General features: G+C 71.8%; 50 protein-coding genes, 1 pseudogene and 1 riboswitch (1 of these 52 cut by a window edge). Of the genes and pseudogenes, 30 read left to right on the forward strand and 21 right to left on the reverse strand.

What is annotated here, in order from left to right; genetic code table 11:
- The 3 genes from ACIQGV_RS35000 to ACIQGV_RS35010 all read right to left on the reverse strand — a co-directional run.
- On the reverse strand, window positions 1–257 hold a 257-nt coding region (locus tag ACIQGV_RS35000), incomplete at its 3' end, for an alpha-amylase family glycosyl hydrolase (RefSeq protein WP_402502268.1).
- Window positions 254–2,398 carry a maltotransferase domain-containing protein gene (locus tag ACIQGV_RS35005; protein WP_402502271.1) on the reverse strand — a complete coding sequence of 715 codons (2,145 nt, stop codon included), beginning with the start codon at window positions 2,396–2,398 and terminating at the stop codon, window positions 254–256. The genes ACIQGV_RS35005 and ACIQGV_RS35000, both read right to left, overlap by 4 nt.
- 228 nt (window positions 2,399–2,626) lie before the next feature.
- Window positions 2,627–3,829, reverse strand: a complete 1,203-nt coding sequence (locus ACIQGV_RS35010) for a S8 family peptidase (protein WP_402502275.1) — start codon at window positions 3,827–3,829, stop codon at window positions 2,627–2,629.
- Window positions 3,830–4,072: 243 nt separating this feature from the next.
- Between ACIQGV_RS35010 and ACIQGV_RS35015 the strand changes: the two genes are divergently transcribed.
- Window positions 4,073–6,691, forward strand: coding sequence for a glycosyltransferase family 1 protein (locus ACIQGV_RS35015; protein ID WP_402502278.1), 2,619 nt, complete (start codon window positions 4,073–4,075; stop codon window positions 6,689–6,691).
- 47 nt (window positions 6,692–6,738) lie between these two features.
- Here ACIQGV_RS35015 and ACIQGV_RS35020 read toward each other — a convergent pair whose 3' ends face one another.
- From ACIQGV_RS35020 to glgX, 8 genes are all read right to left on the reverse strand, one after another.
- A complete protein-coding gene (locus tag ACIQGV_RS35020) occupies window positions 6,739–7,236 on the reverse strand; it encodes a DUF1990 family protein (RefSeq protein WP_402502281.1) in 498 nt (165 codons plus the stop codon).
- Window positions 7,237–7,264: 28 nt separating this feature from the next.
- Window positions 7,265–8,926 carry a M4 family metallopeptidase gene (locus tag ACIQGV_RS35025; RefSeq protein ID WP_402502284.1) on the reverse strand — a complete coding sequence of 554 codons (1,662 nt, stop codon included), beginning with the start codon at window positions 8,924–8,926 and terminating at the stop codon, window positions 7,265–7,267.
- Window positions 8,927–9,149: 223 nt separating this feature from the next.
- The gene (locus ACIQGV_RS35030) at window positions 9,150–11,195 is read right to left on the reverse strand and encodes a M4 family metallopeptidase (RefSeq protein WP_402502287.1); all 2,046 of its coding nucleotides are present in this window, start codon (window positions 11,193–11,195) and stop codon (window positions 9,150–9,152) included.
- Window positions 11,196–11,456: 261 nt separating this feature from the next.
- The gene (locus ACIQGV_RS35035) at window positions 11,457–13,226 is read right to left on the reverse strand and encodes an ABC transporter ATP-binding protein (protein WP_402502290.1); all 1,770 of its coding nucleotides are present in this window, start codon (window positions 13,224–13,226) and stop codon (window positions 11,457–11,459) included.
- Window positions 13,223–15,022 (reverse strand): ABC transporter transmembrane domain-containing protein, encoded by a 1,800-nt coding sequence (locus tag ACIQGV_RS35040; RefSeq protein WP_402502294.1) that lies wholly within the window; start codon window positions 15,020–15,022, stop codon window positions 13,223–13,225. The genes ACIQGV_RS35035 and ACIQGV_RS35040 overlap by 4 nt, the downstream gene beginning before the upstream one ends.
- A complete protein-coding gene (locus tag ACIQGV_RS35045) occupies window positions 15,019–16,875 on the reverse strand; it encodes an ABC transporter ATP-binding protein (protein ID WP_402502297.1) in 1,857 nt (618 codons plus the stop codon). The genes ACIQGV_RS35040 and ACIQGV_RS35045 overlap by 4 nt, the downstream gene beginning before the upstream one ends.
- Window positions 16,872–18,656: an ABC transporter ATP-binding protein gene (locus ACIQGV_RS35050; RefSeq protein ID WP_402502300.1), complete on the reverse strand. Its 1,785-nt coding sequence runs from the start codon at window positions 18,654–18,656 to the stop codon at window positions 16,872–16,874. The genes ACIQGV_RS35045 and ACIQGV_RS35050 overlap by 4 nt, the downstream gene beginning before the upstream one ends.
- 49 nt (window positions 18,657–18,705) lie before the next feature.
- Entirely contained in the window at window positions 18,706–20,943 is a 2,238-nt protein-coding gene (gene glgX / locus ACIQGV_RS35055; RefSeq protein WP_402502304.1) for a glycogen debranching protein GlgX, read from the reverse strand.
- A gap of 151 nt (window positions 20,944–21,094) precedes the next feature.
- Here glgX and ACIQGV_RS35060 point away from each other — a divergent pair, with 151 nt between their 5' ends.
- The 6 genes from ACIQGV_RS35060 (at window position 21,095) to ACIQGV_RS35085 (ending at window position 27,614) form a co-directional block, all read left to right on the forward strand.
- Window positions 21,095–22,333, forward strand: a complete 1,239-nt coding sequence (locus tag ACIQGV_RS35060) for an Ig-like domain-containing protein (protein ID WP_402502307.1) — start codon at window positions 21,095–21,097, stop codon at window positions 22,331–22,333.
- A gap of 142 nt (window positions 22,334–22,475) precedes the next feature.
- Complete coding sequence (locus ACIQGV_RS35065) at window positions 22,476–23,717, forward strand: Ig-like domain-containing protein (protein ID WP_402502310.1); 1,242 nt, start codon at window positions 22,476–22,478, stop codon at window positions 23,715–23,717.
- A gap of 253 nt (window positions 23,718–23,970) precedes the next feature.
- Complete coding sequence (locus tag ACIQGV_RS35070; protein ID WP_402502313.1) at window positions 23,971–24,738, forward strand: enoyl-CoA hydratase/isomerase family protein; 768 nt, start codon at window positions 23,971–23,973, stop codon at window positions 24,736–24,738.
- Between the two features lie 286 nt (window positions 24,739–25,024).
- Window positions 25,025–25,528 (forward strand): ATP-binding protein, encoded by a 504-nt coding sequence (locus ACIQGV_RS35075; protein ID WP_402502316.1) that lies wholly within the window; start codon window positions 25,025–25,027, stop codon window positions 25,526–25,528.
- A gap of 62 nt (window positions 25,529–25,590) precedes the next feature.
- On the forward strand, window positions 25,591–26,403 hold the full coding sequence (locus ACIQGV_RS35080) for a polysaccharide deacetylase family protein (protein ID WP_402502319.1): 813 nt from the start codon (window positions 25,591–25,593) through the stop codon (window positions 26,401–26,403).
- On the forward strand, window positions 26,403–27,614 hold the full coding sequence (locus tag ACIQGV_RS35085; RefSeq protein WP_402502322.1) for a PQQ-binding-like beta-propeller repeat protein: 1,212 nt from the start codon (window positions 26,403–26,405) through the stop codon (window positions 27,612–27,614). The genes ACIQGV_RS35080 and ACIQGV_RS35085 overlap by 1 nt, the downstream gene beginning before the upstream one ends.
- Before the next feature lie 33 nt (window positions 27,615–27,647).
- On the opposite strand, the gene ACIQGV_RS35090 is transcribed toward ACIQGV_RS35085, so the two are convergent.
- Window positions 27,648–28,283 (reverse strand): GNAT family N-acetyltransferase, encoded by a 636-nt coding sequence (locus tag ACIQGV_RS35090; RefSeq protein ID WP_402502326.1) that lies wholly within the window; start codon window positions 28,281–28,283, stop codon window positions 27,648–27,650.
- Between the two features lie 49 nt (window positions 28,284–28,332).
- Here ACIQGV_RS35090 and ACIQGV_RS35095 point away from each other — a divergent pair, with 49 nt between their 5' ends.
- The gene (locus ACIQGV_RS35095) at window positions 28,333–28,527 is read left to right on the forward strand and encodes a hypothetical protein (RefSeq protein ID WP_402502329.1); all 195 of its coding nucleotides are present in this window, start codon (window positions 28,333–28,335) and stop codon (window positions 28,525–28,527) included.
- 60 nt (window positions 28,528–28,587) lie between these two features.
- Window positions 28,588–28,800 (forward strand): EF-hand domain-containing protein, encoded by a 213-nt coding sequence (locus tag ACIQGV_RS35100; protein ID WP_402502331.1) that lies wholly within the window; start codon window positions 28,588–28,590, stop codon window positions 28,798–28,800.
- Window positions 28,801–28,890: 90 nt separating this feature from the next.
- On the opposite strand, the gene ACIQGV_RS35105 is transcribed toward ACIQGV_RS35100, so the two are convergent.
- Window positions 28,891–29,826: an AraC family transcriptional regulator gene (locus ACIQGV_RS35105; protein WP_402502335.1), complete on the reverse strand. Its 936-nt coding sequence runs from the start codon at window positions 29,824–29,826 to the stop codon at window positions 28,891–28,893.
- Window positions 29,827–29,951: 125 nt separating this feature from the next.
- On the opposite strand from ACIQGV_RS35105, the gene ACIQGV_RS35110 reads away from it, so the two are divergent.
- The gene (locus tag ACIQGV_RS35110) at window positions 29,952–30,944 is read left to right on the forward strand and encodes a zinc-dependent alcohol dehydrogenase family protein (RefSeq protein ID WP_402502338.1); all 993 of its coding nucleotides are present in this window, start codon (window positions 29,952–29,954) and stop codon (window positions 30,942–30,944) included.
- An 82-nt stretch (window positions 30,945–31,026) separates the two neighbouring features.
- Complete coding sequence (locus tag ACIQGV_RS35115) at window positions 31,027–31,704, forward strand: NADPH-dependent F420 reductase (RefSeq protein WP_402502534.1); 678 nt, start codon at window positions 31,027–31,029, stop codon at window positions 31,702–31,704.
- 335 nt (window positions 31,705–32,039) lie between these two features.
- Here the strand turns inward: ACIQGV_RS35115 and ACIQGV_RS35120 are convergent, their stop codons facing one another.
- The 4 genes from ACIQGV_RS35120 to gcvT all read right to left on the reverse strand — a co-directional run bounded on the left by ACIQGV_RS35120 (window position 32,040) and on the right by gcvT (window position 36,346).
- Entirely contained in the window at window positions 32,040–33,407 is a 1,368-nt protein-coding gene (locus tag ACIQGV_RS35120) for an L-serine ammonia-lyase (protein WP_402502341.1), read from the reverse strand.
- Window positions 33,408–33,468: 61 nt separating this feature from the next.
- The gene (glyA, locus tag ACIQGV_RS35125) at window positions 33,469–34,731 is read right to left on the reverse strand and encodes a serine hydroxymethyltransferase (protein ID WP_402502344.1); all 1,263 of its coding nucleotides are present in this window, start codon (window positions 34,729–34,731) and stop codon (window positions 33,469–33,471) included.
- An 8-nt stretch (window positions 34,732–34,739) separates the two neighbouring features.
- Window positions 34,740–35,117, reverse strand: a complete 378-nt coding sequence (gcvH, locus tag ACIQGV_RS35130; RefSeq protein ID WP_402502347.1) for a glycine cleavage system protein GcvH — start codon at window positions 35,115–35,117, stop codon at window positions 34,740–34,742.
- 110 nt (window positions 35,118–35,227) lie between these two features.
- Window positions 35,228–36,346, reverse strand: coding sequence for a glycine cleavage system aminomethyltransferase GcvT (gcvT, locus tag ACIQGV_RS35135; protein ID WP_402502350.1), 1,119 nt, complete (start codon window positions 36,344–36,346; stop codon window positions 35,228–35,230).
- 159 nt (window positions 36,347–36,505) lie between these two features.
- Window positions 36,506–36,599, reverse strand: a riboswitch (glycine riboswitch).
- Between the two features lie 172 nt (window positions 36,600–36,771).
- Between gcvT and ACIQGV_RS35140 the strand changes: the two genes are divergently transcribed.
- The 3 genes from ACIQGV_RS35140 to ACIQGV_RS35150 all read left to right on the forward strand — a co-directional run bounded on the left by ACIQGV_RS35140 (window position 36,772) and on the right by ACIQGV_RS35150 (window position 39,171).
- On the forward strand, window positions 36,772–37,446 hold the full coding sequence (locus tag ACIQGV_RS35140) for an AAA family ATPase (RefSeq protein WP_402502537.1): 675 nt from the start codon (window positions 36,772–36,774) through the stop codon (window positions 37,444–37,446).
- Window positions 37,447–37,499: 53 nt separating this feature from the next.
- Window positions 37,500–38,261, forward strand: coding sequence for an enhanced serine sensitivity protein SseB (locus ACIQGV_RS35145; protein WP_402502353.1), 762 nt, complete (start codon window positions 37,500–37,502; stop codon window positions 38,259–38,261).
- 118 nt (window positions 38,262–38,379) lie between these two features.
- Window positions 38,380–39,171, forward strand: a complete 792-nt coding sequence (locus ACIQGV_RS35150; RefSeq protein WP_402502356.1) for an enhanced serine sensitivity protein SseB C-terminal domain-containing protein — start codon at window positions 38,380–38,382, stop codon at window positions 39,169–39,171.
- A gap of 124 nt (window positions 39,172–39,295) precedes the next feature.
- On the opposite strand, the gene ACIQGV_RS35155 is transcribed toward ACIQGV_RS35150, so the two are convergent.
- Entirely contained in the window at window positions 39,296–39,874 is a 579-nt protein-coding gene (locus ACIQGV_RS35155) for a hypothetical protein (protein ID WP_402502359.1), read from the reverse strand.
- Window positions 39,875–39,991: 117 nt separating this feature from the next.
- Window positions 39,992–40,561 carry a hypothetical protein gene (locus ACIQGV_RS35160; protein ID WP_402502362.1) on the reverse strand — a complete coding sequence of 190 codons (570 nt, stop codon included), beginning with the start codon at window positions 40,559–40,561 and terminating at the stop codon, window positions 39,992–39,994.
- Window positions 40,562–41,209: 648 nt separating this feature from the next.
- Here ACIQGV_RS35160 and ACIQGV_RS35165 point away from each other — a divergent pair.
- The 8 genes and pseudogenes from ACIQGV_RS35165 (at window position 41,210) to ACIQGV_RS35200 (ending at window position 50,336) form a co-directional block, all read left to right on the forward strand.
- Window positions 41,210–42,208 (forward strand): ABC transporter permease, encoded by a 999-nt coding sequence (locus tag ACIQGV_RS35165; RefSeq protein WP_402502365.1) that lies wholly within the window; start codon window positions 41,210–41,212, stop codon window positions 42,206–42,208.
- Window positions 42,209–42,293: 85 nt separating this feature from the next.
- Window positions 42,294–44,036 carry an ABC transporter substrate-binding protein gene (locus ACIQGV_RS35170; protein ID WP_402502368.1) on the forward strand — a complete coding sequence of 581 codons (1,743 nt, stop codon included), beginning with the start codon at window positions 42,294–42,296 and terminating at the stop codon, window positions 44,034–44,036.
- Window positions 44,037–44,118: 82 nt separating this feature from the next.
- Window positions 44,119–45,126 carry an ABC transporter permease gene (locus ACIQGV_RS35175; protein ID WP_402502371.1) on the forward strand — a complete coding sequence of 336 codons (1,008 nt, stop codon included), beginning with the start codon at window positions 44,119–44,121 and terminating at the stop codon, window positions 45,124–45,126.
- A complete protein-coding gene (locus ACIQGV_RS35180) occupies window positions 45,123–46,217 on the forward strand; it encodes an ABC transporter ATP-binding protein (RefSeq protein ID WP_402502374.1) in 1,095 nt (364 codons plus the stop codon). The genes ACIQGV_RS35175 and ACIQGV_RS35180 overlap by 4 nt, the downstream gene beginning before the upstream one ends.
- Window positions 46,214–47,347, forward strand: coding sequence for an ABC transporter ATP-binding protein (locus ACIQGV_RS35185; protein WP_402502377.1), 1,134 nt, complete (start codon window positions 46,214–46,216; stop codon window positions 47,345–47,347). Before ACIQGV_RS35180 ends, ACIQGV_RS35185 begins: the two co-directional genes overlap by 4 nt.
- Window positions 47,348–47,410: 63 nt before the next feature.
- A complete protein-coding gene (locus ACIQGV_RS35190; RefSeq protein WP_402502380.1) occupies window positions 47,411–48,076 on the forward strand; it encodes a trimeric intracellular cation channel family protein in 666 nt (221 codons plus the stop codon).
- Window positions 48,077–48,349: 273 nt separating this feature from the next.
- On the forward strand, window positions 48,350–49,195 hold the full coding sequence (locus ACIQGV_RS35195; protein WP_402502383.1) for a thioesterase family protein: 846 nt from the start codon (window positions 48,350–48,352) through the stop codon (window positions 49,193–49,195).
- A gap of 150 nt (window positions 49,196–49,345) precedes the next feature.
- Window positions 49,346–50,336, forward strand: a pseudogene (locus tag ACIQGV_RS35200) (helix-turn-helix transcriptional regulator).
- Here ACIQGV_RS35200 and ACIQGV_RS35205 read toward each other — a convergent pair.
- Window positions 50,305–50,937 carry a TetR family transcriptional regulator gene (locus tag ACIQGV_RS35205; protein WP_402502386.1) on the reverse strand — a complete coding sequence of 211 codons (633 nt, stop codon included), beginning with the start codon at window positions 50,935–50,937 and terminating at the stop codon, window positions 50,305–50,307. The pseudogene ACIQGV_RS35200 and the gene ACIQGV_RS35205 sit on opposite strands and share 32 nt — an antisense overlap.
- 145 nt (window positions 50,938–51,082) lie before the next feature.
- On the opposite strand from ACIQGV_RS35205, the gene ACIQGV_RS35210 reads away from it, so the two are divergent.
- From ACIQGV_RS35210 to ACIQGV_RS35220, 3 genes are all read left to right on the forward strand, one after another.
- Window positions 51,083–51,247, forward strand: coding sequence for a hypothetical protein (locus ACIQGV_RS35210; RefSeq protein WP_402502389.1), 165 nt, complete (start codon window positions 51,083–51,085; stop codon window positions 51,245–51,247).
- 19 nt (window positions 51,248–51,266) lie between these two features.
- Entirely contained in the window at window positions 51,267–51,533 is a 267-nt protein-coding gene (locus tag ACIQGV_RS35215; RefSeq protein ID WP_402502392.1) for a DUF4190 domain-containing protein, read from the forward strand.
- Between the two features lie 73 nt (window positions 51,534–51,606).
- Window positions 51,607–52,776 carry a cysteine desulfurase family protein gene (locus ACIQGV_RS35220; protein WP_402502395.1) on the forward strand — a complete coding sequence of 390 codons (1,170 nt, stop codon included), beginning with the start codon at window positions 51,607–51,609 and terminating at the stop codon, window positions 52,774–52,776.
- 84 nt (window positions 52,777–52,860) lie between these two features.
- Here the strand turns inward: ACIQGV_RS35220 and ACIQGV_RS35225 are convergent, their stop codons facing one another.
- Window positions 52,861–53,544 carry an N-acetylmuramoyl-L-alanine amidase gene (locus ACIQGV_RS35225; RefSeq protein WP_402502399.1) on the reverse strand — a complete coding sequence of 228 codons (684 nt, stop codon included), beginning with the start codon at window positions 53,542–53,544 and terminating at the stop codon, window positions 52,861–52,863.
- Between the two features lie 60 nt (window positions 53,545–53,604).
- Between ACIQGV_RS35225 and mnmA the strand changes: the two genes are divergently transcribed.
- The 5 genes from mnmA to ACIQGV_RS35250 all read left to right on the forward strand — a co-directional run.
- A complete protein-coding gene (gene mnmA, locus ACIQGV_RS35230; RefSeq protein ID WP_402502402.1) occupies window positions 53,605–54,738 on the forward strand; it encodes a tRNA 2-thiouridine(34) synthase MnmA in 1,134 nt (377 codons plus the stop codon).
- Window positions 54,739–54,802: 64 nt separating this feature from the next.
- Entirely contained in the window at window positions 54,803–55,630 is an 828-nt protein-coding gene (locus ACIQGV_RS35235; protein WP_402502405.1) for a hypothetical protein, read from the forward strand.
- 42 nt (window positions 55,631–55,672) lie between these two features.
- On the forward strand, window positions 55,673–56,212 hold the full coding sequence (locus tag ACIQGV_RS35240) for a TIGR00730 family Rossman fold protein (protein WP_402502408.1): 540 nt from the start codon (window positions 55,673–55,675) through the stop codon (window positions 56,210–56,212).
- Window positions 56,213–56,228: 16 nt separating this feature from the next.
- Window positions 56,229–56,918, forward strand: coding sequence for an SDR family oxidoreductase (locus ACIQGV_RS35245; RefSeq protein WP_402502411.1), 690 nt, complete (start codon window positions 56,229–56,231; stop codon window positions 56,916–56,918).
- Between the two features lie 45 nt (window positions 56,919–56,963).
- A protein-coding gene (locus ACIQGV_RS35250; RefSeq protein ID WP_402502415.1) for a methionine synthase crosses the window boundary here: on the forward strand, window positions 56,964–57,424 show its 5' end (the start). Its footprint extends 547 nt past the window's final position; only the first 461 of its 1,008 coding nucleotides appear in the window; its start codon is at window positions 56,964–56,966; its stop codon lies off the right edge, out of view.

Genomic DNA, 57,424 nt, shown 5'->3' on the forward strand with positions numbered 1-57,424 from the left:
TAGTCGGAGACGTCGTAGCCGCCGTCGCGCAGCGGGGACTGGAAGAACGGCGGCAGCCACAGGCAGTCGACGCCCAGCCACTGCAGATAGTCGAGCTTGGCGGTCAGGCCCTTCAGGTCGCCCACGCCGTCGCCGTTGCTGTCCTGGAACGAACGGACCAGGACCTCGTAGAAGACGGCGCGCTTGAACCAATCCGGGTCCCGGTCCTTGGCCGGGGTGTCCTCGAAGGTGTCCGGGACGGGCTCGTTGACGATCATTTTATGGGTGACCCTCCGATCTGCGGGTTGGACGGTCGCAGGACGGTGCCGTGCTCACCCGGGGAAGGGTCCCCGGACTCCCGGCCGACGTTCAGCACATGCGCCTGGCCGGGTGCGAGCCGCACATAGTTGGCCCTGCCCCAGTGATAGGTCTCGCCGGTGAGCTCGTCGCGCACCGGCACCGACTCGTGCCATTCCAGGCCGAGTTGCGGCATGTCCAACGAGACCGTGGCCTCCCGGGTGTGGTGCGGGTCCAGGTTGGCCACCACCAGAACAGTGTTCGAACCGCTGCTCTTCGAGTACGCGATCACCTCCTCCTTGTCGGCCTCGTGGAAGTGGAGGTTCCGCAGCTGTCGCAGGGCGGGGTTGTCGCGGCGGATCCGGTTGAGGCGGGTGATCAGGGGGGTGAGGGTGCGGCCCTCGGCTTCGGCGGTGTCCCAGTCGCGGGGGCGCAGCTGGTACTTCTCGGAGTCGAGGTACTCCTCGCTGCCTTCGCGCAGGGGGGTGTTCTCGCACAGTTCGTAGCCGGAGTAGACGCCCCAGGCGGGGGAGAGGGTCGCGGCGAGGACGGCGCGGACCTCGAAGGCGGGGCGGCCGCCGTGCTGGAGGTAGGCGTGCAGGATGTCGGGGGTGTTGACGAAGAGGTTGGGCCGCATCCAGGCGGCGGCCTCGCCGGTCAGCTCGGTCAGGTACTCGGTGAGTTCCTGTTTGGTGTTGCGCCAGGTGAAGTACGTGTAGGACTGCTGGAAGCCGGTCTGGGCCAGCGCGGCCATCATCGCGGGGCGGGTGAACGCCTCGGCCAGGAAGATCACGTCGGGGTCGGTGCGGTTGATGTCGGCGATGACCCGTTCCCAGAAGACGACCGGTTTGGTGTGGGGGTTGTCGACGCGGAAGATCCGCACGCCGACGGCCATCCAGTGCCGCAGGATCCGCAGGGTCTCGGTGACCAGGCCGTCCATGTCGGCGTCGAAGGCGACGGGGTGGATGTCCTGGTACTTCTTGGGCGGGTTCTCGGCGTGCGCGATGCTGCCGTCGGGGCGGTGGTGGAACCACTCGGGGTGCTTGGCCACCCAGGGGTGGTCGGGGGAGCACTGCAGGGCGAAGTCCAGGGCGATCTCCATGCCCAGCTCGCGGGCCTGCTCCACGAAGGCGGCGAAGTCCTCGACGGTGCCCAGGGCGGGGTGGACGGCGTCGTGGCCGCCCTCGGGGGAGCCGATCGCCCAGGGCACGCCGACGTCGCCGGGCAGTGCGTCGAGGGTGTTGTTGCGGCCCTTGCGGTGGGCGGTGCCGATTGGGTGGATCGGCGGGAGGTAGACCACGTCGAAGCCCATCGCCGCGATCGCGGGCAGCCGGCGCGCGGCGGTGCGGAAGGTGCCGTGGGGCTGTTCGGGGGTGCCCTCGGAACGGGGGAAGAACTCGTACCAGGACCCGTACAGGGCCCGCTCCCGTTCCACCAGCAGCGGCATCGCCTCCGAGGCGGTGACCAGCTCCCGCAGCGGATGCCGGGCCAGCACCGCGTCCACCTCCGGCGTCAGCGCCGCCGCCAGACGGACGGCCGCCGGACGGTTCTCGTCGCGCAGGGCGTCCGCGGCCGCGAGCAGGACCTCGCGCCGGCCGCCGGCCTTCGGGGTGTCCACGGCCGCGCGCTCGTGCAGCAGAGCGCCCTCCTCCAGGACGAGGCCGGTGTCGATGCCCGCCGGGATCTTGATCTGTGCGGCGTGCCGCCAGGTGGCGACCGGGTCGCTCCACGCCTCGACGGTGAACGTCCACAGGCCCGGCCGGTCCGCGGCGACGGTGGCGCCCCAGCGGTCGGTGCCGGGGGCCAGTTCACGCATCGGGGTGAACGGGGCGGCCTTTCCGTCCGGTCCCCTGAGGACCACATGGGCCGAGACGGCGTCGTGTCCCTCTCTGAAGACGGTGGCCGAGATCTCGAAGGATTCCCCGGTGACCGCTTTCGCGGGCCGCCGCCCTTGCAGCACGACCGGCCGGACGTCGAGGACGGGGATGCGTCCGACGGCCGGGACGGCCTTCTTCGCTTTCGTGGCGCGTGGTTTGGGGGTCTTGGCGCGCGGCGCGCGCCGTACGGGGGCTTGCTCGGTGCTGGGCGTCGGCAGTGCCGACGTGTGGTGCGTGGCGGGCATCACCGCTCCTGTCCGCGTCAACGTGGGTGGGCGGATGGCTGAGGGGAATGGGTCCTGCGGATGAACTCACTGGTGTCCCTGCGACGGGAGAACCAGTGGGTGCACCGCAGGAGCCTTCCCACCCTATTCGGGTGGGCAATCCGGCACTTTGTTAACTACTCACGCGTCTGTCTGCGCACAAGACCGGCCCCGCTCCGGGTGAACGGGGCCGGTCCCATGTGTCCGCCGTTACTGGCGCGGAACTTGCAGAAGTCTGTTCGGCGAGCCGTGGCCCCTTCCGGACACTTTGCCGGATGCCGCCGCTTTGGCCAAAGCCTTGGTGACCGAAGCGGGTGAGGCTTTCGGATGTCCGGAAAGGAACACTGCCGCCGCCCCTGCCGCATGCGGAGCGGCCATCGAGGTACCGGAGAAAGTCACTCGCCCAGTGTCGTCGGTGTGCACCGCGGACGTGATCGACACGCCGGGAGCGAACAGGTCGAGTGCCGGACCGTAGTTCGAGAACCGGGCCCGGGCGTCCTGTCCGTCGGTCGCGCCGACCGTGATCGCCCGGGACACCGCGGCGGGAGAGGACAGCCCGGCCGGGACGCCGTCGTTGCCCGCCGCGACGGTGTAGGTGACGCCGGACGCGATCGAGTTGCGTACGGCGGCGTCGAGCTGCGCGTTGCGCGGGCCGCCCAGGCTGAGGTTGGCCACGGCCGGCTTCCGGGCGTGGCGGGTCACCCAGTCGACACCGGCGATCACCTGGGCGGTCGTGCCGCGGCCCGCGGCGTCGAGCACCCGGACGGCGACGACCTCGGCCTTCTTCGCCACACCGAGGGAGCGTCCGGCGACGGTGGCGGCGACATGGGTGCCGTGGCCGTTGCCGTCGTCCGCCACGGCGTCCCCGCCGACGAAGTCCCAGCCGTGGCGGGCACGGCCGCCGAAGTCGCGGTGGGTGGTGCGGACGCCGGTGTCGATCACGTACACGGTGACCCCGCTGCCGCCGTTTTCCGGCCAGATGTAGCGGCGGTCCAGCGGCAGGTTCGGCCGGTCCACGCGGTCCAGACCCCACGAGGGCGGGTTCTTCTGGGTGCCTTCGACGGCCATTCGGGTGTCCTGCGCGACCGAGGCGACCCGCGGATCGGCGGCCAGCCGTCCGGCCTGTCCCGCGGTCGCCCGTACGGCGTAGCCGTTCAGGACGGTTCCGTAGATATGGCTGATTCTCGCGCCGTACGCCCCGGCGATCCCGCGGCCCTCGGCCGACGAGGCTCCGGTGTCCGCTCCGAGCGTCACCAGGTAGCTGCCGCCGACCGAGCCGGGCTCGCCGGCACCGAGTATCCGTCCCTGGGGTGCGGCCTGCGCGGGAGGCGGAAGAGCCGTCAGTGCCGCGGCGCACAGCACCGCGGTCAGGCCCCCCGCCCGGCGCAGACGCGGTGTGCGCGTCCGGGCCATGCTCGTCGTTCCCCTCCTCGCCCCGGCACGCGGTGCGCCGCGCGCCAGGGGGCAGCCTTGCGCGCGGCGGGGAGGCCCACAAGAACGCCCAGGGGGCGGAATCGGCCAAATCGGTCGGCGGATCCGCCGCGCGGGCGAACGGGAGAGCTCCAGCGACGGCGGCACCGGCGCCGGTAACGTCGGGGGTGACGTTGAGCCGCACACCGCCGTGCGGGCTCATCCACAATCGCGCCGAGGTGGAATGTGAAGGCGATCCGTCGATTCACCGTCCGTCCCGTTCTCCCCGAACCCCTCCGCCCCCTGAGTGATCTCGCACGCAATCTGCGCTGGTCGTGGCATGCCGAGACACGTGACCTCTTCCAGTCGGTGGACCCCGAGCGCTGGGCCGCGTCGAACGGTGATCCCGTACGGCTCCTGGGCGGTGTGCCGCCGAGGCGGCTCGCCGAACTGGCCGGGGACCGCCGTTTTCTGCGCCGCCTGACCGCGGCCGTCGACGATCTGAACGACTATGTCCGCGGCGACCGCTGGTACCAGGCGCAGCCCGCCGGGCTGCCCGCGGCCGTCGCCTACTTCTCCCCCGAGTTCGGCATCACCGCCGCGCTGCCCCAGTACTCCGGCGGTCTCGGCATCCTGGCCGGCGACCATCTGAAGGCGGCCAGCGACCTCGGGGTGCCCCTGATCGGGGTGGGCCTGCTCTACCGGCACGGCTACTTCCGCCAGAGCCTGTCCCGGGACGGCTGGCAGCAGGAGCACTACCCCGTCCTCGACCCCAACGAGCTGCCGCTGGCCCCGCTGGAGGAGGACGACGGCAGTCCCGCCCGGCTCTCCCTCGCGCTGCCCGGCGGCAGAGCACTGCACGCCAGGATCTGGCTGGCCCAGGTCGGCCGGATCCCGCTGCTGCTGCTCGACTCCGACGTCGAGGAGAACGACCTCGGCGAACGCGGCGTCACCGACCGGCTCTACGGCGGCGGCAGCGAGCACCGGCTGCTCCAGGAGATGCTGCTGGGCATAGGAGGGGTCCGTGCGGTGCGCACGTACTGCCGGCTCACCGGGCACCCCGGTCCGGAGGTGTTCCACACCAACGAGGGCCACGCCGGGTTCCTCGGGCTGGAGCGCATCGCCGAGCTGGGCGACCAGGGGCTGGACTTCGACTCCGCTCTGGAGGCGGTGCGGGCCGGCACCGTCTTCACCACGCACACGCCCGTCCCGGCCGGCATCGACCGCTTCGACCGCGAGCTGGTCGCCCGGCACTTCGGCCCCGGCGCCGAGCTGCCGCGCATCGACGTCCAGCGGATCCTCGGCCTGGGCATGGAGACCTACCCGGGCGGTGAGCCCAACCTGTTCAACATGGCGGTGATGGGCCTGCGCCTGGCGCAGCGCGCCAACGGTGTCTCCCTGCTGCACGGCCAGGTCAGCCGGGAGATGTTCTCCGGCCTGTGGCCCGGCTTCGACGCCGACGAGGTGCCGATCACCTCCGTCACCAACGGGGTGCACGCGCCGACCTGGGTCGCACCGGAGGTCCTGCGGCTCGCCGCCCGGCAGGTCGGCGTGCAGCGCACCGAGGACGCGCTCACCGTCGGCGGCTCGGACCGCTGGGACGCCGCCACCTCCATCCCCGACCAGGACATCTGGGAGCTGCGCCGGGACCTGCGCGAGCAGCTCGTCGTCGAGGTGCGCTCCCGGCTGCGGGCCTCCTGGCGGCAGCGCGGCGCGGGCACGGCGGAGCTGGGCTGGATCGACGGCGTCCTCGACCCCGACGTGCTCACCATCGGATTCGCGCGCCGCGTCCCCTCGTACAAGCGGCTCACGCTGATGCTGCGCGACCGCGACCGGCTGATGGACCTGCTGCTGCACCCCGAGCGGCCGGTGCAGATCGTCGTCGCGGGCAAGGCGCACCCGGCGGACGACGGGGGCAAGCGGCTGATCCAGGAGCTGGTGAAGTTCGCCGACGACCCGCGGGTGCGCCACCGGATCGTGTTCCTGCCCGACTACGGCATGGCGATGGCGCAGAAGCTGTACCCGGGCTGCGACATCTGGCTGAACAATCCGCTCAGGCCGCTGGAGGCGTGCGGCACGAGCGGGATGAAGGCGGCGCTCAACGGCTGTCTCAACCTGTCGGTGCTGGACGGCTGGTGGGACGAGTGGTTCCAGCCGGACTTCGGCTGGGCGATCCCCACCGCGGACGGCGCGGGCACCGACGCGGACCGCCGCGACGACATCGAGGCGGCCGCGCTCTATGACCTGATGGAGCAGCGCATCGCCCCGCGTTTCTACGAGCGCGGCCGCGGCGGGCTGCCCGAGCGGTGGATCGAGATGGTCCGCCAGACGCTCACCCTGCTCGGCCCGAAGGTGCTGGCCGGCCGGATGGTCCGCGAGTACGTGGAACGCCTCTACGCGCCGGCCGCGCACGCGCACCGGGCCCTGGACGCCGACGCGGCACGCGAACTGGCCGGCTGGAAGGGCCGGCTGCGCGCTGCCTGGCCCTCGGTGGGGGTGGACCATCTGGAGACCTCGGCCGCGGCGGAGACCGCCGAACTGGGCACCACCCTCACGCTGCGGGTGCGGGTGCGCCTCGGTGACCTCGCCCCCGACGACGTCGAGGTGCAGGCGGTGTCCGGCCGCGTCGACTCCGAGGACCGCATCACCGACGCCACGGCGGTGCCGCTGAAGCCGGTGAGCGGCCCGGACCTGGACGGCCACTGGTGCTACGAGGGCCCGCTCTCCCTGGACCGCACGGGCCCCTACGGCTACACCGTCCGCATCCTTCCCTCCCACCGCCTGCTCGCCTCGAACGCGGAACTGGGCCTGATGACCACGCCGTCGGAGGAGGTGGTGGAGGCGGCGGGGGTCCTGATGAGGTAGCGGCAGACGCCTCAGGGGCGCGGGGAACCGCGCGGGAGCCCCCGCCCCTACCGCTCGCAGAGATCCCGCAGCACCTTCCCGCACCGCCGGGCGTAGGCGTGCTGAAGCCCGCGGGCGGCGGCCCCGCCGGCGCGGGCGTACCACCGGGCGGGCCGGCTGAACGCGTTCACGGTGAGCCACACCGTGCCGTCGCCGGTCCGCTCCACGACGAACGCCTCCTCGCCGCACTCGGGGTGGCCCGGCAGTGTGCCGTACGCCCATCCCGCCCGCCGGGGCTCGTCCACGGTCCACACGACCTTGCACGGGGCCTTGATCACGCCGCCGAGGGTGATCGTGACCTCGACCCCCTCTTCGGCACGCTCGGCGCCGGCGGTCACGCCGACGCCGAGCGCACGGTGCATCTCCCAGGTGCGGACCGCCTCCGCGGCCCGCCGGAACACCGCCTCGCCCTCCCCTATCCGGGTACGGACGTGCAGCGGACGGAAGCCGGGCGGGCAGTGGCCGGCGCGACGTGTCGCGCCGACCTCGTCATAGGTGAAGGACATGCCGCCCTAGCCTAGAGCGCTCCCGCGGTCAGCTGACGTTGACCGCCGACCAGGCCGCCGCCACCGCGGAGTACTCCGCGCCGGCGGAGCCGTACAGGGCGGACGCGGCGCTCAGGGTCGCCGTACGGGCGCCCTTGTAGTTGGTCGTCGACGTCATGTACGTGGTCAGCGCCTTGTACCAGATCGCCGCCGCCTTGGTCCGGCCGATGCCGGTGACGGTGGAGCCGTTGTAGGTGGGCGAGCTGTAGCTGACGCCGTTGATGGTCTTCGTTCCGCTGCCCTCGCTGAGCAGGTAGAAGAAGTGGTTCGCCGGGCCGGAGGAGTAGTGCACGTCCAGGCCGCCCAGCGACGAGGACCAGTAGTCCGCCGACGCGCCGTCCTTGCTCGGCTTGTCCATGTGGCGCAGCGGGGTGCCGTCGCCGTTGATGTCGATCTTCTCGCCGATGAGGTAGTCACCGGTGTCGGAGGAGTTGTTGGCGTAGAACTCCACGGCCGTCCCGAAGATGTCGGAGGTCGCCTCGTTCAGACCCCCGGACTCCCCGCTGTAGTTGAGGCCCGCGGTGTTGGAGGTGACGCCGTGGGTCATCTCGTGGCCGGCCACGTCGAGCGAGGTGAGCGGCTTGAGGTTGCCCGTGCCGTCGCCGTAGGTCATGCAGAAGCAGCTGTCCGACCAGAAGGCGTTGACGTAGGCGTTGCCGTAGTGGACCCGGGAGTAGGCGGCGACGCCGTTGTTCTTGATGCCGTTGCGGCCGAAGGTGTTCTTGTAGAAGTCCCAGGTGACCTGGGCGCCGTAGGCGGCGTCGACGGCCGCGGTCTGGCTGGTGGAGGAGCTGGAGGCGGTGCCGGTGCCCCAGGTGTCGTCCGCGTCGGTGAACAGCGTGCCGGCCGAGGAGGACGTGGAGCGGGCCTTGTTGTACGTCTTGTGGCCGCCGCGCGAGGCGTCGCTCAGCTGGTACGTCGAGCCCGACAGGGAGGTGCCGAGGGTGACGGTGCCGGAGTACTGGCTCCTGCCGGTGCCGGTCTCGATGCCCTGGTACTCGTAGAGCTTCTTGCCGGTGGCGGCGTCGGTGACGACGTGCAGTTCGCTGGGGGTGCCGTCCTCCTGAAGGCCGCCGACGACGGTCTCGTAGGCGAGGGCCGGCCTGCCGGTCGCGGCCCAGATCACCTTGCGGGGTGCGTCGGAGGCGTCGGCCCGGCTGCCGCCGAGGGCCCTGGCGCGGCCGACCGCCTGCTTCTCGGCGGCCGTGGAGGCGATCTCCGGAGTGAGGTCGGCGACCTTGAGGGCGGCCTTGACGGCCTTGGTCACGCCTTCGGTTCTGCCGGCCGCGTCCTCGTGGACGACCAGGTCGCCGCCGAGGACGGGGAGTCCGGCGTAGGTGCGCTCGTAGCGGGTGTGCACGCTGCCGTCGGCGTCCTTGACGACGTCACGCACGACGAGCTTCTCCTGGGTGCCGAGACCTATCGCCTCGGCGGTCTCGGCCTTCTCGGCGTCGGCCTCGCGGATCAGCGCGGTGCGGCTCGCGGGGGAGAGTGCGAGCGGCGCGGCGCCGACGGCCGGCCGGGCGGAGTCGGCGGTGGGCTGGGCGGCGGCCTGGCCGCCCGTGAGTGCGGTGGTCAGCAGGGCGCCGGAGGCGACCGCGGTCGCGATGGCCAGGGTGGTCCGCTGATGACGCGCGTAGAGGGGGGTCACACAGGCTCCTTGTTTCGTGGGGGAGTTGGTGCTTGTGCGGCGGTGGGGGAAGCCTGGCACTCATGGTGCGTACATGTCATGACCCCGGCGCGATCTTGACCTAAAACTTACTGTCCGGTAAACGTTTCCGGAATGTAAACGGAACCCCTCCCGGCCCGGGAGACAGGGCGCCGCCCCGGTGGACGAACCACCGGGGCGGCGAAGGGGGTTGACGCATTCCGGGTTACGGGAACGTCAGGCTCCAGCTGTTGATGTAGCCGGTGTCGATGGCCGCGTTGTCCTGGACCCGCAGCAGCCAGGTGCCGTTGGCGGCCTCGGAGGACGCGTTCACCGTGTACGTGGTGTTGATGTTGTCGGAGCTTCCGCCGGTGCCGTACGCCTTCAGCGTGTAGGCCGTGCCGTCGGGCGCGACCAGCTGCACCTGGAGGTCACCGATGTAGGTGTGGACGATGTCCACCGCGACCTGGAGGTTGCTGGGCGCGTTGCCGGTGCGGCCGGTGACGGTGATCGGCGAGGTGACCGCGGCACCGCGGTCCGGGATCGACACGTCGGCCGTGTTCTCGAACGTGGTGCCACCGCCGCCGCCACCGGAGCGGGAGCCGACCGCGACGGCCGCCCACGCGTCCTGGACCGCCTTGTACTCGGCGCTGGTGGTGCCGTACAGCTCACCCGCCACCGCCAGGGTGCCGGTACGGGCGCCCGCGTAGTTGGTGTTGGAGGTGAACTTGGTGGTGAGCGCCTTGAACCAGATCTGCTCCGCCTTGGCGCGGCCGATGCCGGTCACCGGAAGGCCGTCCGAGGTGGGCGAGTTGTAGGTGACACCGTTGATGGTCTTGGTGCCGCTGCCCTCGCTGAGCAGGTAGAAGAAGTGGTTCGCCGGGCCCGAGGAGTAGTGCACGTCGATCGAGCCGATGCCGGAGTACCAGCTGTCCTTGGACGCGCCGTCCTTGCTCGGCTTGTCCATGTAGCGCAGCGGCGTGCCGTCGCCGTTGATGTTGATCTCCTCGCCGATGAGGTAGTCACCGACGTCGGAGGAGTTGTTGGCGTAGAACTCCACGGTCGAGCCGAAGATGTCGGAGGTGGCCTCGTTCAGGCCGCCGGACTCGCCGCTGTAGACCAGCTTCGCGGTCACCGAGGTCAGACCGTGGCTCATCTCGTGCGCGGCCACGTCGATCGAGGTGAGCGGGTTGCTGTTGCCCGACCCGTCGCCGTAGGTCATGCAGAAGCAGCTGTCGGACCAGAAGGCGTTGACGTAGTTGTTGCCGTAGTGGACCCGGGAGTACGCGCCGACACCGTCGCCGCGGATACCGCTGCGGCCGTGCACGTTCTTGTAGTAGTCCCAGGTCAGCGCCGCGCCGTAGTGGGCGTCCGCGCCGGCCGACTCCAGGTTGGACGCGCTGCCGTTGCCCCAGACGTCGTCGGGGCCGGAGAACAGCGTGCCGGTGCCGGAGGTGCCCCGGTTGAGGTTGTACGTCTTGTGCCCGCCGCGCGCCCCGTCGGTGAGGTTGTACGTCGAGCCGGACTGCGTGGTGGTCAGGTCGACCGTGCCGCTGTAGACCGTGTTTCCGGTGCCGGTCTCGACCGCCTGCCACTCGTACAGCTTCTTGCCCGTGGCGGCGTCGGTGACGACGTGCAGTTCCTGCGGGGTGCCGTCCTCCTGGAGGCCGCCGACGACGGTCTCGTAGGCGAGGGCCGGCTTGCCGGTCGCGGCCCAGATCACCTTGCGCGGGGCGCGGTTGACGTCCGCGTCCTCGGCGCGCTCGGCCTTGGCGGCGCCCAGCGCCTGCTTCTCGGCCGCCCCGGCGGTGACGGAGGGCTTCAGCGAGGCGACCTTGATGGCGGCACGGGTCGCCTTGACCACGCCCTCGCGGGCGCCGTCCTTCGCGGTGGCGACGACGAGGTCGCCGCCGAGCACCGGCAGGCCCTCGTAGGTGCGCTCGTAGCGGGTGTGCACGGTGCCGTCGCGGTCCTGGACCACGTCACGGACGACCAGCTTCTCCTTGGCGCCGAGGCCCAGGTCGGCGGCGGTGGCCGCGCTGCCCGCCTGCGCGTCACGGATCAGCGCGGCGCGCTGGGCGGGGGAGAGCTTGGCCGGCAGGGAGCCCGGGTCGGCCTTGCCGGCGGCGGACGGCGCCTTCGCCGGGGCCGCGGTGGCGGCGCCGCTCTGGACGGCGGCGGCCAGCAGCGCGGAGACACCCACCAGGGCGACGGCGGCGGCCTTGCGGTGCAGGGTGTGGGAGGTGCGTCTGTGGGAGGAACTGCGTCTCAACACTGACTCCTTCTGCGGGCCGCGGATTGCGCGGCCGGGGGAGACCGCACGGCGGGTGGGCCGTGTGGGCAGAACGGGGTGGTGCGTGGAAGTTCCACGTGCGTCGGAGCAGGGCCGTGCCCCCAGCGGGCCTTCGGACTGTGGGGTTGCTGTGGGGTGGCCGTGGGAAGAGTGGCAGGAGATCTCGTGCCGTGTCAGGAGCGCGTCAATAGAATGGCTGGAAATCGTCCGTTGACCGGGAGTTCAGGTTCGATATCCGGACTATTCGCTTGTCACGGTCGCGGACCGCTCCCCGTGCCAGGTCCGCCACAGCCGCGCGTATGCTCCGCCCGCCGCCACCAGCTCCTCGTGCGTGCCCAGTTCGGCGATCCGGCCGTCCTCCATCACCGCCACCCGGTCCGCGTCGTGCGCGGTGTGCAGCCGGTGCGCCACGGCGATGACCGTACGGCCGTGCAGCACGGCGGCCAGGGCGCGCTCGGCGTGCCGGGCGGTCGCCGGGTCCAGCAGGGCGGTGGCCTCGTCGAGGATCAGCGTGTGCGGGTCGGCCAGGACGACCCGGGCCAGGGCCAGCTGCTGGGCCTGCGGACCGTCCACCCGGCCGGCGCCCAGCTCGGTGTCCAGGCCGCCGGGCAGCTCGCGCACCCAGTCGCCGGCGCCGACCGTGTCCAGTGCGGCCCACAGCCGCTCGTCACCGGCGTCCGCCGCGGCGACGCGCAGATTGTCGCGAACCGTACCGAGGAAGACGTGGTGCTCCTGGGTGACCAGGACGACCTGACGGCGCAGCTGCTCCGGGTCCAGCGCCGCCACCGGCACGCCGCCCACCGTCACCGATCCCTCGCCCGGCGCGTCCACCCCCGCGAGCAGCCGGCTCAGCGTGGTCTTCCCCGCGCCCGACGGGCCGACCACCGCGAGCCGCTCCCCGGGACGGACCGTCAGGTCCACCCCGCGCAGCACCTCGCCGCCGCGGTCGTAGGAGTAGCTCACCCCGGACACGTCGATACGGTCGTGCGCCGGGAGGGGCGCGGCGTCCGCGCCCGTCCGGGGAGCCGCGGCCAGGCCCTCCACACGCGCGAACGAGGCCCCGCTGGACTGGAGCTGCTCCACCCGCACCAGGATCTGGTCGAGCGGCTCGGCGAACCGGTGCATGTACAGCGCCGCCGTCACCACCGCGCCCAGGCTCACCGAGCCCCGCGCGTGCAGCCAGCCGCCGAGCAGCAGCACACCCGCCACGGGCAGGACGTAGGACACCTCCACCGGCGGGAAGAACACCGACCGCAGGTACAGCGTGTGCTCCCGGGCGCGGCGGGCCTCCTCCAGCACCTCCCGGCTGCGGGCGGTCCGCCGCCGGCCCAGCCCGAACACCTCCACCGTGCGCGCCCCGGACGCGGTCGCCGCGAGGAACTCGGCGACCCGGGAGGTGGCGGCGCCCTCGGCGAGATAGCCGTCGCGGGCCCGGCGCAGATACCACCGCAGCGCCCAGCGCACCGGCAGCAGACACACGAGGCCCACCAGCCCGAGCAGCGGGTCGACGGCGAACACCGCGCCCAGCACGAACAGCGCCTGCACCGCGTTGATCAGCAGGTCGGGCCCCGCGTCCCGCAGCGTGGTGCCCACCGCGACCACGTCCGCCGTGCCGCGTGCCGTGAGGTCGCCGGTGCCGGCCCGCTCCACCACCGACGCGGGCAGCGCCAGCGCCCGGTCGACGAACTGCTCGCGCACCCGGGCCAGCGTCCGCTCCCCGAACCGGTGACCGGTGTAGCGCGCCCAGCGGGCCAGCAGCAGCTGGGCCAGGGCGCAGACCAGAATGGCCAGCGCCAGCCGGTCCACCGCGGCGACGCCGCTCCCGGCACGGACCTCGTCCACGATCCGCCCCAGCAGCCACGGCCCGGCGAGCCCCGCGGCGGCCGCCGCCGCGTTCAGCGCGACCACGCCCGCGAAGGCCCTGCGGTCGGCCCGCAGCAGACGCAGCGCGGCCCCGCGCACCTGGGCGGGCCCGGCGACCGGCAGCGACCCCTTGTCGTTCCCGCTCATCCGGCGGCCTCCTCGTCCGTCTCCCTGGCCACCAGCGCCCTGTAGCCCGGCTCCCCGGCCAGCAGGTCGCGGTGGGTGCCGCTGGCCGCCGTCTTGCCGTCGACCAGGTAGTGCACGACGTCCGCCCGGTCCAGCACCAGCGGGGACGTGGTCGTCACCACCGTCGTACGGCCCCGGCGCGCGGCCCTCAGCCGCTGTGCCGCCTCCGCCTCGGTGTGCGCGTCCAGCGCCGAGGTGGGTTCCACGGCCAGAAGCACCTCCGGGTCGGCGAGCAGGGCCCGGGCGAGACGGACCCGCTGGCGCTGGCCGCCGGAGAGGTTGCGGGCCTGCGCGTCGATCTCCGAGTCGAGGCCGTCGGGCAGCGACCGGACGATGTCGTCGGCGACCGCCGCGTGGAGGGCCTCGGCGAGGTGCGCCTCGGAGGGCGTCCCGGCCGGCCGCTCCGTGCGCCCGCCCGTGCCGCTGCCCGCGTCCCCGTGCGGCGACACGCCCTCACGGGCGCCCGCCGCACCGCCGAGCACCTCGCGCAGCGGCCCCGCGAACAGGTCCGCCTCGTGGTCGGCCAGGAGGATACGGCGGCGCACCTGTGCCAACGGCACCTCGTCCAGGCGTACACCGCCCCAGGTCACCGCGGACGGGGCGTGGCGGGCCAGACGTTCGACGATCCCGGTGGCGTCCGAGGACCGGGCCGCCGCCAGGGCGGTCAGCGCACCGGGCCGCACGCTCACCCCGGAGTCCGGGTCGGTCAGCGGCGCCGGCTCGGCGGGGGCGTCGGCCGTGCCCGCCGCGGGGTCGGGATCCAGACGGAGGAAGCGGACCACCCGCCCGGCGGCGACCACGGCACGGCTGATCAGACCGCCTGACTCGACCAGGAAGGCCACCGGCCACATCAGGGCCGCCACATAGCCGTACACCGACACCAGCTCACCGACGGAGATCTCACCCCGGGCGGCCAGGCGCGCGCCGAGCCAGGTCACCACCGCGAGGAAGAGCAGCGGCAGGCCGGCCCCGAGGGCCTCCATCCAGCTGGTGACCGCGCCGACGCGGTAGCCCTGCGCGCGCAGGCGCCCGGAGTCCCGGCGGAAGGCGTGCGCGAACAGGTCCTTGCCGCCCAGGCCGTTGAGGACGCGCAGACCGCCGGCGAGGTCGGCGATCCGGGCGGTCAGCGCGCCCTGCCGCTCCCGGTACTCCGCCTCCCTGCCCTGGAGCCGCCGCATCAGCGGGCCCACGAGCAGCGCCAGCACCGGCACACCGAGCAGCACCACGGCCGCCAGCGGCCCGGACACCGACAGCAGCAGCGCCGCGACGGCCACGAAGGCGACGAGCGCGCCGACGCCCGGGCCCACGGCCGTCAGCGAGCCCGCGATCGTCTGGACGTCGGACACGCCGATGGTCACGACCTCCCCGGCGCCCGTCCGCCGGGGCAGCGCCGCGCCGAGCCGGACCGAGTGGTCGACGAGCACCTTCACCGTGCGGAAGTTGGCGTCCATGCGGACCCGGGTCATGGTGCGGTGGCGCACGATGCTCACCCAGGCGTTGAACGCGCCCACCGCCACCAGGGCCGCGCACCAGCCCGCCAGCGCCCCGAGGTCGCCGGTCTCCAGCCCCTCGTCGACCGCCCGGGACATGAGATAGGGCGTCGCCGCCAGCAGCACCATCCAGACACTGGCCAGCACCGCGCCCGCGACGGAACGCCCGGCCTGCCGGGTCACCAGCCACCACAGGAAGCGGCCCGCGCCGCGGGAGTCGGGGGTACCGGGATCCTCGTACGCGTCGACGCGCGGGCGCCGGCTCATGCGAGGCTCTCCCGCCACGCCCGGTGCAGGTCCGCGAACCGGCCCGTGCCGTCGACGAGTTCGGCCGGGGTGCCGTCCTCCACGATCCGGCCGCGCTCCATCACCAGCACCCGGTCGGCGATCTCGACGGTGGACAGCCGGTGCGCGATGACGACGGCCGTACGGCCCTTGAGCACGGTCGCCATCGCCCGCTGGACCGCCCGCTCGCCGGGGATGTCCAGCGAACTGGTCGCCTCGTCCAGGATCAGCACCGCCGGGTCGGCGAGCAGCGCCCGCGCGAACGCGACGAGCTGGCGCTGGCCGGCGGAGATACGGCCGCCGCGCTTGCGCACGTCGGTGTCGTAGCCGTCGGGCAGGGCGCTGATGAAGTCGTGCGCGCCGATCGCCTTCGCTGCCCGCTCGATCTCCTCACGGCCGGCGTCCGGGCGGCCGATGGCGATGTTCTCGGCGACCGTGCCGGAGAACAGGAACGCCTCCTGCGTCACCATCACCACACCGCGCCGCAGATCGGCCACGGCCAGGTCGCGCAGGTCCACCCCGTCCAGCAGGACCCGCCCGTCGGTGGGGTCGTAGAACCGGGCGAGCAGCTTCGCCAGCGTCGACTTGCCCGCGCCGGTGGAGCCGACGACCGCGACCGTCTGCCCGGCCGGCAGGGTCAGGCCGAAGGAGGGCAGCACCTCGCCGCCGGTGCGGTACGCGAACCGGACGTCGTCGAACACGACCTCGCGGCCGGGCAGATCGCTCGCCGGCGGCGGCAGCTGCCGGGGCTCCGCCGGTTCGGGCACCGACGGGGTGCGGGCGAGCAGCCCGGCGATCTTCGTCAGCGAGGCGGCCGCCGACTGGTAGGAGTTCAGGAACATCCCGAGCCGGTCGATCGGGTCGTACAGCCGCCGCAGATACAGCACGGCCGCCGCCAGCACACCGAGGGCCAGCGTGCCGCCGGCGACCCGGTGGGCGCCCCACAGCACGATCAGCGCCACCGCCGTGTTGGCGACCAGCCGGGAACCGACCACATAGCGGGCCATCTCCAGCAGGGCGTCGCCGTTGGTGCGCTCGTGGCGGCGGTTCAGCACCCGGAACTCGGCGTCGTTGACGGCCTCGCGGCGGAACGCGCGCACCGGGCGGATGCCGTTCATCGTCTCCACGAACTTCACGATCACCCGGGCGATCGCGGTCGAGCGCTCCTCGTACACGCGGGCCGCCCGCCGCTGGTAGAGCCGGACCAGCCCGTACAGCGGCACGAACGACGCCACCGCGACCGCGCCGAGTCCGAGGTCCAGCCAGAGCAGCAGCGCCGAGATGTAGGCGAAGGACAGCACCACCGTCACGAGCTCCTGGAGGCCCTCGTTCAGCAGCTCCCGCAGCGACTCCACGTCCGTGGTGGAGCGGGAGATCAGCCGGCCCGAGGTGTAGCGCTCGTGGAAGTCGACGCTGAGCGCCTGGGCGTGCCGGAAGATCCGGCCGCGCAGATCGAGCAGCACGTCCTGGTTGACCCGGGCGGAGGCCGTGATGAACGCGTACTGGAGCACGCCGGAGGCCAGCGCGCACAGCAGGTAGGCGACCGCCACCGCGATCAGCGGGCCGTGCTCGTCGGCGCGGAAGGCGGGCACGGCCCTGTCGATGGCGTACGCCACCAGCAGCGGGCCCGCCTGCACCGCCGCCTGCTGGAACAGCAGCAGGAGCGTGGTGAGCACGACCCGGCCGCGCAGGGGGGCCAGCAGCGAACGCAGCAGCGCGCCCACCGCGCCCGGCGGGGTGGGCAGGGTGTCGCTGTCGAAGGGGTCGCCGGTCCGGTGCGGTTCCTCGTCGTGGGGCGCTTCCTTCGCCGGGGCGCTCTCGGCGGTCGCCGTCATCGGGGGGCCTCCTCGTCCGCTCCGGACATCAGGTGTGCGTACTCGGCATTGCTGCGCAGCAGTTCGTGATGGGTGCCGACGGCGGCGATCCGGCCCTCGGACAGCAGGGCGACCCGGTCGGCGAGCAGCACGGTGGAGGGCCGGTGCGCGACGATCAGGGCCGTGGTGTCGGCGAGGACACGCCGCAGCGCGGCCTCCACGGCGGCCTCGGTGTGCACGTCCAGCGCGGACAGCGGGTCGTCCAGCACGAGGAACCTCGGTCTGCCCACCACCGCCCGGGCGAGGGCCAGCCGCTGCCGCTGCCCGCCGGACAGGCTCAGGCCCTGCTCGCCGACCTGGGTGCCGGTGCCCTCGGGCAGGGCGTGCGCGAAGTCCGCCTGGGCGATGCCGAGGGCGCGGTCCAGGTCCTCGGGGCCGGCCGCCTCGGGGGCGCCCATGAGGACGTTCTCGCCGACGCTGGCGGAGAAGAGGGTGGGCTCCTCGAACGCGACGGCGATGAGGGAGCGCAGTTCCTCCCGGGGCATGGCGGTGATGTCGACGCCGTCCAGGGTGATCCGGCCGCCGGTCACCTCGTGCAGCCGGGGGACCAGCGCCGTGAGGGTGGTCTTGCCGCTGCCGGTGGCTCCCACGAGAGCCATCGACTCGCCGGGTCTGACATGCAGGTCGATCCGCTCCAGGACGGCCGGCGCGTCCGCGGGGGCGTCGGGGTGGCGGAACCGGACGCTGTGGAAGCGGAGTCCGCGGTCGCCGTCACCAGAAGCGGATGCGGAGGCGGAGGCGCCGGTGTCCTCCGGCTCCGTGTCCATCACCTCGAAGTACCGCTCGGTGGCCGTCGCCGCCTCCTGGCTCATCGCCAGCAGGAAGCCGATGGAGTCCACCGGCCAGCGCAGGGCGAGAGCCGTCGAGAGGAAGGCCACGAGGGTGCCCGCCGACAGGTCCCCGTCGGCGACCTGGACACAGCCGAGGACGAGGGCCGCTCCGACGGCCACCTCCGGGAGCGTGACGATGACACCCCAGATCGCGGCGAGCAGCCGGGCCTTGCGCAGCTCGGTGCCCCGCAGGGTGCGGGACAGCTCGCGGAAGGCCCGCGCCTGGCTGCGGTGGCGGCCGAACCCCTTGATGATCCGGATGCCCAGCACGCTCTCCTCGACGACGGTCGTCAGATCGCCGACCTGGTCCTGGGCGAGCCGCGCCACCTCCGCGTACCGCTTCTCGAAGATCACGCAGGTGACGACGACCGGCACGGCCGGCACGAGGATCACCAGGCCGAGGGTGAGGTCCTGGGCCAGCATGATGAGCACGCCCACCAGGATCGTCACACCGTTGACCAGCAGGAACGTCAGCGGGAAGGCGAGGAACATCCGCAGCAGCATCAGATCGGTGGTGCCCCGGGACAGCAGCTGGCCCGAGGCCCACCGGTCGTGGAAGGACACCGGGAGCCGCTGGAGGCGCCCGTAGAGGTCGGCCCGCATCGCCGCCTCGACCCCGGACAGCGGGCGTGCCACCAGCCACCGCCGGAAGCCGAACAGCAGTGCCTCGGCGAACCCGAGCAGCAGCAGGAACAGCGCGCCCAGCCACACACCCGCCGGGTCACGGTCGGCCACGGGGCCGTCGACGACCCATTTCAGGACGAGCGGGATCACCAGCCCCGTACAGGACGCCACGACCGCCACGACCGCGGCGCTGAACAGCCGCACCCGCACCGGCCGTACGTACGGCCACAGACGGAGCAGACTGCGAACGGCGGAGCGGTTCTCGGCGGTTGCACGGGTTCTGGGCATCAGCAGCGAGCCTACGGTTCGCCACTGACACTGCCCACCGAGTTTCGGCTCAGCCCACCTTCAGCAGCAGCACCGACCGGGCCGGCACGGTGATCCGCGAGCCCGCCGGGTGCACGGTGCCCGGCGCCTCGGCCTGGTCCTCGCGGGAGGTGTCGACGACCAGCTCGTAGGACTCGGCCCAGGGCGGACCGGGCAGTTCGAACGGGGCCGGGCGGTCCCCCGCGTGCAGCACGGCGAGGAAGCTCTCGTCGAGGATCGGGGCGCCGCGCCCGTCGCGGCCCGGGATGTCCCGGCCGGACAGGTACATCCCCAGCGTGGCGGCGGGCGCGTACCAGTCCTGCTCGGTCATCTCCGCGCCCCGGGGGGTGAACCAGGCCAGGTCCCGCAGCCCGTCCGCGGAGTGCGCCCGGCCGGAGAAGAACGCCCGGCGGCGCAGCACGGGATGCCGGTGGCGCAGGGCGATCAGCCGGGACGTCAGCGCGAACAGCTCCCGCCAGCCGGGATCCTCCAGCAGGCTCCAGTCCAGCCAGCTGATCTCGTTGTCCTGGCAGTAGGCGTTGTTGTTGCCCCGCTGGGTGCGCCCCAGCTCGTCGCCCGCCACCAGCATCGGCACCCCGGTCGACAGCAGCAGCGTCGTCATCAGGTTGCGCAGCTGGCGCCGCCGCAGCGCCAGCACCTCCTCGTCGTCGGTCTCGCCCTCGGCGCCGCAGTTCCAGGACCGGTTGTCGTGCGTGCCGTCCCGGTTGCCCTCGCCGTTGGCCTCGTTGTGCTTGTGGTGGTACGACACCAGGTCCCGCAGCGTGAACCCGTCGTGCGCGGTGACGAAGTTGACCGAGGCGTACGGCCGCCGCCCGCCCCAGGCGTACAGGTCGCTGGAGCCCGACAGCCGGTAGCCCAGGTCGCGCACATCGGGCAGCGCGCCCCGCCAGAAGTCCCGTACGGCGTTGCGGTAGCGGTCGTTCCACTCCGTCCACAGCGGCGGGAACGCGCCGACCTGGTAGCCGCCCGAGCCCACGTCCCACGGCTCGGCGATCAGCTTCACCCGCCGCAGCACCGGGTCCTGCGCGATCACCGCGAGGAACGGCGACAGCATGTCCACGTCATGCATGGAGCGGGCCAGCGCGGCCGCCAGGTCGAAACGGAAGCCGTCCACCCCCATCTCGGTCACCCAGTAGCGCAGCGAGTCCGTGATGAGCCTCAGGACGTGCGGCTGCACCACGTGCAGGGTGTTGCCGCAGCCCGTGTAGTCGGCGTACCTGCGCGCGTCCGGCTGGAGCCGGTAGTAGCCGCGGTTGTCGATGCCCTTCAGCGACAGCGCCGGACCCAGCTCGCCCGCCTCGGCCGTGTGGTTGTAGACCACGTCGAGGATCACCTCGATCCCGGCCGCGTGCAGCGCGCGCACCATCCGCTTGAACTCGCCGACCTGCCGGCCCGCCGTGCCGGAGGCCGCGTAGGCCGCGTGCGGGGCGAAGTAGCCGATGGAGTTGTAGCCCCAGTAGTTGCGCAGACCCCGGCGCAGCAGATGGTCCTCGTGCGCGAACTGGTGCACCGGCAGCAGCTCGACCGCCGTCACCCCCAGTTTCACCAGATGCTCGATCGCGGCCGGGTGCGCCAGCCCCGCGTAGGTGCCGCGCAGCTCCTCCGGGATGCCGGGGTGCAGCCGGGTGAAGCCGCGCACATGCAGCTCGTAGATGACCGAGTCCGCCCACGGGGTCTTCGGGCGGCGGTCGTCGGACCAGTCGTCGTCGTCCTGGACGACGACGCCCTTCGGCACGTGCGGGGCGGAGTCACGGTCGTCGCGGACGGTGTCGGCGACATGCTGCTGCGGCCAGTCCCGGACATGCCCGTACACCTCCGGAGGCAGCAGGAAGTCGCCGTCCACCGCACGGGCGTACGGATCGAGCAGCAGCTTGGCCGGGTTCCAGCGGGCGCCCGTCCACGGGTCCCAGCGGCCGTGCACCCGGTACCCGTAGCGCTGGCCGGGCAGCACACCCGGCACGAAGCCGTGCCAGATCTCGTGCGTCAGCTCGGTCAGCCGGGCCCGCGTCTCGCGCCCGTCCTCGTCGAACAGACACAGCTCGACCGCCTCGGCGCCGCCCGCCCACAGCGCGAAATTGGTGCCGGCCACCCCGTCCGGGCCGACCCGGAACCGGGCGCCCAGGGGTGTCGGCGCGCCCGGCCACACGGGCACGGCGGGGACCGGCGCCCCGCGCCGCGCCCCCTCGACGACGGCGGCCGCGCGCCCGTCCCCGGCGGCCACCGTCTCCTGCTCGGCTGCGCTCGACACCTGTCGGCCTCCCGCGGCTCGTGGCACGACACGGAAAGGGCGCGCCGTGTCACGCCCTTTCCCGGCTCGTGTCGTTCCTTCCCACTGTTCTGCCCAGAGGTGGGGTCGCACTCACGTTTCCCCAGGGCGGGGCCCGTCGTTGAACACGGATGTGAGGCACGTACATGAGCGCGCACGACGCGCGGGGGCCGCACTGGCCGCCCTACTGGCATGGGCAGGACTGCTGGCCGGCGCGGCCGGCTGCACGGACGGCGGCGGCCTGGACCGCATGCTCGGCAAAGCTCCGGCACCGAAGGACGTCATCAGGGTCTTCCCGGAGGACGGCACCAGGGACGTGCGGCCCGGCACGCCGCTGACGGTGCGGGTGCCCGACGGGCGGCTGGAGTCGGTGAAGGTCACGAAGTCCCAGGACGCCGAGGAGTCCGAGGTGCCGGGCCGGATCTCCGGGGACGGCCTGACCTGGCGGCCCGACGACCGGCGGCTGGCGCTCGCCGCCCGGTACGACGTCGACGCGGTCGCCCTCGACGGCCACGGCCGCCGCTCGGCGCGGCACACCACGTTCACCACCCATGTCCCCGACGAGCGGTTCATCGGCTACGTCACCCCCGAGGACCGGTCCACCGTCGGCACCGGGATGATCGTCTCCCTGGAGTTCAACCGCGAGATCACCGACCGCGCCGCCGTGGAACGCGCCGTACGGGTGAGCGCGGAGCCGCCCGTGGAGATCCGCCCGCACTGGTTCGGCGGCGGCCGGCTCGACTTCCGGCCCGAGGAGTACTGGCAGCCCGGCACCGAGGTCACCGTCGAGCTGGACCTGAGGGACGTCGAGGGCGCGCCCGGGGTGTACGGGCTCCAGGACAGGACGTTCGCCTTCACCGTCGGCCGCCACCAGGTCTCCCTCGTCGACGCCGCCCGGCACACCATGGAGGTGCGGCGGGACGGCGCACTGCTGGCCACCGTGCCGATCACGGCGGGCGCTCCGAGAACCACCACGTACAACGGCAGGATGGTGGTCACCGAGATGTACGAGGTGACCCGGATGAACGGCGCCACGGTCGGTTTCAGGAAGAAGAACGGCAAGGGCGAGTACGACATCCCGGACGTCCCGCACGCCATGCGTCTGACCCGGTCCGGCACCTTCCTGCACGGCAACTACTGGGCCGACCCCTCCGTCTTCGGCCGGACCAACGTCAGCCACGGCTGTGTCGGCCTGCGCGACGACAAGGGCGGCGGCTCCGAGACCCCGGCGGGCTGGTTCTTCGACCGCAGCCTCGTCGGAGACGTCGTGGAGGTCGTCAACAGCAAGGACAAAGAGGTCGCTCCGGACAATGGGCTCGGAGGGTGGAACATGGGATGGAACGACTGGAAAGCGGGCAGTGCGGTGAAGTAGTCCCCGAGACCGGGCCGGTTGGGACCGAACGGTGACAGACGCGCGACCTCGGCGCTCCTGAACCGGTGGTTAATATGCGCCCAATGCGCGCGCGTGACGCGCTGTGCGCGGGCCCGACCAGGCCCGGGGAGGGGAGAGGGACTTGAACGTGCGACCGATACCGGGGGCGTCGGTTGACGCACGCGGGCGGCGGCTGGGGGCCGTGTTCGCCGGTGCGCTGCTGCTGGCCGTGACGGCCTGCGGTGGTGGGGGATCGGACTCGGGGAAGGGCCAGGGGGACGCCAAGGGCAAGGACAAGGGCGCGGCGGTGGCCGCGACCGGGCAGTCGGAGGCGGTCGTCTCCATCGCGCCGAAGAACGGCGCCACCGCCGTCGACACCAGCGGCAGGCTCAAGGTCACCGCGGCCAAGGGCAAGCTGACCGAGGTCGTCGTGAAGAACGGCAAGGGCGCGCGGATCGAGGGCTCGATCGCCGCCGACGGCAGCTCCTGGACGCCCGCCACGCATCTCGCGGCGGCCACGAAGTACCAGGTGCACGCCGTCGCCAAGGACTCCGCGGGCCGCACGGCCGCCGAGGACTCCAGCTTCACCACGCTGACCCCGGACAACACCTTCGTCGGCACCTTCACGCCCGAGGACGGTTCCACCGTCGGTGTCGGCATGCCGTTCTCGGTCCGTTTCACCCGGGGCATCACCCGTCCCGACGACGTCGAGAAGGCCATCAGGATCACGACCGAGCCGGCCGTCGACGTGCAGGGCCACTGGTTCGACAACGACCGTCTCGACTTCCGGCCGGAGAAGTACTGGAAGGCCGGGACCAAGGTCACCGTCGAGCTGAACCTGGACGGCGTCGAGGGCCGCGACGGCGTGTACGGCGAGCAGTCCAAGAAGGTGTCCTTCACCATCGGCCGCTCGCAGGTGTCGGTCGTGGACGCGTCCAAGCACACCATGAAGGTCATGCGGGACGGCAAGCTCTTCAAGACGGTCCCGGTGACCACCGGCAAGCCCGGCTACGCCACCTGGAACGGTGCGATGGTCATCAGCGAGAAGTTCGCCGTGACCCGGATGAACGGCGACACGGTCGGCTACGACGGCGAGTACGACATCAAGGACGTGCCGCACGCCATGCGCCTGACCGACTCCGGCACCTTCGTGCACGGCAACTACTGGGGCGGCGACGCCTTCGGCAACTACAACGCCAGCCACGGCTGCATAGGTCTGCGCGATGTGCGCGGCGGCTGGGACAAGGGCGTCGAGGCGGCCTGGTTCTTCAACAACTCGATCGCCGGTGACGTGGTCGAGGTGAAGAAGTCCACCGACCCGACGGTCGACCCGTCCAACGGCCTCAACGGCTGGAACATGACCTGGGCGGAGTGGACGAAGTAACGCTTCCTCCGAGCGGGCCCGGCGCCGTGCCCCACGGCGCCGTGCCCCACGGCGCCGGGCCCGCTCGCGTCGGTCCCCGTGCCGGGTCCGCCGGGGGTGATTCCCGGGCCTCCGGCCGGGGTGCGGCCGGGGGTGCTGCGGACGCCCCGGTCGGTCCCCGTGCCGTGTCCGCCCGGGGGCGGCCCCGGGCCCCGGGCGGGGTGTGACCGACCGCACCGCAGACGACCCGGTTAAGCCCCGTTAACCTGCCTGCATGACCGTGAATCTCGAAGTGGCCGAGGGCGTCGGCGTCCTCCGGCTGGACCGTCCGCCCATGAACGCGCTGGACATCGCCACGCAGGACCGGCTGAAGGAACTGGCCGAGGAGGCCACGCGCCGCGACGACGTGCGCGCGGTGGTGATCTACGGCGGGGAGAAGGTGTTCGCGGCGGGCGCGGACATCAAGGAGATGCAGGCGATGGACCACACCGCGATGGTCCTGCGCGCCCGCGCCCTGCAGGACGCGTTCACCGCGGTGGCCCGGATCCCCAAGCCGGTCGTGGCCGCCGTCACGGGATACGCGCTCGGCGGCGGCTGCGAGCTCGCGCTGTGCGCGGACTACCGCTTCTGCGCCGACAACGCCAAGCTCGGCCAGCCCGAGATCCTGCTGGGCCTGATCCCGGGCGCCGGCGGCACCCAGCGCCTGTCCCGGCTGATCGGCCCGTCCAAGGCCAAGGACCTCATCTTCACCGGCCGGATGGTCAAGGCCGACGAGGCCCTGACGCTGGGCCTGGTGGACCGCGTGGTGCCCGCGGCCGACGTGTACACCGAGGCGCACGCCTGGGCGGCCAGGCTCGCGCAGGGCCCGGCGCTCGCGCTGCGCGCCGCGAAGGAGTCGGTCGACGTCGGGCTGGAGAGCGACATCGACACGGGTCTGGCCGTCGAACGCAACTGGTTCGCGGGTCTGTTCGCCACCCCGGACCGGGAGACCGGTATGCGGAGCTTCGTGGAGGAGGGCCCGGGCAAGGCGAAGTTCCTCTGACCGTGGTGTGAAACTCGCCGCGCCCCCCTTGCAATTGACGGGGTGTCTGATCCGGGTTCCCTCGATGGGGCGGTTCACGGCAGTCTTAAGGCAGCCTTAAGCCCACCTTGTCGGGGGAGTCCGCCCGTCGCTTTCGGGCGCATTGTTCTCGCAGGTCAGGCGGGCCGCGGTGACGCTCGAAGTGCCTTTGGCATATGCCGACCGGATCTCGCGGAACGGTCGGTTCCGGGGGGCGTATTCCTCGGGAACGGCCCCGGAGGGGGCGCTGGACGGCCATGATGGGGGCATGGCGGGGCTGGAGGGCATCGAACAGCCGCGGGGACACAGCCGTGCGACGCCGGCGCGCTGGTCGCCTGCGGTGGAGGACGAACGAGCGCTCAAGGCGCTGGAACTGTTCGGCAACCCCACGGAGGCGGAGGTCGCGCTGCCGTCCCGCCCGGAGTCGGCGGCGACGGCCCGCCGGCTGGCGCAGGTCGTGGTGCTGCGCCAGTGGGGCCTGACGCCCAAGCTCACCGAGGACGCCGTGTTACTCGTGTCCGAACTCGTGGGCAACGCCGTACGGCACACCGGGGCCCGCGTGTTCGGGCTGCGGATGCACCGGCGGCGCGGCTGGATCAGGGTCGAGGTGCGCGACCCCTCGCGCGGACTGCCCTGTCTGCTGCCGGTGCACGAGATGGACGTCAGCGGGCGGGGGCTGTTCCTCGTGGACAAGCTGGCGGACCGCTGGGGCGTCGATCTGCTGCCCCGCGGGAAGACGACGTGGTTCGAGATGAGAGTGGCCGACCGCTGAGCGGAGCCCGGCCGGACCGTCGGACGGGCCAATCACCCGATTCCCGCGCAGAACTCCGTTAAATGGTCCTCGTGACCCCCACCGACCGCCGGTCGGCGCTTCGTGCAGCCGCCGGGATCGTCACCGCCGGCACGCTCGCCGCGGGATGCGGCCCGGCGCCCGCCGCCGGACCGCCCCACGCCCCGGCGCTCCCGCCGGCCTCACCCGGCTCACCCGGCTCACCCGGGACGTCCGGCACACCCCGTTCCGCCCCCGGGCCCCGCCGTTTCCCGGGCCGGCCGGCCGAGATCACGCACGGTCCGCGGGACCGGCCCCGGGTGGCGCTCACGTTCCACGGCAGCGGCGACCCGGCCACCGCCAGGGCCCTGCTGGCCCAGGCCGAGCGGCACGGGGCCCGTGTCACCGTGCTGGCCGTCGGGACCTGGCTGGACGAGCACCCCGAGCTGGCCCGGCGGGTGCTCGACGGAGGGCACGAGCTGGGCAACCACACCCAGCGGCACCTCGACGTCAACGCCCTGGACGAGGCCGAGGCCCTGGCCGAGATCACCGGCTGCGCCGAACGGCTGACACGGCTCACCGGGTCGATCGGCGCCTGGTTCCGGCCCTCGCGCGCGGTCCGCGCCTCCCCGCTGGTGCGCGCCCTGGCCCACCGCGCGGGCTACCCGCACGTGCTGTCGTACGACGTCGACTCGCTCGACCACACCCGGCCCGGCGCCGCCGCCGTCACCTCGGCCGTCCTCGGCGAGGTCCGGGGCGGCTCGGTGGTGAGTCTGCACTTCGGCTGCGCCGACACGGTCGCCGCCCTTCCCGCCGTACTGGACGAACTCGACCGCCGTGGTCTGCACGCGGTCACCACCACGGAGCTGCTCAGCTGATGCGCCGAAACCGATCCCTCCCGCACCGCACCGCGCCGGTCCGCGGCCTGCTCGCCGCCGCCGCACTTCTCGGGCTGGCCGCGCTCGCCGCCTGCGGCACCGGAGACGGGAGCGGGCACACCGACGCCCCCGCCACCGAGACCGCGGCCGTCCCGGCACCCGCGCAGAAGAAGCGGATCGACGGTCTGCCCGGGATGCCGCCCGTGCTCGATCCCGAGGACGTCTACGCCGCCGACCGTCCGGGCCGGCTCTCCCCGGTGGTCGAGGACTTCCCGTCCCGGGTCTACGTCCCCAACACCGAGTCGGACACCGTGACGGTGATCGACCCGGCGACGTACAAGGTCGTCGAGACCCTCCGGGTGGGGCGGCAGCCACAGCACGTGGTCCCCTCCTGGGACCTGAAGACCCTGTGGGTCAACAACAACCGCGGCCACACCCTCACCCCGATCGACCCGAGGACGGGCAGGGCGGGCGAGCCGGTCGAGGTGCACGACCCCTACAACCTCTACTTCACGCCCGACGGCAGGTACGCCGTCGTCATGGCCTCCCTCGACCGTGAACTCGTCTTCCGCGACCCGCACACCATGAAGCCGCTCAGGACCGTTCCGGTCAGCTGCTACGGCGTCAACCACGCCGACTTCTCCATGGACGGCAGGTACTTCATCGTCTCCTGCGAGTTCAGCGGCGAGCTGCTGAAGGTCGACACCGAGAAGATGGAGGTCGTCGGGCAGCAGAAGCTCCCCTTCGAGGGCGCGATGCCGCAGGACGTGAAGATCGCGCCCGACGGCAGCAGGTTCTACATCGCCGACATGATGGCCGACGGCATGTGGGTGCTGGACGGCGACAAGTTCACCACGCCGACCCTGCTGCCCACCGGCAAGGGCACCCACGGGCTCTACATCAGCCGGGACTCGCGCGAGATGTACGTCTCCAACCGCGGCGAGGGCACCGTCTCCGTCTTCGACTTCGCCCGGCACGAGGTCACCAGGAAATGGCGCCTGCCCGACGGCGGCAGCCCCGACATGGGCGGGGTCTCCGCCGACGGCAAGGTGCTGTGGCTGTCCGGGCGCTACGACGCCGAGGTGTACGCCATCGACACCCGCACCGGCGCCCAGCTCGCCCGCATCGAGGTCGGCAGCGGTCCGCACGGCCTCGCGGTGTACCCGCAGCCCGGCCGTTACTCGCTCGGCCACACGGGCATCTTCCGCTGAGGCCCGCCCGGCGCGGAGCCCGCCGGCCCGCCGCTACCGGGTGCGCAGCAGTGCCTCCGCGCCCACCTGGCGGTAACCGGCCGCCTGGAACGCCCGTGCGCTGCGGGCGTTCCCCGGCGCCACCTGGGCCCACAGCGGTTCGGTGACGAGCTGCCGGGCGGCCGTCACCAGCGCGCGGCCCAGGCCCCGCTGCCGGGCGTCCTCGTCGACCTCGACGGACACCTCCAGCCGCCCGGCGACCCCGCGGCCCGTCACCAGCACGCCGCCGTCCGCGGTCCAGGCCCGTACGCCGTCGCGCCGCCCGCGGGCGTACCCGATCCGCGGATGGCCCGGGTCGGCGATCTCCTTCAGCGGCAGCGACGGCTCGCCCGGCAGCGGGGAGCCGACCAGCACGGCGTCGACGCACTCGGTGGTCCGGCCCGTGCGGGCCAGCAGCGCGGCCAGGAACAGCGGGTTCATCGGCGCCGCGAGGGGGTCGCAGTCCAGTCCGGCCAGGGTGGCGCGGACCCAGTCCGGGTCCTCGTCGGTGAAGACCACGGAGTGGGCCGTGAAGGCCATGACCCCCGCGTCCCTGGGCGACGGCTGCGCCACGACCGTCGTACCGCCGTCCGGGGCCGGGAAGACACCGAGCGCGGCCGCGTCGAGGATGTCCCGGAGGGTCTGTGCCACCGTTGCGCTCCTTGGGTCTCCAGCTGCTGGAGACCCCACACTCACACACATGATCGACAACGGCACCGGTCTTCTCGTCATCGGCGACCCGGGCCCCGGCCCGGAGCGCCTGGAACCGGCGTCGGGCGACCGGGGCGCCCGCTGCCGCGAGCTGCCCGGCATCCCGAAGGGCGCCGCCCCGCCACGGCGCCGGGAGGACTTCGCCCGGGTGGGCGCCGCACTGCGGGTGCGGGCGGGCCGTTAGTCTGACCTGCGTCGTACGACAGGTACGACGGCGCAAGGTATGACGAAAAGGGGCGGATCGGTGGCCGACATCGAAGAAGCACGCAAGCAGTTCGACCGCATCGACACGGACGGTGACGGCCAGATCACGGCCGCCGAGTTCAAGGCCGCCCTGGCGCAGGGCGGCGACTGGAACGTGACCGAGTCGGTCGCCGAGGCGATCATCGCCACCCGTGACCTGGACGGCGACAAGGTGCTGTCCTTCGACGAGTTCTGGGCCCACCTGAACAAGTGACGCGGGCCGTGAGGGGGCGTCCGGCCGGGGCACATCGTCCCGGCCGGGCGCCCCTTCGCCGTCGGGTTCCGGCCGACGGGCCCGCGGGGCTCACGACGCCCGGCGCCGGTAGCGGCCCGGCGCCATCCCGAACTCCCTCTTGAACGCCTTGGCGAAGGCGAACTCCGAGGTGTAGCCGGCGCGCTGGGCCACCAGCCGCAGCGGAGTGTCGTCCTCGCGCAGCAGACGGCCGGCCGTGGTCATCCGCCACCAGGTCAGATACGTCAGCGGGGGCCGGCCGACCAGGGACGTGAAGCGCCGGGCGAAGGCGGCCCGGGACAGCCCCGCCCGCAGACCGAGCTCGCCGACCGTCCAGGGGCGGGCGGGGTCCGCGTGGATCGCGCGCAGGGACGCGGCGATGCCGGGGTCGGCGAGGGCCGCCGCCCAGCCGGTCGGATGACCGCCGCCGTCCCGGCCCTCTCCCTGCCACCAGGCGCGCAGGATGTACACCAGCAGGGTGTCCAGCAGGTGGGAGACGATCGTGTCCGAGCCCGGCCGGGGACACCGGAGCTCGTCGCCCAGCAGCTCCACCGCCGCGCGCAGCGAGCCGTGCGCACCGGCCCGCGCCGGCAGATGGACCACCTCGGGCAGCTCGGTCAGCAGCGGATGCGCGCGGCTGCGGTCCAGCAGATAGGCGCCGCACAGCGTCACGGCGTCCGGCGGCGGGCCCGGCACCGGGTCCGGCGGCGGGACGGGCAGTCCGGGCCAGCGGCCCTCCTCGTCCAGCCGTACGTCCTCCAGCGGCGCGTCGAGCGTGCCGGCGAGGGCGTGGCCGCGTCCGTGGGGGAGGAACGCCACATCGCCCCGGGCCAGGGCGACCGGCTCGCCGTGCGCCGGTGTCAGCCATGCCGAGCCGCGCAGCACGACATGGAACCCGGCGCCGCTCGCGGCCTCGAACCGCAGCCCCCAGGGCGCGAACTTGTTCCGCAGGCCGGAGTGCGGGCGGCCGGTGCGCATCGCGGCGACCGCGTCACTGAGCACGTCCATGTCCGCCACGCTACCGGCGCCGTCCGTCGCACCACCGGCGCCGTCCGGTGCCGGAGACGATCGGACAGGAAACCGAGACGGCCGGGCATGGTCCGTCCCACGGCCCGCTGCCTAGCGTTTACGGCATGTCAACCACCGCACGTACCGTGCTGTTCCATGAGATCGGCGGCCCCGAGGTCCTCTCCGTCGAGGAGACCGAGCTGCCCGCGCCCGGCCCCGGAGAGGTCCTCGTCCGGGTCGAGGCGCTCGCCCTGAACCGCGCCGAGGCGCTCTTCCGCTCGGGCGGCTACTTCTACCAGCCGACCCTGCCCGGCTCCCGCAACGGCTACGAGGCCGCGGGCGAGGTCGCCGCGGTCGGCGCGGGGGTGACCGCCTTCGCGCCGGGCGACGCGGTGCTGGCCGCCGCCAACCACGAACTGAGCACCCACGGCGTCTACGGCGATCTGGTCCTGCTGCCCGACACCGCCCTGGTGCCGCGGCCCGCGGGGGTGGACGCGGTCACGGGGGCGGCGGTCTGGCTGACGTACACCACGGCCTACGGCGCCCTGGTGGAGCGGGCCGGGATGAAGGCGGGCGACCATGTCCTGATCACCGGGGCGTCCAGCGGTGTCGGCACCGCCGCGATCCAGGTGGCCCGGCGCGCGGGCGCCGTTCCCGTGGTCACGACCCGCACCGAGGCCAAGCGGCGGTCGCTGCTGGACCTGGGCGCCGAGCATGTGATCGTCTCCGGCGACGCGGACGTGGCCGGGGAGACGAAGCGGCTGACCGGCGGGCGCGGCGCCGAGATCGTCCTGGACGCCGTCGGCGGCGCGGGGTTCGCCGCGCTGGGCGACGCGGCCGTCGAGGACGGCACGCTGATCAGCTACGGCTGGCTGGACCTGCAGCCGATCCTGCTGCCGATGCAGTGGCCGCTGACCGTGCTGGGCTACAACAACTTCGCGCTGACCGGGAGCGCCGACGGCCGCCGCCGTGCCGCCCACTACGTCGGGTCGGGCCTCACCGACGGCACGCTGCGGCCGGTCGTGGCGGAGGTCTTCGACGGCCTGGACAGCATCGGGGACGCCCATCGCCTGATGGACTCGAACACCCACACGGGGAAGATCGTCGTACGGGTCTGACGTCACCCGGACACCGGCACGCGCCGGAATAGCCCGCACCCGGCCGGGGTTGACGCCTTCGAAATTGAATGCAAGCGCATCGATTCGGGAAGGGCCTGTCATGAAGATCGGCATCATCGGCGCGGGACACATCGGCGGCAACCTCACCCGGCGGCTCACCGCTCTCGGCCACGAGGTCTCCGTCGCCAACTCCCGTGGCCCGCAGACCCTCTCCGCCCTGGCGGAGGAGACCGGCGCGACCCCGGTCCGGGTCGAGGAGGCGGCCCGGGGCGCCGAGGTCGTCGTGATCACGATCCCGGTGAAGGCGGTGCCCGGCCTGCCGAAGGGCCTGCTGGACGAGGCCGCCGAGGGTGTCGCGGTCGTCGACACCGGCAACTACTACCCGCAGCGCGACGGCCGGATCGCGGGCATCGAGGACGAGGGCCTGACGGAGGCCGGCTGGACCGCCCGTGAGATCGGCCATCCGGTGATCAAGGCGTTCAACGGCACCTACTCCCAGGACATCCTCGACCGGCACCGCCCGGCCGGCGCCCCCGACCGGCTCGCCCTGCCCGTGGCCGGGGACGACGAGGCCGCCAAGGCCAGGATCCGCGCGCTGATCGAGGAGCTCGGCTTCGACACCGTCGACGCGGGCGGCCTCGGCGACTCCTGGCGCCAGCAGCCCGGCACCCCCGTCTACGGCCTGCGCGGCGACGCGGAGGCGGTGACGAAGGCGCTGGGCGAGGCGTCCCCGGAACGGCCGGCGGACCTGCGCGGCTGACCCCGCCCCGGACACGGTTCCCTGCCGGCCCGGCCCGGTGCCGCGCAGGCCGGGGCCCGTCCCGGGGATCCTCTCCAGGCCCCTCAGGAACTTTCCGCCGCGTGAGCCGGGAAGACCCTGACCGCGCCGTAGGACACGGGCGCGGTCGGGGTCCGTTCCCCCAGGGCCTGTCCGACCATTCCCGTCTGCCGTGCGACGCCGTGCACGCGCTCTCGCCGCACCGGCCCCGGACCCGGGTACGTCCGGTACGAGGGTCTGGGGCCGGCACGCCGAGAGCACGCACCTGACGGCGCGCGGCCGCCCTTCGGGCGACGACGCGAATGGTCGGACAGGCCCTAGCACTCGATGATGTTGACCGCGAGACCGCCCCGCGCCGTCTCCTTGTACTTCACCGACATGTCGGCGCCGGTGTCCTTCATGGTCTTGATGACCTTGTCCAGGGACACCTTGTGCGAGCCGTCGCCCCGCATCGCCATCCTGGCGGCGGTGACCGCCTTCACCGCGGCCATGCCGTTGCGCTCGATGCACGGGATCTGCACCAGGCCGCCGACGGGGTCGCAGGTCAGGCCCAGGTTGTGCTCCATACCGATCTCGGCGGCGTTCTCGACCTGCTCGGGGCTGCCGCCGAGCACCTCCGCCAGCGCGCCCGCGGCCATCGAGCAGGCCGAGCCGACCTCGCCCTGGCAGCCGACCTCGGCACCGGAGATGGAGGCGTTCTCCTTGAACAGCATGCCGATCGCGCCCGCGGCGAGCAGGAAGCGGACCACGCCCTCCTCGTCGGCGCCCGGCACGAAGTTGATGTAGTAGTGCAGGACGGCCGGGATGATGCCCGCCGCGCCGTTCGTCGGGGCGGTGACCACCCGGCCGCCGGCCGCGTTCTCCTCGTTCACCGCCATCGCGTAGAGGGTTATCCACTCCATCGCCAGCGCCTGCGGGTCGCCCTCGGAGCGCAGCTTGCGGGCGGTGGTCGCGGCGCGGCGCTTCACCCTCAGACCGCCCGGCAGGATGCCCTCGCGGGACATGCCGCGCGACACGCACGCCTGCATCACGCGCCAGATGCCGAGGAGCCCCTCGCGGATCTCCTCCTCGGTGCGCCAGGCACGCTCGTTCTCCAGCATCAGGGCGGAGATCGACAGGCCCGTCTCCTTCGTCAGGCGCAGCAGCTCGTCGCCCGTGCGGAAGGGGTACTTCAGGACCGTGTCGTCCAGCTTGATGCGGTCCGCGCCGACCGCGTCCTCGTCGACGACGAAGCCGCCGCCCACCGAGTAGTAGGTCTTGGACAGCACTTCCGTGCCCTGGGCGTCGTGGGCCCAGATCGTCATGCCGTTCGCGTGGTACGGCAGTGTCTCGCGGCGGTGCAGGACCAGGTCCTCGTCGAAGGCGAACGCGATCTCGTGCTCGCCGAGCAGCCGCAGCCTGCCCTCCGCCCTGATCGACTCCACGCGCTCGTCGGCCGTCTCGACGTCCACCGTGCGCGGCGAATCGCCCTCCAGGCCGAGCAGCACCGCCTTGGGCGTGCCGTGGCCGTGGCCGGTCGCGCCCAGCGAGCCGTACAGCTCGCAGCGCACCGAGGCCACGGAGGGCAGCAGACCCTCGTTGCGCAGCCGGCGGGCGAACATGCGCGCCGCCCGCATCGGGCCGACCGTGTGGGAGCTGGACGGGCCGATGCCGATCGAGAACAGGTCGAAGACCGAGATGGCCACGGTCACTCCTCAATACCGGGGTGGCGGGGTACCCGGGATCGCCGGGTACCCCACCGGGGACTTACTTGTTCAGGCCGGGGTACAGCGGGTGCTTGTCGGCGAGAGCCGTCACCCGGGCCTTGAGGGACTGCACGTCGTACGACGGCTTGAGCGCCTCGGCGATCACGTCCGCGACCTCGGCGAAGTCCTCGGCCGTGAAGCCGCGGGTCGCCAGCGCCGGGGTGCCGATGCGCAGACCGGAGGTCACCATCGGCGGACGCGGGTCGTTCGGGACGGCGTTGCGGTTGACCGTGATGCCGACCTCGTGGAGACGGTCCTCGGCCTGCTGCCCGTCCAGCTCCGACTCGCGCAGGTCGACCAGGATCAGGTGCACGTCCGTACCGCCGGACAGCACGTTGACCCCGGCCTCGCGGGCGTCGGGCGCGGTGAGCCGCTCGGCGAGGATGCGCGCACCCTCCACCGTACGACGCTGGCGCTCCTTGAAGTCCTCCGAGGCCGCCACCTTGAAGGAGACCGCCTTGGCCGCGATCACGTGCTCCAGGGGACCGCCCTGGAAGCCCGGGAACACCGAGGAGTTCAGCTTCTTGGCGAACTCCTTCTTCGCCAGGATGATGCCGCCGCGCGGACCGCCGAGCGTCTTGTGCGTGGTGGAGGTCACCACGTGCGCGTGCTCGACCGGGTTCGGGTGCAGACCGGCCGCGACCAGGCCGGCGAAGTGGGCCATGTCGACCCACAGGTACGCCTCGACCTCGTCGGCGATCCGGCGGAACTCCGCGAAGTCCAGCTGACGCGGGTACGCCGACCAGCCGGCGATGATCACCTTGGGGCGGTGCTCCTTGGCGAGCCGCTCGACCTCGGCCATGTCCACGAGACCCGCGTCGTCCACGTGGTACGCGACCACGTCGAACTGCTTGCCCGAGAAGTTCAGGCGCATGCCGTGGGTCAGGTGACCGCCGTGGGCGAGGTCCAGACCCAGGATCGTGTCGCCGGGCTGGGCCATCGCGAACAGCGCGGCCTGGTTCGCGGAGGCGCCGGAGTGAGGCTGCACGTTGGCGTACTCGGCGCCGAACAGCTCCTTGATCCGGTCGATCGCGATCTGCTCGGTGACGTCGACGTGCTCACAGCCGCCGTAGTAGCGGCGGCCCGGGTAGCCCTCGGCGTACTTGTTGGTCAGGACCGAGCCCTGCGCCTCCATGACCGCCAGCGGAGCGAAGTTCTCCGAGGCGATCATCTCCAGCGTGGACTGCTGGCGGACCAGCTCGGCGTCGACCGCCGCGGCGACCTCCGGGTCGAGCTCGTGCAGGGGGATGTTCAGGACGGACATGGGTCTCCTCAGCCGGCGGAAAAGGCGGAGTACTCGTCGGCGGAGAGCAGGTCGGCCGGCTCCTCCGCAACGCGTACCTTGAACAGCCAGCCGCCCTCGAAGGGGGCGGAGTTGACCAGCGACGGGTCGTTGACGACGTCCTCGTTGACCTCGGTGACCTCACCGGTCACCGGGGAGTACAGGTCGGACACCGACTTGGTCGACTCCAGCTCGCCGCAGGTCTCGCCCGCGGTCACCGTGTCACCGACGTTCGGGAGCTGCACGAAGACGACATCGCCGAGCGCGTTGGCCGCGTGCTCCGTGATGCCGACCGTCGACGCGCCGTCCTCGGCGGCCGACAGCCACTCGTGCTCCTTGCTGTAGCGCAGCTGCTGGGGGTTGCTCATGACCTGAATTCTCCTGTACGCGAGAGGGTGCTGAGAAAGGGGGGACCGCCGAAGGCGTGTGTGAGCAGCACGGATGTGCCCGACGTCACCTCGGTGGCGCTACGGCTGTGTCACTTCTGGCGCTTGTAGAAAGGCAGCGCCACGACCGTGTACGGCTCGTGCGTGCCCCGGATGTCCACACCGACGCCCTCGGTGCCGGGCGCCGCGTGCGCGGCGTCGACGTAGGCCATGGCGATCGGCTCGCCCAGGGTGGGGGAGGGAGCGCCGGAGGTGACCGTGCCGATCACCTCGCCGCCCGCGACGACGGAGTAGCCGGCCCGCGGCACCCGGCGGCCCTCGGCGACCAGGCCGACGAGCACCCGCGGCGGGTTCTGCTCGGCCCGGGCGGCGGCCTCGGTGAGCGCCTCGCGGCCCACGAAGTCGCCCTCCTTCTCGAACTTCACCACCCGGCCCAGCCCGGCGTCGAACGGCGTCAGCTCCGCCGTCAGCTCGTGCCCGTACAGCGGCATGCCCGCCTCCAGGCGCAGCGTGTCCCGGCAGGACAGACCGCACGGGATCAGGCCGACGCCCTCGCCCGCCCCGGTCAGCGCCTGCCACAGCTGCACGGCGTGCTCCGGCTTCACGAACAGCTCGAAGCCGTCCTCGCCGGTGTAGCCGGTGCGCGCGATCAGCGCCGGGACACCCGCGACCGTGCCGGGCAGACCGGCGTAGTACTTCAGCCCGTCCAGGTCGGCGTCGGTCAGCGACTTCAGGATGCCGGGGGACTCGGGGCCCTGGACGGCGATCAGCGCGTACGCGTCACGGTCGTCGCGGACCTCGGCGTCGAACCCGGCGACCCGCTCGGTCAGCGCGTCCAGCACCACCTGGGCGTTGGAGGCGTTGGCGACGACCATGTACTCGGTCTCGCCCAGCCGGTAGACGATCAGGTCGTCCAGGATGCCGCCGTCGGCCTGGCAGATCATGGTGTAGCGGGCCCGGCCCGCACCCACGGCGGCGATGTTGCCGACGAGCGCGAAGTTCAGGAAGTCCGCGGCCTGTGGGCCGGTGACGGTGATCTCACCCATGTGCGAGAGGTCGAAGAGGCCGGCCCTGGTGCGCACGGCCACGTGCTCGTCCCGCTCGGAGCCGTAGCGCAGCGGCATGTCCCAGCCGGCGAAGTCGGTCATCGTCGCGCCCAGCGAGCGATGCAGGGCATCGAGCGCGGTACGGCGCAGTTCGGTACTGCTCATCGGACGGTCGTCTCCCAGATACACGACGGGCGAGGTCATTCCTCCCCATCTGTCATCGGAACCTGAGAGGTTCGCCATGACCGCCGTACTCGCGTACAGGGAGGACATGGTTTGCACCTTGGGTGGAGCCGCAGAGAGCGACCCGCTTTTCAGATGTGCCTCGCCCGCGCGGTAACGGGGCCTGAGAGATTCAAGGGAGGGACTTGCTCCTTCGGCGCCCCAGCTGGGCTGGGGACTCTCCCGCGCGGATTCAAACGGCCGGTATGCAGTTGGCGGGCCCATCATTGCACGCATCCGCCGAGCACGGCAGGCCACATCTGTAACCGGCCTGTGGCAGTACGCGCACGAAATCACCAGGCGCACAGCATTACCGTCTCTTTACACTCGATGGGCAAGGGTCCTACGACCCGCCCCAGGGGAGGACGATCACGGTGAAGAGGACCTCGTCGTACGCCACGACCCCGGCCTTCGCGCTGCCCGCACAGCCCGCAGTCCCCACCCGGGACGCCTGCGGCCCGGCACCCGCTCCCGTCGTCCGCGACCTGCGCGAACGGACCGGACGCGGCCCGCACGCCCTGCTCTTCGGCCCCCGGGACCTCGTCGTGATCACCGGTCTGCCGGGCAGCGGCAAGTCCACCCTGATGAAGCGGGCCGTCAAGGGCATCCGCGTCGACTCCCAGGACACCCGCGACCGCTTCGACACCCGCGCCCCCCGCTTCCTCCCCTACGCCGTCTACCGCCCCCTGGTCCGGATCGCCCACTTCGCCGGACTGCGCCGTGCCCTGCGCACCGGCGAGGGCGTCGTCGTGCACGACTGCGGCACCCAGGCATGGGTGCGCGGCTGGCTGGTCCGTGAGGCCCGCCGCCGCGGCGGCACCCTCCATCTGCTGCTTCTCGACGTGACCCCCGAGCAGGCCCTCGCCGGCCAGCGCGAGCGCGGCCGCGGCGTCTCCCGCTACGCCTTCCGCCGCCACCGCGGCGCGGCCTCCCGGCTGCTGCGCCGGGTGGAGCGCGGCGCGCTGCCGGCCGGCTGCGGCTCGGCGGTGCTGCTCGACCGCGACGCCGCCGACGCCCTCCGCCGGATCGGCTTCACCGGCTGACCGGTTAGCCTTTTCAGCCGACAAGCAGGTTGACGGCAGGCGGTAGGCGGCAGATGGACTTCCCGGCGCAGGCACATCCCCATCCGCACGGCGGATGGCCCGGCAACGAACTGGAGGAGGTGCTCTCCGCCTCCCTCGGCGTCCCGTCGGCCGGCGGGCGGATCGTGGAGGTCCTCGGCCGCAGCTTCCTGTGGGTGCCGCTGCCGAGCGGCGGCGGCCCCGACAGCGCCTCGCTCGATCTGCCCGCCATGGAGATCGACGGCCAGGCGTTCGTGCCCGTCTTCAGCTCCGAGGAGCAGTTCCGCCAGGGCGCCGGGCCCCACATGTCGTTCGCGGTCGCGCCCGCCGTGGAGTTCGCGCGCGGTCTGCCCCCGCAGGCGGGCATCGTGCTCAACCCCGGCGGCACGGTGGGCATCCCGCTGCCGCCCGCCGCCGTCGCCGAGCTCTGCCGGGCCGGGAGCACCCCGCTGGACGGACCCGCGAGCGGCGGGCGTGTCCGGCTGTACGAGCCCGACTGGCAGGACGATCCCGTCGACTTCCTGAGCGCGGCCTCCGCCGAGTTCGACGCCGTCGGCGTCGTCGTCAGCGCCCGCCGCTGCCTCGCGGTGATCGAGACCGCCGACCCGGTCATGTTCGTCGGCGTCGAGCTCTCCCGGTGGGAGGGCGACCTGCGCGCGCTCCCCCTGGACGCCCTGGGCCGGGCCCTGGGCCGGGCCCCCGTCCCGTGGCCGGTCAACCTGGTCCTGCTGGACGTGACCCAGGACCCGGTGGGGGAGTGGATGAAGGCGAAGGTCCGCCCCTTCTTCCAGAAGTAGGGTCCCTCCGGCGGGACCGAGGGGGAACGCCCGGGAGCGCGAGCCCCCTCCGTACCTCCCCCGGGACGACATAACCTGGTTTCATTAAATCGGTCAGAGAGAAGAAGGGGCGAACACAGTGAGCGCGAGCGGCACCGCCGCGACCGGCACGGTCGAGCACACGCTGCGCCAGGTCACCCCGGGGCGTTACGACGCCTACGAGGCACTTCTGCACGCCCTCGCCACCCCCGCCTCAGGCCAGATCTGGATGCTGCTCTGGCACGGCCAGGCCGGCTCGCCGGACGCCCAGTACGGCACCATGGAGGTCGACGGCCAGTCCTACGCGCCCTGCGTCACCTCGGCCCAGGAGCTCGCGGCCAGCGGCTGGAACCGTTCCTACGAGGTCGTCGACGGAGTCGACGTCGCCCGCACGCTCTACTCCGACCACTACGGCCTGTGGCTCAACCCGCATGCTCCGGGCGGCGGCGTCGGCATCCCCTGGCTCGATCTGCGCCGGATCGCCACGGGCCTGGACCGCCAGCCGGCCGGCCCGCTGCGGCTGGCCGAACCCGGCATCGAGATCCCGCAGTTCTACGCCCTGCTCGCGCAGAACGCCCATCGCACCCCGGCCGTGCGGACCCTGCGCCGTGCCTGGGTGCAGCCGGCGCTCGGAGCACCGTATCTCGCCATCGGCCTCGACGTGTACGAGACCTCGCCGCCGGCCGTGGACTCGGTGCGCGCCATGATGCACCAGTCCATCGGCGCCGTGCCCGACGGGCTGCCCGTGTCGACGGTGGCCATGTCGGACGAGCACTGCCCGGTCGCGATGTGGATGCGGGCCAACGCACGGCCGTTCTACGACCGTGAGGCGCACGCGGCTCCCGCGCCCGCACCCGGCTACGGCTACCCGCCCGTCCCCGGCCGGTTCTGAGGGCCGGGTCCGCTCGCGGCGCTTTGCGCGCGCAGGACGGAACGGCCGACAGGGGGATGGCCGGCCGTTCCGTCGTTCGAAGGTGGTCACACCGGAGGTGAGGGCGAGACCACGGAGTGCGGGCTCAGCCGCAGAACCTGGCCTGGGCCTTCCTGGCGAGCGAGTTCGAGGGGACCCGGTCCGCGCAGTTCACCGCTCCTCGCTGGACGCTCGTCCAGCTCGTCGCCTTGCCGGTCACCGGGCTTCCGTAGCCGGTCCCCCCTGCGTTGCACGTCTTCGCGCGGTAGGAGCCGGACGCCTTCGTCGTTCCGGCGAAGAAGACGGTGCGCCCGCTTCTGGCCACTGCTCTGACCACCACGGTCGCCGGGGTGGCCTTGCCGGCGTCGACCAGATTGAGCCGGGTCCTGGCACCGAGGCTGTCGATCGCCTTGGCGGGCTTCAGCCCGCCGCTGACGACCGCCTTGACCGTCGTGATCCGCTGCGGCCGGACCGTGGCGGGCTCAGGGGTCCCGATGTGCGTCCGGACGGACCCGTGGGTCAGCACGAGAGACTTGCCGGTGTTCTGCCAGGTGACCGAGGTCGCGCCAGGGCGGCACGCCTGTGCCTGGACCTCCGCCGGCGCCGCGGCGGCTTCCCCCGCACCGGCGAGGGCGGCGGCCAGGAGGCAGGCCAGAGTGCTTGCTTGTGCTAATGACTTACGCATTTCTCTCCATGGCTTTATAGCTTTTCTGATTTATTTCGTCCGGTCGGACGGCGCTGATTTCGCCGTCGGGCCGGAACGGTGATTCAGTGATTCATTGCGTCAGACGGGTGCACTGCCTCAGGGCTTGGGCGTGCAGCCGTTCACGCTGCGCGTCTGGCATTCCGCCCAGTGCATGGAGGACGTGATGCCGGACAGGATGCCCATCTGCTTCACGTAGACCTGGCTGCAGTTGCCGGCCTGCCGCCACTGCTCGACCACCCACTTGCGGTACTCGACCATGGGGCGGGTGTATCCGCGCTTGCGGGCGTCGACGACCATGGTGTTGGTCACCTTCACGCCCCGCTTGACGGTTTTCGTGATGTTGACGTTGAAGTCGGCCTTGACCTCCGCGATGGCGAAGTTCAGGCTGCCGCCCGCCTCGACCTTCCAGGCCGTGGATCGCGTGGTGTCCCTCGTGACCGTGATGTTCAGGTTCGACCTGTGGGAGCTGCTGTTGTACTTGCTGTTGGTGGGCCCTGTCGTCCGGTAGAAGGGCCTGCCCAGCTGGCGCGTCTTGTGGTACTGGAACGGCTCGCAGTGGGCCGCGGCGGCCGGCGTGGCCATCGCCGGAACGACGGCGAAACTGCCGGCGAGAAGCGCGGTGCCGGTCGTGGCCGCACAGAGAGAACTCTTGATTTTCGACTTCACGTGATTCCCCGTGTCGCGTGGTTCGCGGATCCCTTTTCCGGGCCGCGTTGACGGTGAGAAACCTATTCAGCGCCGGACGGCGGGAGCAACAGGTTCATCCCGAGGCCGGGGTCGGAAGCTCAGGGGTTCCTCAATTTTGCAGTGGGAAACTCATCGAGGGTGTCCGGAAGTTGACGCGCTTTTGGCTCTCGTGGGTGGGTGAACCGTGACGGGTGTGGCCAAAGCGGTCAAATTTTCGGACGAGTGTGACGCCCGCCACATTGGTCGATGCGGGATATCAACTTCCCTTTTTTCAGGGCGAGTTGTCGGACCGGCGGGTGAATCGCGGTGCGCGGCGCGTGCCGGACCGGCTCCCGTCGGTCACCGGGTGACGGCGTCGGATGTTCGGATAACGGAATGCCTCAGGGAGCATCACGGTTAGGCATACTTTCGGTGGCGGATCTGGCGTGTGATCACTAACGCGTTGAAGACTCGCCTTCCCAGGCGCGAGCCGTGCCGGCCCCATGAGACGAGTACCCATATCGGGGGGCCGGCCGGACGGAGGGGCCGCATCACCTGCGGCCGTCGCGCGACGAGCAGGGACATCACACGCCGACAACGGCGGAAGAGTGGGCCGGACACCACCGGCCGAGAAGGGGCAGGGCACTTGTGACGGCACCGATCGAGGCCACCGGATCACAGGCCGGGGCCCAGCCCGAGGCAGTGCTGGACGGCGTGGAATCTCAGCAGATCGAGGGCCGGTCCCTCGGGCGCATCGCCTGGACCCGCTTCAAGCGGGACAAGGTGGCGGTGGCCGGAGGCATCGTTGTCGTACTGCTCATCGTCGCGGCCGTCCTCTCCCGTCCCCTGCAGTCCCTGCTCGGACTCGACCCCGACGCCTTCAACCAGGACCTGATCGATCCCAACACCACCCTCCCCAAGGGTGACTTCGGCGGTATGAGCTGGGATCATCCGCTGGGGGTGGAGCCCAAGTTCGGGCGGGACATCCTGGCGCGCATCCTCGAAGGCTCCTGGGTCTCCCTCGTGGTCGCCTTCGGCGCGACGGTCCTCTCCAATGTGATCGGCACGGTGCTCGGTCTGATCGCCGGCTACTACGGCGGTCGCGTCGACTCGGTCATCAGCCGTCTGATGGACACCTTCCTCGCCTTCCCGCTGCTGCTCTTCGCCATCGCCATCTCGGCGACGCTCCAGGGCGGAGCCTTCGGTCTGGAGGGCCTCCCGCTCCACATCCTCGTGCTGATCTTCGTCATAGGCTTCTTCAACTGGCCGTACATGGGCCGTATCGTGCGGGGCCAGACGCTCGCCCTGCGCGAGCGGGAGTTCGTGGACGCCTCCAGGGGGCTCGGCGCCGGCGGGCCGTACATCCTTTTCAAGGAACTGCTGCCCAACCTCGTGGCGCCGGTCATCGTGTACTCGACGCTGCTCATCCCGACCAACATCCTTTTCGAGGCGTCGCTCAGCTTCCTGGGCGTCGGCATCCAGCCTCCGCAGGCGTCGTGGGGCGGGATGCTCAACCAGGCCGTCGACTTCTTCGAGGTCGACCCGCAGTACATGATCGTTCCCGGTCTTGCCATCTTCATCACGGTCCTGGCCTTCAACCTTCTCGGTGACGGCCTCCGGGACGCCCTCGATCCCCGTAGCCGCTGATCGTCCGCAACCGCCGACGAACAGCAAAGCTCATCCCATGTGTCCAACCAAGAAGGGGAATGCGACCATCATGCGAAGGTCAGCAATGGCCGTAGTCGCGGCCATCAGCGGCACCGGTCTGCTCCTGGCAGGCTGCAGCAAGGCCGACGACGACAGCACCGACAACAACGGCAAGAAGGCCGCCGCCGACGCTGCGACGAAGGGGGTCGTCAACGCCTCCACGCAGAAGGGCGGGACGGTCACCTACGCGATGTCCGACGTCCCGGACTCGTTCGACCCGGGCAACACGTACTACGCGTACATGTACAACTTCAGCCGCCTCTACGCGCGTCCGCTGCTGACGTTCAACCCCGCTCCCGGTGAGAAGGGCAACGAGGTCGTCCCGGACCTCGCGGAGTCCAAGGGCCAGTCGTCCGACGGCGGCAAGACCTGGACGTACAAGATCCGCAAGGGCGTGAAGTACGAGGACGGCACCGAGGTCACCTCGGCGGACGTCAAGTACGCGGTGGAGCGCTCCAACTTCTCCCGCGACGTCCTCTCCCTCGGCCCGAACTACTTCGCCCAGTTCCTCCAGGGCGGCGACAAGTACAAGGGTCCGTACAAGGACAAGAACCCGAAGGGCCTGGCGTCCATCGAGACGCCGGACAAGTACACGATCACCTTCAAGCTCAACCAGCCGTTCACGGACTTCGACTACCTGGTCACCGCCCCGCAGACGGCCCCGGTGCCGAAGGCCAAGGACACCGGCGTCGACTACACCAAGAAGATCGTGTCCTCCGGCTCGTACAAGTTCGAGAGCTACGAGGAGGGCAAGTCGGTCACCCTCGTCCGCAACACCGCGTGGGACGCCACGACCGACCCCCTGCGCAAGCAGTACCCGGACAAGATCGTGGTGAACCTGAAGGTCAACCAGGCCACCATCGACAAGGACCTGATGGCCGGCACCACCACGGTGGACCTGGCCGGCCGCGGTGTGGACACCCAGACCCAGGCCCAGCTGCTCAACAACAAGGACCAGAAGGCCAACACCGACAACACGTACGGTGGCCGACTCGTCTACGCGGCGCTGAACACCCAGGTCAAGCCGTTCGACAACGTCGAGTGCCGCAAGGCCGTGCAGTACGCCATCGACAAGGTGGCCGTGCAGACCGCTCAGGGTGGCCCGGTCCGTGGTGACATAGCCAGCACCGTCCTTCCGCCGGACGTCATCGGCTACCAGCGGTTCGACACCTACTCGACGCCCGAGAACAAGGGTGACGCGGCGAAGGCCAAGGACCAGCTGAAGGCATGTGGCCAGGCCAAGGGCTTCAAGACCTTCATCTCCGCCCGCAGCGACCGCCAGCAGGAGGTCGACGCGGCGACGGCGATCATCGACTCGCTGAAGAAGGTCGGCATCAACGCCGAGATGAAGCAGTACCCGTCCGGCAAGTACTTCACGGACTACGCCGGCGTCCCGGCGTTCGCCAAGAAGCAGGGCATCGGCATCATGATGATGCAGTGGGGTGCTGACTGGCCCACCGGTTACGGGTTCCTGAACCAGATCCTCAACGGCAAGGCGATCAGCAGCTCCGGCAACACCAACCTCTCGTCGTTCAACAACGCCGACGTCAACAAGGCGCTCGACGCTGCGATCCAGAACCCGGACGAGGCGGCGCGCAACGCGGCCTACGCCGAGGTCGACAAGAAGACGATGGACGAGGCGGTCATCGTGCCGCTGACGTACTTCAAGGTTCTGCTGTACCGCTCGCCGAACGCCACCAACGTGGTCTCCTCGGCCGCCTGGAGCGGTCAGTACGACGTTCTGAACCTCGGCACGACCAAGAAGTAGCGCGAAGAAGAAGCCCTGGAAGGCAGGTGAAGGCATTGGCGCCCGCGGGCTGCACGGTCCGCGGGCGCCAGCGCCGGTCCCCGTGATCTCGTACATCATCCGCCGGACGATCGCCGCAGTGATCCTGCTGCTGGTCGTCACCGCGGTCACCTTCGGCATTTTCTTCCTGCTGCCGAGGCTGGCAGGACAGACTCCCGATCAGCTGGCCGCGCAGTACATCGGAAAGAACCCCTCGCCGGACGACATCCTGGCGGTCAAGCAGAACCTCGGGCTCGACAAGCCGATCTACGAGCAGTACTGGGAGTTCATCAAGGGGATCGTCTCCGGCGCCACCTACAACCTCGGTCCGACGACGGCCTCCTGCGACGTCCCGTGCTTCGGGTACTCGTTCAAGAACCACATCGAGGTCTGGCCGCAGCTCGTCGACCGTCTGCCGGTGACCATCTCGCTGGCCGCGGGCGCTGCGGTGCTCTGGCTGGTGTCGGGTGTCGCCGCGGGTGTCGTCTCGGCGCTCAAGCCCGGCTCCGTGTTCGACCGGTCCGCGATGGGCATCGCCCTGGCGGGCGTCTCGCTGCCCATGTTCTTCACCGGCCAGCTGGCCCTGCTGGTCTTCAGCTACAAGCTGGAGATCTTCGGGCGGACCTATGTGCCGTTCACGGAGAACCCGTCGCAGTGGGCCAACACCCTGTTCCTTCCGTGGTGCTCGCTCGCGCTGCTCTACTCGGCCATCTACGCGCGCCTGACCCGGTCCGGCATGCTCGAGACCATGAGCGAGGACTTCATCCGCACGGCACGGGCCAAGGGCCTGCGGGAACGCAAGGTCGTGGTCAAGCACGGTCTGCGGGCCGCGCTCACCCCGATCGTCACCGTGTTCGGCATGGACATCGGGCTGCTGCTCGGTGGCGCGGTGATCACCGAGTCGGTGTTCTCCCTGCCCGGCATCGGCCAGTACGCCGTCCAGGCGATCACCGACAACGACCTGCCGCCGATCCTGGGCGTCACCCTGCTTGCCGCCTTCTTCGTCGTGCTGTGCAACCTGGTGGTGGACGTTCTGTACGCCACCGTCGACCCGCGGGTGAGGCTCTCGTGACCGACCTTTCGAAGACCGGGGCCGCTGTGGGCGAGCCCGCGCGTGCGGGGGACAGCCCCAAAGCGTTCCTCGACGTGCGTGACCTGAAGGTGCACTTCCCGACCGACGACGGCCTGGTGAAGTCCGTCGACGGGCTCAGCTTCCAGCTGGAGAAGGGCAAGACCCTCGGCATCGTCGGCGAGTCCGGCTCGGGCAAGTCGGTGACCTCGCTGGCCATCATGGGTCTGCACCGTCTGGGCAACCGCGGCAAGAACGTGCGGATGTCCGGTGAGATCTGGCTCGACGGCACGGAGCTCGTCTCGGCCCGCGAGGACGAGGTGAGGCGGCTCCGCGGCCGCAACATGGCGATGATCTTCCAGGATCCGCTGTCCGCCATGCACCCGTACTACACGGTCGGCAACCAGATCGTGGAGGCGTACCGGGTCCATCACGACGTCGACAAGAAGACCGCCCGCCGCCGGGCGGTCGAGATGCTCGACCGGGTGGGCATCCCCGAGCCGGACAAGCGCGTCGACAATTACCCCCACGAGTTCTCCGGCGGTATGCGCCAGCGCGCGATGATCGCGATGTCGCTGGTCAACAACCCCGAGCTGCTCATCGCGGACGAGCCGACCACCGCTCTGGACGTCACCGTCCAGGCGCAGATCCTCGACCTCATCCGGGATCTGCAGAAGGAGTTCGGCTCGGCGGTCATCGTCATCACCCACGACCTGGGCGTCGTCGCCGAACTGGCCGACGACCTGCTGGTGATGTACGGCGGCCGGTGCATCGAGCGCGGCCCCGCCGACAAGGTGTTCTACGAGCCGCGTCACCCCTACACCTGGGGTCTGCTCGGTTCGATGCCGAGGCTCGACCGCGACCTGCAGGACCGCCTCGTGCCGGTCAAGGGTTCCCCGCCCTCCCTGATCAACGTCCCGTCCGGATGCGCCTTCAACCCGCGCTGTCCCTACGCGGACCTGCCGAAGGACAACGTCACCCGCACCGTCCGTCCGGAGCTGACCGAGGTCGGCGGCCGGCACTGGGCCGCCTGCCACCTGAGCGAGGAGCAGCGGGAGCGTATCTGGACCGAAGAGATTGCGCCGAAGCTGTGAGTGACGAGAACGCGGTGAAGATTCCCGCGCAGAACAAGGGCACCCGCCCCGAGCGCGAGGTGCTGCTGAGGGTCACCGGCCTGCAGAAGCACTTCCCGATCACGAAGGGCCTGCTCAAGCGGCAGGTCGGCGCGGTGCACGCGGTCGACGGGATCGACTTCGAGGTGCGCCGGGGCGAGACGCTCGGCGTCGTCGGGGAGTCGGGCTGCGGCAAGTCCACCATGGGCCGGCTCATCACACGCCTCCTCGAACCCACGGGCGGGAAGGTCGAGTTCGACGGCACCGACATCACGCATCTCGGGGTGAAGGGCCTGCGCCCGCTCCGCCGGGACGTGCAGATGATCTTCCAGGATCCCTACGGTTCGCTGAACCCGCGGCACACCATCGGGACCATCGTCTCCGCACCCTTCAAGCTCCAGGGCGTCGAGCCCGAGGGCGGTGTGAAGAAGGAGGTCCAGCGTCTGCTCGGCCTCGTCGGTCTCAGCCCCGAGCACTACAACCGCTATCCGCACGAGTTCTCCGGCGGCCAGCGCCAGCGCATCGGCATCGCCCGCGCGCTCGCGCTCAACCCGAAGCTGGTCGTGGCGGACGAGCCGGTGTCCGCGCTGGACGTGTCGATCCAGGCGCAGGTGGTGAACCTGATGGACGACCTCCAGCAGGAGCTCGGCCTGACGTACGTGATCATCGCGCACGACCTGTCGGTCGTCCGGCACGTCTCGGACCGGATCGCGGTGATGTACCTCGGCAAGATCGTGGAGCTGGCCGACCGCGACCTGCTCTACAAGTCGCCGATGCACCCGTACACCAAGGCGCTGATGTCGGCGGTGCCGATCCCGGACCCCAGCCGCAAGAACGCCAAGAGCGACCGGATCCTGCTCAAGGGCGACGTGCCCTCACCGATCGCGCCGCCGAGCGGCTGCCGCTTCCACACCCGGTGCTGGAAGGCGACGGAGATCTGCAGGACCACCGAGCCGCCGCTGATCGAGCTGCGTCCCGGCCAGCAGGTCGCCTGCCACCACCCGGAGAACTTCGAGGACCAGCAGCCGCAGGACACCGAGCTGCTGAGCGCCGCGAAGGACGCCGCGGAGCTGGTGCCGGAGGCCACGGTCTCCAAGTCCGACGAGAAGTAATCCTTGAGTGAGCCCCCGCCTTGCATTGCAAGGCGGGGGCTCACTCATAGGTAAGAATGTAGGGTGCTTGAGCAACTCTTCAGCCCGTCCGTCCAGCACACGCTCGACCTGATCGGCATCTTCGTCTTCGCCATCTCCGGCGCCCTGCTGGCCGTGCGCAAGAACTTCGACGTCTTCGGCATCGCCGTCCTCGCCGAGGTCACCGCGCTGGGCGGCGGACTCTTCCGCGACCTGGTCATCGGCGCGGTGCCCCCGGCCGCCTTCACGGACCTGGGCTACTTCCTGACGCCCCTGCTGGCCGCGCTCCTGGTGTTCTTCCTGCACCCGGAGGTGGAGCGCATCCAGCTCGGAGTGAACGTCTTCGACGCGGCGGGCCTCGGCCTGTTCGCCGTCTCGGGCACGACGAAGGCGTACGAGTACGGGCTGAACCTGACCGCGTCCGCCGCCCTCGGCCTCGCCACGGCGGTCGGCGGCGGTGTCCTGCGGGACGTCCTCGCCAACGAGGTGCCCTCGCTGCTGCGCTGGGACCGCGACCTGTACGCGGTTCCGGCGATGGTCGGCGCGGGGATGGTGGTCCTCTGCATCCGCTTCGACGCGCTGACCCCGTTCACCTCGGGCCTCGCGGTGGTGACGGCGTTCGTGCTGCGGCTGCTGGCGATGCACTACCACTGGCGGGCGCCCAGGGCGTGGAACCGGAGGTCGACCGCGCGGGAGGCGGACGAGGTCTAGGGCCCTTCTGATGGATCTCCGTGGGAGAAGGAGCGGCGTTCGGTGCGTGCGATCGGTGTGCGGCGCGGAGGGTCATGTGGCGGAGCCACCTGTCCCTCCGCGCCGTGCGGCTGGGGGCACCTCCCGCGCCCTTGAGGCAGTGGGGGAGTGCGTGCCGGGCGTCGCGACGCCGCGGAGATCCATCAGAAGGGCCCTAGGGCCGGTGCTCCTGTCCGCGGCGCTTCGCGAACTGCAAAGCTACCGCTTAGTAATTTCCTGCTGTACGGTACCTGTATGGCTCAGGCATCCCAGGCGCTCATCGGCGACAGCGAGTTCGACCGAGACACCGCGCTCACCCGCCGCTCCGAGGGCGTCTACGACATCGACCTCTCGGCCGGCTGGACCATCATCAGCGCCGTCAACGGCGGCTATCTGCTGGCGGTGCTGGGCCGCGCGCTCGCCGACGCCCTGCCGCACCCGGACCCGTTCACGGTCTCCGCGCACTATCTGACGGCGTCCCAGCCCGGCCCGGCGGTCGTGCGCACGGACGTCGTCCGCACCGGCCGCACCCTGTCCACCGGACAGGCGTCGCTCTTCCAGTACGACGAGCGGGGCGCGGAGGTCGAGCGCATCCGCGTCCTCGCCTCCTACGGCGACCTCGGCACCCTCCCCGACGACGTGCGCACCACGGCGAAGCCGCCCGCCCTCCCGCCGATGGAGCAGTGCTTCGGCCCCGAGGACGGCCCCGCCCCGGTCGACGGCAGCTCCGCCATCGCCGACCGGCTGATGCTCAAGCTGGACCCGGCGACCCTCGGCTGGGCCCTCGGACAGCCCTCCGGCAGGGGCGAGATGCGCTCCTGGTTCGGCCTCGCCGACGGCCGGGACATGGACCCGCTGTCCCTCCTCCTCGCGGTCGACGCCCTTCCCCCGACCGCCTTCGAGATGGGCATCAAGGGCTGGGTCCCGACGGTCGAACTGACCGTCCACGTACGGTGCCGCCCGGCCCCCGGCCCGGTCCGCGTCTCGATCACCACCCGCAACCTGGCGGGCGGCTTCCTGGAGGAGGACGCCGAGATCTGGGACAGCGAGGACCGCCTGGTCGCCCAGTCCCGGCAGCTGGCCCGGGTGCGGCTGGCCTGAGGGGCGACGCGGGGAACCGCACGGCCCGCACGGCCCGCGCGGGGCGGCGCGAAGCCGCCGACGGCGGCCGGGCGCACGGGGGGGGGTGATCGCCGGTGTCGGCCGGGACGCACGGGTGGGCGTGATGATCGCCGGCTCATGGCCTGACGGGTGAAGTCCGACCGCCCCTGTCGATCCTCCCGCTCCTCCGGACGCGGCAGCGTCCCCGCCTCCGACCTCGCGGCCCGTCCGGGCGCCTCGGTCCGCGCCGTCCACCGGGACGTCGAGGTCCTCTCCGGCGCGGGTGCCCCGGTCCGCACCCGGCACGGCGGCATCCGCCTCCTGGACGGCTTCCGCACGGACGTCACCGGCCCGACCGCCGACGAGCCGAGGGCGCTGTTCGTGCCCGCGGCCCGCGGCGCCCATGCCGGCCGGGCCCGGACACGGCTCTCGGCCAGGCCCTGCGCAAGGTGATGGCGGCCCTGCCCGCACCGCACCGCCCGGCGGCGGAGGCCGTCTCCCGCCGCGTCCTCGTGGACACCACCCGCCGCCCCGGCCGTCCTCCACCTGCCGCCCTGGCCGTCCTCCACCTGCCGCCCCGGCCGTCCTCCGGACGTGGTCCTCGCCGACCGTCGCCTGAGGCCGAGTCACCGGCGCGGCGGCACCGACGAGCCCCGGACCTGCACCGTCGACCCGTACGGCCTGGTCGCCAAGGCCGGGGTCCGGTACCTGGTCGCCGACCGCCGGGGCCGGCCCCGGCTGCTGCGCGCGGACCGGATCCGCTGGGCCGCCGTCCTGCCCGGTTTCGTCCGGCGCCGCCCCGGCGCCGGACCGGCCGGCGTCCGGGAGATGCTGCGCCGCCGGGTGGAGGAGCGTCGCGGCGGCCTCGGCGTCACCGCGCGGGTGCGCCGCGACCGCCCGGAGCTGTTCCTGCGCCTGAACGCGCCCTGGCCGGTCGCCCGGGAGGAGCCCCGACGGGGAGTGGGTGACCGTACGGCCGGCGTACGGGATCCTCGGCGAGGCGCGTCAACCGCTCCGGTTCGGCGACCGGGTGGAGGTGCTGGAGCCGCCCGAGGTCCGCGAGGAGCCGGCCCGCGCGGGGGTGTCCGCCGCCGGGACGTACGGCCGTGTCAGTCCAGCCAGTGGTCGCGGCCGACGGTGATGAGCCGCAGCTGACGGGAGGCGACCTGGGTGATGCGCCGCCGCTCCTCCTCGGGCGCCTCCGCCTCCTGGGCCTCCAGGAACAGGGAGGCGGTGATCAGCATCTGGTCGACGTAGAGACCGGCCAGCATCAGCAGGTCCTCGTCGCTCCAGCCCGCCGACTCCGGGTCCTTGGCCAGCTCGGTCCTCACCTCCTCGGCGAACCGGGCGAGTTGCTCCCGGATCGCCTCCCGCACCGGCTGCACGCCGCCGTGCCGCTCGCGGGCGAGGAAGCGCACATGGGAGGGGTACGCGGTGACATGACCGGCGATCAGCTCCACGGCCCGCTCGATGCGCCGGTCGCTGTCGCCGGTCGTGGACACGGTCGTGCGGATCATCGGATGCAGACTGCCCAGCGCCTCCTCGACCAGGGCCACGCCGAGATCCGCGGTGGAGCGGAAGTGCCGGTAGAAGGCGGTGGGGGCGACTCCGACGGCACGGGTGACCTCGCGCAGGCCCAGGCTGCTCAGGCTCTGTCCCTCCAGCAGCTCCAGGGCCGCGTCCAGGAGGGCCTGACGGGTCTTCTGCTTCTGGGCCTGCCGGACGCCGAGAGTGTGACTCATGCCATGCAGTTAACAACTGTTCTCCGGAATTGGGAAGCCGTCGGGTACGTTAGACTCAGAAGTCAGTGAACAACTGTAACTACAACCGTTCACCGAAGCTTCACGGGCCGTGCCCCTGGAGCGTTCCGGAGGGGGATTCCATCCGATGCTGTTCCTCGTCGCCGCACTTCTGCTGCTCGGCGTCGTCATGGGCGCCGTCGCCCACGCGCCGCTCTCCTTCACCCTCGTCACGGCCGCCGTGATCGCCGCCTGGCTCGGCGTCTTCGCGCTGCGCGAGCGCCACGGCCGCCACCACACGTCCGCCCGCTGACCGAAGGGAGCCGATCATCATGCACCTCACCGCACCGGCCACCGGCCACGACACCGCACGCGACTACGACGGCATGGCCGTCGCGTCCTTCGTCCTCGGCCTGCTGGGCCTGCTCGTCTTCAACCTCTTCCTCGGCCCGATCGCCGTCGTGCTGGCGGGCGTCGCCCTGTGGCGCGGGACGGGCCGGCGCGGCCGGGCCTGTCTGGGGCTCGCGCTGGGAGTCGCCGACCTCGTGGTGCTGGCCGCGTTCATGCAGGCCGACAACGCGATCTCCTGGAGCTTCTGAGGCGCTTTCCGGCCGCACACGGCCGACACCGCCCGCGGTGCCCCCGGCGGGGCCCCGTAGAATCGGCGTCACCATGGCTTACCTCGACCACGCCGCGACGACGCCGATGCTCCCGGAAGCGGCAGAGGCCCTGACCGCCCACCTGGGCGTCACCGGAAACGCCTCGTCCCTCCACGCCTCGGGCCGCAGAGCCCGCCGCACGGTCGAGGAAGCCCGTGAGACCCTCGCCGAGGCGCTCGGCGCACGGCCCAGCGAGGTCGTCCTGACCTCCGGCGGCACCGAGGCCGACAACCTCGCGGTGAAGGGCCTGTACTGGGCCCGCCGCGACGCCGAACCGGCCCGTACCCGCATCCTGGCCAGCCCCGTCGAGCACCACGCGGTCCTCGACGCCGTGCACTGGCTCGGCGAGCACGAGGGCGCCACGGTCGAGTACCTGCCCGTCGACGCCCACGGCCGCGTCCACCCCGACACCCTGCGCGAGGCCGTCGCCCGCAACCCCGACGACGTCGCCCTCGCCACCGTCATGTGGGCGAACAACGAGATCGGCACCGTCATGCCGGTCCGTGGACTGGCCGACGTGGCGCAGGAGTTCGGGGTGCCGCTGCACGCCGACGCGGTCCAGGCGTTCGGTCAGATTCCGGTCGACTTCGCCGGCTCCGGGCTCGCCGCCATGACCGTCTCCGGCCACAAGATCGGCGGCCCGTACGGCATCGGCGCACTGCTGCTGGGCCGGGAGTACAGCCCCGTGCCCGTCCTGCACGGCGGCGGCCAGGAACGCCATGTGCGCTCCGGCACCCTCGACGTGCCCGCCGTCGCCTCCTTCGCCGTGGCCGCACGGCTGGCCGCCGGACAGCACGAGTGGTTCGCCCACGAGATCGGCGCCCTGCGCGACGACCTGGTCACCGCGGTCCGCGCCGCCGTCCCCGACGCGATCCTCGGCGGCGACCCGGCCCCCGGGGGCCGCCTCCCCGCCAACGCCCACTTCACCTTTCCCGGCTGCGAGGGCGACTCCCTGCTGCTGCTCCTGGACGCCCAGGGCATCGAGTGCTCCACCGGCTCCGCCTGCACCGCCGGGGTCGCCCAGCCCAGCCATGTCCTCCTCGCCACGGGGACCGACCCCGACCTGGCCCGCGGCACCCTGCGCTTCTCCCTCGGCCACACCTCCACCGAGGCCGATGTCGAGGCCGTCGCCAAGGCCATCGGACCTGCCGTGGAACGGGCCCGGGCGGCAGGGCTGACCTGAGCCGTCAGGGACCGGCCCGAGCCGTCAGGGACCGGCCCGAGCCGTCAGGGACCGGCCCGAGCCGTCAGGGACCGGCCCGAGCCGTCAGGCGGGCGTGGGCGTGGGCGTGGGATCGGGGGCCGTGCCGGCCCGTCGTACCAGGCGCAGATACCGGTCCCAGTCCCAGTGCGGGCCAGGGTCGGTGTGGTCCGTGCCCGGCACCTCGACATGGCCGACGATGTGCTCCCGGTCGACGGGGATGCCGTAGCGCGCGCAGATCCGGGCGGTCAGCCGCGCGGAGGCCGCGTACATCGCGTCCGTGAAGTCCTGCGGGCGGTCGACGAAACCGGCGTGCTCGATGCCGACACTGCGCTCGTTGTACTCCCGGTTTCCCGCGTGGTACGCCACGTCCAGCTCACGGATCATCTGCGTGACACGGCCGTCCTGGCCGACGACGTAGTGCGCCGCCGCCCCGTGGCCCGGATCCTGGAACACCTGCACCGCGCTCGCGAAACTGCCCTCGGTGACATGGATGACCACCCGGTCTATCGCGTAGTCGTCCGGCCGGTCCGCCCAGCGGAAGTTGGCCGACGACGCCGCGGTCCACCGGGCCCCCGCGAAATCGACCTCGCCCGCCTTGCGCGGCTTCTCCACACCGGGCACCCGCCACCACAGCCGGCGCAGCTCGTCGCGCGCGAGCACCGCAGTGCCGGCCGCGGCCGCCATTCCCCCGACGAGCAGGGCCCGGCGTCTGATCCGCCGGTCCGAGTCGCCCGTAGTCCGTCCCATGTGATCCACAACGGATACTCGCGGGCTCCGGTTCCCGCGCCCCCGTACCCTGGAGGGGTTATGACTGACTCCCCGCAGCGCCCCCGCCCCCTCCGTGTCCTCGCCGCCATGTCCGGCGGTGTCGACTCCGCCGTCGCCGCCGCCCGTGCCGCCGAGGCGGGCCACGACGTGACCGGCGTCCATCTCGCCCTGTCCGCGAACCCCCAGTCCTTCCGCACGGGCGCGCGGGGCTGCTGCACCATCGAGGACTCCCGCGACGCCCGCCGCGCCGCGGACGTCATCGGCATCCCCTTCTACGTCTGGGACCTCGCCGACCGCTTCCGCGAGGACGTGGTCGAGGACTTCGTCGCCGAGTACGAGGCAGGCCGCACGCCCAACCCGTGCCTGCGCTGCAACGAGAAGATCAAGTTCGCGGCCCTGCTCGACAAGGCCCTCGCCCTCGGCTTCGACGCGGTCTGCACCGGCCACTACGCCCAGGTGATCCTGCGCGAGGACGGCACCCGCGAGCTGCACCGCGCCTCCGACATGGCCAAGGACCAGTCGTACGTCCTCGGGGTCCTGGACGACAGGCAGCTCGCGCACGCCATGTTCCCCCTCGGCGACACGGTGACGACGAAGGACGAGATCCGTGCCGAGGCCGAGCGCCGCGGCCTCGCGGTCGCCAGGAAGCCCGACTCGCACGACATCTGCTTCATCGCCGACGGCGACACCCAGGGCTTCCTCGCCCGCCGCCTCGGCACGGCACAGGGGGACATCGTCGACGAGGGCGGCAACAAGCTCGGCACCCACGACGGCGCCTACGGCTTCACCATCGGCCAGCGCAAGGGCCTGCGCATCGGCACCCCCGCCGCCGACGGCAAGCCCCGCTACGTCCTGGACATCTCCCCGGTGGACAACACCGTCACCGTCGGCCCGGCCGCCGCCCTCGACGTGACCGGGCTGACCGCGATCAAGCCCCGCTGGTGCGGCGCGGCCCCCGCCGGCCCCGGCACCTACACCGCCCAGCTGCGCGCCCACGGCGGCGAGACCGAGGTCACCGCCGAACCGGTCGACGGCGAGCTGGTCGTGTCGTTCGCCGAGCCGGTCCGCGGCGTCGCGCCCGGCCAGGCGATCGTGCTGTACGACGGCACACGCGTGGTCGGTTCGGCGACCATCGCGTCGACCACGCGCGCGGAGGCGCTGTCGCACCCTTGATCTAGAGTGCCCGCACCGGGCGGATCATCGCCCGGTGTTCACAGGCACACATCAGGGGTGGGACATGACTCTGCCGATCCAGGACAGATTCCCGGCCGCGCGGCGCGCGGCAACCGTTTTCGCGGCCGCCGGCACGGCTCTCGCGAGCATGCTGCTCACGGCTCCGAGCGCGCACGCGGCCGACAGCGACATCACGTTCTCGGCTGTGGTCATCAACAAGGGCAAGCCGATCGTGGTGGGCACGGGTGCCGAGATCGAGGTGCCGATGACGTACACGGTGAGGACGAAGGCCAAGCTGGACGACTGGAGCATCCGCGTCTATCGCGGCACCTTCGGCTCGAACAGCAGGGGACTGGCCATCGGGACGATCCAGTGGAACTGCATGCAGTCGAGCGCCGGTGGCTACACCTACCACGACTGTGACGAGTCGCTTCAGATCGACCCCCTGATGCTCCCCGGGGGCAAGAAGCTCGTCAACAGCGACGCCACGACGTGGAAGACGGCCGGCCTGGCGATCAAGGTCGGCGGCGGCTATGACGACGACCTGCTCGCCTACACCACCCGCCTCAAGCGCGCCTCCCTCATCGAGAGCGCCGACGCGAGCCCGGAGCCGGTCACCAAGGGCAAGCCGATCACGGTCAAGGGCACTCTGAAGCGCGCCAACTGGGACACGCACCGCTACGACCTGTACGGCGGCCAGAAGGTCACCCTCCAGTTCAAGGCGGCGGGCACGACGACGTACACGAACGTCAAGACGCTCACGACCACCTCGACGGGCGCCCTGAAGACCACCGTCACCGCGGCCAAGGACGGCACCTGGCGCTGGTACTACGCGGGCGACTCCGTCACGGGCGCCAAGGCCACGACCGGGGACTACGTGGACGTGCGATAACCGGTTGTCCCGGGTCGGAGGGGGAGCCGTACGGTGTCGCTCATGAACATCTGCGTCTTCCTCTCCGCCGCCGACCTCGACGACCGCTACACCCGCCCCGCGCGCGAGTTCGCCGAGCTGATGGGCAAGGGCGGGCACGCCCTCGTGTGGGGCGGTTCCGACGTCGGCCTGATGAAGGTCGTGGCGGACGGCGTGCAGGAGACGGGCGGGCGCCTCGTCGGCGTCTCTGTGGGCTTCCTGTCCGCGACGGCCCGCGCCGGGGCGGACGAGATGGTGGTCGCGCGCGACCTCGCCGAGCGCAAGAGGCTCCTCCTGGAGAAGGCCGACGCCGTGGTGGTCATGGTCGGCGGCACGGGCACGCTGGACGAGGCGACCGAGATCCTGGAGCTGAAGAAGCACGGCCACACCGACAAGCCGGTCGTGCTCCTGAACACCGCCGGGTTCTACGACGGCCTCAAGGAGCAGTTCCGCCGCATGGAGGACGAGGGCTTCCTGCCCCGCCCCCTGACCGAGCTGGTGTTCTTCGCCGAGGAGCCGGTCGGCGCACTGGCCTACCTGGAGGAGAGCCACGGCGTGCGGTGATGCGAGCATGGCGGGCATGGCAACTCATCTGATCACCGGGGCCGGCTCCGGCATCGGCGCGGCCGTCGCCCGCCGTCTGCACACGCGCGGGGACGCACTCGTGCTGCACGCGCGCGACGCGGGCCGCGCCAAGGAGCTGGCGGCCCGGTTCCCCGGCGCGAAGACCCTGGTCGGCGACCTCGCCGACCCCGACCGGCTCAGCTGGGCCTTCTCCCACCAGACGCTGCCGGACCGGGTCGACACCCTGCTGCACATCGCGGGCGTCGTCGACCTCGGCCCGGTCGGCGACCTGACCCCCAAGGCATGGCGCCACCAGCTCAACGTCAACCTGGTCTCCCCGGCCGAGCTGACCCGCCACTTCCTGCCCCAACTGCGCGCCTCGCGCGGGCACGTGCTCTTCGTCAACTCCGGCGCCGGCCTCAACGCCCACGCCGACTGGTCCGCGTACGCCGCCTCCAAGCACGGCCTGAAGGCGCTCGCCGACTCCCTGCGCCACGAGGAGCACGGCAACGGCGTCCGCGTCACCTCCGTGTACCCCGGCCGCACGGCCAGCCCCATGCAGGCCAAGGTGCACCGGCAGGAGGGCAAGGACTACGACGCCTCCAGGTGGATCGACCCCGAGTCCGTCGCGACGACGATCCTCATGGCCCTCGACCTGCCCCGCGACGCCGAGGTCAACGACCTCACGGTCCGGCCGGGCAGGTGAGCCCGCGGCGCATGGACCGCCGGTGGTGTTCCGTAGGCTGACCCGGTGAGCGAAGACAGCCAGTTCAGCTTCGGCGCGGCCACCGGCGTCGGGTCCATGCCCGGCGGCGACGCCCGGGAGGCCGCCAAGACCGTCACCGGGTCCTTCGAGGACTTCCCGTACCTCGCCGAACTGCCCGCGCGCGGGCCCGGCGCGGACATGATCGGGCGGACCGCGGGGATGCTCGTCGAGATGTACGCGCGCGTGGAGCCCAGCGGCTGGCGCCTCGGCGACCGGCCCGGCCGGGACACCAAGCGCGCCCGCTCCTGGCTGGGGGAGGACCTCGACGCGCTGGAGGAGTTCACCCAGGACTATCGCGGCCCGCTGAAGGTGCAGGCGGTCGGCCCCTGGACCCTCGCCGCGAGTCTGGAGCTGCGCAACGGCGAGGCCGCGCTCTCCGACCCCGGAGCCTGCCGCGACCTCACCGCCTCCCTCGCCGAGGGCCTGCGCCTGCACCTGGCGGAGAT

This window comes from Streptomyces sp. NPDC093094 (assembly GCF_044754345.1).
In the GTDB taxonomy this organism is placed as follows: Bacteria; Actinomycetota; Actinomycetes; order Streptomycetales; family Streptomycetaceae; genus Streptomyces.

Coding starts and splice junctions, on each gene's coding strand:
- ACIQGV_RS35005 (WP_402502271.1), bottom strand. CDS start 2,398: ATGCCCGCCACGCACCACACGTCGGCACTGCCGACGCCCAGCACCGAG.
- ACIQGV_RS35010 (WP_402502275.1), bottom strand. CDS start 3,829: ATGGCCCGGACGCGCACACCGCGTCTGCGCCGGGCGGGGGGCCTGACC.
- ACIQGV_RS35020 (WP_402502281.1), bottom strand. CDS start 7,236: ATGTCCTTCACCTATGACGAGGTCGGCGCGACACGTCGCGCCGGCCAC.
- ACIQGV_RS35035 (WP_402502290.1), bottom strand. CDS start 13,226: ATGAGCGGGAACGACAAGGGGTCGCTGCCGGTCGCCGGGCCCGCCCAG.
- ACIQGV_RS35040 (WP_402502294.1), bottom strand. CDS start 15,022: ATGAGCCGGCGCCCGCGCGTCGACGCGTACGAGGATCCCGGTACCCCC.
- ACIQGV_RS35045 (WP_402502297.1), bottom strand. CDS start 16,875: ATGACGGCGACCGCCGAGAGCGCCCCGGCGAAGGAAGCGCCCCACGAC.
- ACIQGV_RS35050 (WP_402502300.1), bottom strand. CDS start 18,656: ATGCCCAGAACCCGTGCAACCGCCGAGAACCGCTCCGCCGTTCGCAGT.
- ACIQGV_RS35070 (WP_402502313.1), top strand. CDS start 23,971: ATGACCGTGAATCTCGAAGTGGCCGAGGGCGTCGGCGTCCTCCGGCTG.
- ACIQGV_RS35075 (WP_402502316.1), top strand. CDS start 25,025: ATGGCGGGGCTGGAGGGCATCGAACAGCCGCGGGGACACAGCCGTGCG.
- ACIQGV_RS35080 (WP_402502319.1), top strand. CDS start 25,591: ATGGTCCTCGTGACCCCCACCGACCGCCGGTCGGCGCTTCGTGCAGCC.
- ACIQGV_RS35085 (WP_402502322.1), top strand. CDS start 26,403: ATGCGCCGAAACCGATCCCTCCCGCACCGCACCGCGCCGGTCCGCGGC.
- ACIQGV_RS35095 (WP_402502329.1), top strand. CDS start 28,333: ATGATCGACAACGGCACCGGTCTTCTCGTCATCGGCGACCCGGGCCCC.
- ACIQGV_RS35105 (WP_402502335.1), bottom strand. CDS start 29,826: ATGGACGTGCTCAGTGACGCGGTCGCCGCGATGCGCACCGGCCGCCCG.
- ACIQGV_RS35110 (WP_402502338.1), top strand. CDS start 29,952: ATGTCAACCACCGCACGTACCGTGCTGTTCCATGAGATCGGCGGCCCC.
- glyA (WP_402502344.1), bottom strand. CDS start 34,731: ATGTCCGTCCTGAACATCCCCCTGCACGAGCTCGACCCGGAGGTCGCC.
- gcvH (WP_402502347.1), bottom strand. CDS start 35,117: ATGAGCAACCCCCAGCAGCTGCGCTACAGCAAGGAGCACGAGTGGCTG.
- gcvT (WP_402502350.1), bottom strand. CDS start 36,346: ATGAGCAGTACCGAACTGCGCCGTACCGCGCTCGATGCCCTGCATCGC.
- ACIQGV_RS35145 (WP_402502353.1), top strand. CDS start 37,500: ATGGACTTCCCGGCGCAGGCACATCCCCATCCGCACGGCGGATGGCCC.
- ACIQGV_RS35155 (WP_402502359.1), bottom strand. CDS start 39,874: ATGCGTAAGTCATTAGCACAAGCAAGCACTCTGGCCTGCCTCCTGGCC.
- ACIQGV_RS35170 (WP_402502368.1), top strand. CDS start 42,294: ATGGCCGTAGTCGCGGCCATCAGCGGCACCGGTCTGCTCCTGGCAGGC.
- ACIQGV_RS35195 (WP_402502383.1), top strand. CDS start 48,350: ATGGCTCAGGCATCCCAGGCGCTCATCGGCGACAGCGAGTTCGACCGA.
- ACIQGV_RS35205 (WP_402502386.1), bottom strand. CDS start 50,937: ATGAGTCACACTCTCGGCGTCCGGCAGGCCCAGAAGCAGAAGACCCGT.
- ACIQGV_RS35210 (WP_402502389.1), top strand. CDS start 51,083: ATGCTGTTCCTCGTCGCCGCACTTCTGCTGCTCGGCGTCGTCATGGGC.
- ACIQGV_RS35215 (WP_402502392.1), top strand. CDS start 51,267: ATGCACCTCACCGCACCGGCCACCGGCCACGACACCGCACGCGACTAC.
- ACIQGV_RS35220 (WP_402502395.1), top strand. CDS start 51,607: ATGGCTTACCTCGACCACGCCGCGACGACGCCGATGCTCCCGGAAGCG.
- ACIQGV_RS35225 (WP_402502399.1), bottom strand. CDS start 53,544: ATGGGACGGACTACGGGCGACTCGGACCGGCGGATCAGACGCCGGGCC.
- mnmA (WP_402502402.1), top strand. CDS start 53,605: ATGACTGACTCCCCGCAGCGCCCCCGCCCCCTCCGTGTCCTCGCCGCC.
- ACIQGV_RS35235 (WP_402502405.1), top strand. CDS start 54,803: ATGACTCTGCCGATCCAGGACAGATTCCCGGCCGCGCGGCGCGCGGCA.
- ACIQGV_RS35240 (WP_402502408.1), top strand. CDS start 55,673: ATGAACATCTGCGTCTTCCTCTCCGCCGCCGACCTCGACGACCGCTAC.
- ACIQGV_RS35245 (WP_402502411.1), top strand. CDS start 56,229: ATGGCAACTCATCTGATCACCGGGGCCGGCTCCGGCATCGGCGCGGCC.